50 protein-coding genes and 2 tRNA genes (2 of these 52 cut by a window edge) are annotated in these 57,671 nt (G+C 48.4%); 37 read left to right on the top strand and 15 right to left on the bottom strand.

What is annotated here, in order from left to right; genetic code table 11:
- The 6 genes in view from ACN0T0_RS02365 to murB are tightly spaced (at most 35 nt apart) and all read left to right on the top strand, a layout consistent with a single transcriptional unit that may run on beyond the window.
- Positions 1 to 367 carry the 3' portion of an ExbD/TolR family protein gene (locus ACN0T0_RS02365; protein ID WP_417223383.1) on the top strand. Its footprint begins 53 nt before the window's first position, so 367 of the gene's 420 nt are visible here — the last part of the coding sequence; its start codon lies off the left edge, out of view; it ends in the stop codon at positions 365 to 367.
- Position 368: 1 nt separating this feature from the next.
- Entirely contained in the window at positions 369 to 1,391 is a 1,023-nt protein-coding gene (gene lpxK / locus ACN0T0_RS02370; RefSeq protein WP_417222812.1) for a tetraacyldisaccharide 4'-kinase, read from the top strand.
- Positions 1,392 to 1,426: 35 nt separating this feature from the next.
- The gene (locus ACN0T0_RS02375) at positions 1,427 to 1,612 is read left to right on the top strand and encodes a Trm112 family protein (protein ID WP_417222814.1); all 186 of its coding nucleotides are present in this window, start codon (positions 1,427 to 1,429) and stop codon (positions 1,610 to 1,612) included.
- A gap of 5 nt (positions 1,613 to 1,617) precedes the next feature.
- A complete protein-coding gene (kdsB, locus tag ACN0T0_RS02380) occupies positions 1,618 to 2,382 on the top strand; it encodes a 3-deoxy-manno-octulosonate cytidylyltransferase (RefSeq protein ID WP_417222817.1) in 765 nt (254 codons plus the stop codon).
- Positions 2,383 to 2,397: 15 nt separating this feature from the next.
- Positions 2,398 to 2,871: a low molecular weight protein-tyrosine-phosphatase gene (locus ACN0T0_RS02385; RefSeq protein WP_417222819.1), complete on the top strand. Its 474-nt coding sequence runs from the start codon at positions 2,398 to 2,400 to the stop codon at positions 2,869 to 2,871.
- Positions 2,868 to 3,893: a UDP-N-acetylmuramate dehydrogenase gene (gene murB, locus ACN0T0_RS02390; protein WP_417222822.1), complete on the top strand. Its 1,026-nt coding sequence runs from the start codon at positions 2,868 to 2,870 to the stop codon at positions 3,891 to 3,893. Before ACN0T0_RS02385 ends, murB begins: the two co-directional genes overlap by 4 nt.
- A 349-nt stretch (positions 3,894 to 4,242) precedes the next feature.
- Here the strand turns inward: murB and rne are convergent, their stop codons facing one another.
- Positions 4,243 to 7,380, bottom strand: coding sequence for a ribonuclease E (rne, locus tag ACN0T0_RS02395; RefSeq protein WP_417222824.1), 3,138 nt, complete (start codon positions 7,378 to 7,380; stop codon positions 4,243 to 4,245).
- A 500-nt stretch (positions 7,381 to 7,880) separates the two neighbouring features.
- Between rne and rluC the strand changes: the two genes are divergently transcribed.
- From rluC to ACN0T0_RS02415, 4 genes are all read left to right on the top strand, one after another.
- Positions 7,881 to 8,849: a 23S rRNA pseudouridine(955/2504/2580) synthase RluC gene (gene rluC / locus ACN0T0_RS02400; protein WP_417222827.1), complete on the top strand. Its 969-nt coding sequence runs from the start codon at positions 7,881 to 7,883 to the stop codon at positions 8,847 to 8,849.
- Between the two features lie 22 nt (positions 8,850 to 8,871).
- Positions 8,872 to 9,978 (top strand): hypothetical protein, encoded by a 1,107-nt coding sequence (locus ACN0T0_RS02405; RefSeq protein WP_417222828.1) that lies wholly within the window; start codon positions 8,872 to 8,874, stop codon positions 9,976 to 9,978.
- 102 nt (positions 9,979 to 10,080) lie between these two features.
- A complete protein-coding gene (gene cysB / locus ACN0T0_RS02410) occupies positions 10,081 to 11,055 on the top strand; it encodes an HTH-type transcriptional regulator CysB (RefSeq protein ID WP_417222830.1) in 975 nt (324 codons plus the stop codon).
- Between the two features lie 71 nt (positions 11,056 to 11,126).
- Positions 11,127 to 12,104, top strand: coding sequence for an RluA family pseudouridine synthase (locus ACN0T0_RS02415; protein WP_417222833.1), 978 nt, complete (start codon positions 11,127 to 11,129; stop codon positions 12,102 to 12,104).
- Here the strand turns inward: ACN0T0_RS02415 and ACN0T0_RS02420 are convergent.
- Positions 12,094 to 13,113 carry an LLM class flavin-dependent oxidoreductase gene (locus ACN0T0_RS02420; RefSeq protein WP_417222836.1) on the bottom strand — a complete coding sequence of 340 codons (1,020 nt, stop codon included), beginning with the start codon at positions 13,111 to 13,113 and terminating at the stop codon, positions 12,094 to 12,096. The two genes, ACN0T0_RS02415 and ACN0T0_RS02420, sit on opposite strands and share 11 nt — an antisense overlap.
- A 90-nt stretch (positions 13,114 to 13,203) precedes the next feature.
- Positions 13,204 to 14,931 carry a sigma 54-interacting transcriptional regulator gene (locus ACN0T0_RS02425; RefSeq protein WP_417222839.1) on the bottom strand — a complete coding sequence of 576 codons (1,728 nt, stop codon included), beginning with the start codon at positions 14,929 to 14,931 and terminating at the stop codon, positions 13,204 to 13,206.
- A gap of 118 nt (positions 14,932 to 15,049) precedes the next feature.
- Here ACN0T0_RS02425 and ACN0T0_RS02430 point away from each other — a divergent pair, with 118 nt between their 5' ends.
- A complete protein-coding gene (locus ACN0T0_RS02430) occupies positions 15,050 to 15,946 on the top strand; it encodes a LysR family transcriptional regulator (protein ID WP_417222842.1) in 897 nt (298 codons plus the stop codon).
- Here the strand turns inward: ACN0T0_RS02430 and ACN0T0_RS02435 are convergent.
- The gene (locus ACN0T0_RS02435) at positions 15,930 to 16,508 is read right to left on the bottom strand and encodes a DUF2889 domain-containing protein (RefSeq protein ID WP_417222845.1); all 579 of its coding nucleotides are present in this window, start codon (positions 16,506 to 16,508) and stop codon (positions 15,930 to 15,932) included. The genes ACN0T0_RS02430 and ACN0T0_RS02435 overlap by 17 nt on opposite strands.
- A 113-nt stretch (positions 16,509 to 16,621) precedes the next feature.
- Positions 16,622 to 17,542 (bottom strand): phenylacetic acid degradation operon negative regulatory protein PaaX, encoded by a 921-nt coding sequence (gene paaX, locus ACN0T0_RS02440; protein WP_417222848.1) that lies wholly within the window; start codon positions 17,540 to 17,542, stop codon positions 16,622 to 16,624.
- Between the two features lie 815 nt (positions 17,543 to 18,357).
- Between paaX and ACN0T0_RS02445 the strand changes: the two genes are divergently transcribed.
- From ACN0T0_RS02445 to maiA, 6 genes are all read left to right on the top strand, one after another.
- The gene (locus ACN0T0_RS02445; RefSeq protein ID WP_417223385.1) at positions 18,358 to 19,371 is read left to right on the top strand and encodes a TRAP transporter substrate-binding protein; all 1,014 of its coding nucleotides are present in this window, start codon (positions 18,358 to 18,360) and stop codon (positions 19,369 to 19,371) included.
- 10 nt (positions 19,372 to 19,381) lie between these two features.
- On the top strand, positions 19,382 to 19,897 hold the full coding sequence (locus ACN0T0_RS02450; protein ID WP_417222851.1) for a TRAP transporter small permease: 516 nt from the start codon (positions 19,382 to 19,384) through the stop codon (positions 19,895 to 19,897).
- Positions 19,898 to 19,948: 51 nt separating this feature from the next.
- Positions 19,949 to 21,277 (top strand): TRAP transporter large permease, encoded by a 1,329-nt coding sequence (locus tag ACN0T0_RS02455; protein ID WP_417222853.1) that lies wholly within the window; start codon positions 19,949 to 19,951, stop codon positions 21,275 to 21,277.
- Positions 21,278 to 21,334: 57 nt separating this feature from the next.
- Positions 21,335 to 21,817: a universal stress protein gene (locus ACN0T0_RS02460; protein WP_417222855.1), complete on the top strand. Its 483-nt coding sequence runs from the start codon at positions 21,335 to 21,337 to the stop codon at positions 21,815 to 21,817.
- Positions 21,818 to 21,988: 171 nt separating this feature from the next.
- A complete protein-coding gene (locus ACN0T0_RS02465) occupies positions 21,989 to 22,903 on the top strand; it encodes a LysR family transcriptional regulator (RefSeq protein ID WP_417222857.1) in 915 nt (304 codons plus the stop codon).
- Positions 22,904 to 22,993: 90 nt separating this feature from the next.
- Entirely contained in the window at positions 22,994 to 23,626 is a 633-nt protein-coding gene (gene maiA / locus ACN0T0_RS02470; RefSeq protein ID WP_417222860.1) for a maleylacetoacetate isomerase, read from the top strand.
- A gap of 98 nt (positions 23,627 to 23,724) precedes the next feature.
- Here maiA and ACN0T0_RS02475 read toward each other — a convergent pair whose 3' ends face one another.
- Positions 23,725 to 24,948 (bottom strand): EAL and HDOD domain-containing protein, encoded by a 1,224-nt coding sequence (locus tag ACN0T0_RS02475; protein ID WP_417222863.1) that lies wholly within the window; start codon positions 24,946 to 24,948, stop codon positions 23,725 to 23,727.
- 176 nt (positions 24,949 to 25,124) lie between these two features.
- Between ACN0T0_RS02475 and ylqF the strand changes: the two genes are divergently transcribed.
- The 5 genes from ylqF to ACN0T0_RS02500 all read left to right on the top strand — a co-directional run bounded on the left by ylqF (position 25,125) and on the right by ACN0T0_RS02500 (position 28,880).
- Positions 25,125 to 26,078 (top strand): ribosome biogenesis GTPase YlqF, encoded by a 954-nt coding sequence (gene ylqF, locus ACN0T0_RS02480; RefSeq protein ID WP_417222865.1) that lies wholly within the window; start codon positions 25,125 to 25,127, stop codon positions 26,076 to 26,078.
- A gap of 5 nt (positions 26,079 to 26,083) precedes the next feature.
- The gene (locus ACN0T0_RS02485; RefSeq protein WP_417222868.1) at positions 26,084 to 26,371 is read left to right on the top strand and encodes a hypothetical protein; all 288 of its coding nucleotides are present in this window, start codon (positions 26,084 to 26,086) and stop codon (positions 26,369 to 26,371) included.
- A gap of 87 nt (positions 26,372 to 26,458) precedes the next feature.
- Complete coding sequence (locus ACN0T0_RS02490) at positions 26,459 to 26,701, top strand: CDGSH iron-sulfur domain-containing protein (RefSeq protein ID WP_417222871.1); 243 nt, start codon at positions 26,459 to 26,461, stop codon at positions 26,699 to 26,701.
- Positions 26,702 to 26,780: 79 nt separating this feature from the next.
- Positions 26,781 to 27,959, top strand: coding sequence for an NAD(P)/FAD-dependent oxidoreductase (locus ACN0T0_RS02495; protein ID WP_417222874.1), 1,179 nt, complete (start codon positions 26,781 to 26,783; stop codon positions 27,957 to 27,959).
- 423 nt (positions 27,960 to 28,382) lie between these two features.
- On the top strand, positions 28,383 to 28,880 hold the full coding sequence (locus ACN0T0_RS02500; protein WP_417222876.1) for a DUF3291 domain-containing protein: 498 nt from the start codon (positions 28,383 to 28,385) through the stop codon (positions 28,878 to 28,880).
- A 451-nt stretch (positions 28,881 to 29,331) separates the two neighbouring features.
- Here the strand turns inward: ACN0T0_RS02500 and ACN0T0_RS02505 are convergent, their stop codons facing one another.
- Positions 29,332 to 30,798 (bottom strand): DASS family sodium-coupled anion symporter, encoded by a 1,467-nt coding sequence (locus ACN0T0_RS02505; RefSeq protein ID WP_417222879.1) that lies wholly within the window; start codon positions 30,796 to 30,798, stop codon positions 29,332 to 29,334.
- Positions 30,799 to 31,145: 347 nt separating this feature from the next.
- Here ACN0T0_RS02505 and ACN0T0_RS02510 point away from each other — a divergent pair, with 347 nt between their 5' ends.
- Positions 31,146 to 31,631, top strand: coding sequence for a hypothetical protein (locus ACN0T0_RS02510; RefSeq protein WP_417222881.1), 486 nt, complete (start codon positions 31,146 to 31,148; stop codon positions 31,629 to 31,631).
- Between the two features lie 83 nt (positions 31,632 to 31,714).
- Here the strand turns inward: ACN0T0_RS02510 and ACN0T0_RS02515 are convergent, their stop codons facing one another.
- Positions 31,715 to 32,953 (bottom strand): YbfB/YjiJ family MFS transporter, encoded by a 1,239-nt coding sequence (locus tag ACN0T0_RS02515; protein WP_417222884.1) that lies wholly within the window; start codon positions 32,951 to 32,953, stop codon positions 31,715 to 31,717.
- Positions 32,954 to 33,063: 110 nt separating this feature from the next.
- Between ACN0T0_RS02515 and ACN0T0_RS02520 the strand changes: the two genes are divergently transcribed.
- On the top strand, positions 33,064 to 33,858 hold the full coding sequence (locus ACN0T0_RS02520) for an AraC family transcriptional regulator (RefSeq protein WP_417222887.1): 795 nt from the start codon (positions 33,064 to 33,066) through the stop codon (positions 33,856 to 33,858).
- A 182-nt stretch (positions 33,859 to 34,040) separates the two neighbouring features.
- Positions 34,041 to 36,233 (top strand): OsmC domain/YcaO domain-containing protein, encoded by a 2,193-nt coding sequence (locus ACN0T0_RS02525; protein WP_417222889.1) that lies wholly within the window; start codon positions 34,041 to 34,043, stop codon positions 36,231 to 36,233.
- Positions 36,234 to 36,367: 134 nt separating this feature from the next.
- Here ACN0T0_RS02525 and nhaD read toward each other — a convergent pair whose 3' ends face one another.
- Entirely contained in the window at positions 36,368 to 37,603 is a 1,236-nt protein-coding gene (nhaD, locus tag ACN0T0_RS02530) for a sodium:proton antiporter NhaD (RefSeq protein ID WP_417222892.1), read from the bottom strand.
- A gap of 376 nt (positions 37,604 to 37,979) precedes the next feature.
- Between nhaD and ACN0T0_RS02535 the strand changes: the two genes are divergently transcribed.
- The gene (locus tag ACN0T0_RS02535; protein ID WP_417222895.1) at positions 37,980 to 39,413 is read left to right on the top strand and encodes an aldehyde dehydrogenase family protein; all 1,434 of its coding nucleotides are present in this window, start codon (positions 37,980 to 37,982) and stop codon (positions 39,411 to 39,413) included.
- Positions 39,414 to 39,526: 113 nt separating this feature from the next.
- On the opposite strand, the gene ACN0T0_RS02540 is transcribed toward ACN0T0_RS02535, so the two are convergent.
- Together ACN0T0_RS02540 and ACN0T0_RS02545 are read right to left on the bottom strand one after the other, a co-directional pair.
- Positions 39,527 to 41,287 (bottom strand): diguanylate cyclase, encoded by a 1,761-nt coding sequence (locus tag ACN0T0_RS02540; protein WP_417222898.1) that lies wholly within the window; start codon positions 41,285 to 41,287, stop codon positions 39,527 to 39,529.
- Between the two features lie 245 nt (positions 41,288 to 41,532).
- Positions 41,533 to 42,597 carry an FUSC family protein gene (locus ACN0T0_RS02545; RefSeq protein WP_417222901.1) on the bottom strand — a complete coding sequence of 355 codons (1,065 nt, stop codon included), beginning with the start codon at positions 42,595 to 42,597 and terminating at the stop codon, positions 41,533 to 41,535.
- 365 nt (positions 42,598 to 42,962) lie between these two features.
- On the opposite strand from ACN0T0_RS02545, the gene ACN0T0_RS02550 reads away from it, so the two are divergent.
- Positions 42,963 to 43,808 (top strand): mechanosensitive ion channel family protein, encoded by an 846-nt coding sequence (locus ACN0T0_RS02550; RefSeq protein ID WP_417222904.1) that lies wholly within the window; start codon positions 42,963 to 42,965, stop codon positions 43,806 to 43,808.
- 314 nt (positions 43,809 to 44,122) lie between these two features.
- Here ACN0T0_RS02550 and ACN0T0_RS02555 read toward each other — a convergent pair whose 3' ends face one another.
- Complete coding sequence (locus ACN0T0_RS02555) at positions 44,123 to 46,258, bottom strand: FAD-dependent oxidoreductase (protein WP_417222906.1); 2,136 nt, start codon at positions 46,256 to 46,258, stop codon at positions 44,123 to 44,125.
- Positions 46,259 to 46,494: 236 nt separating this feature from the next.
- Entirely contained in the window at positions 46,495 to 47,346 is an 852-nt protein-coding gene (gene folD, locus ACN0T0_RS02560) for a bifunctional methylenetetrahydrofolate dehydrogenase/methenyltetrahydrofolate cyclohydrolase FolD (RefSeq protein WP_417223386.1), read from the bottom strand.
- Between the two features lie 458 nt (positions 47,347 to 47,804).
- Between folD and ACN0T0_RS02565 the strand changes: the two genes are divergently transcribed.
- The 9 genes from ACN0T0_RS02565 (at position 47,805) to ACN0T0_RS02605 (ending at position 55,379) form a co-directional block, all read left to right on the top strand.
- A tRNA-Arg gene (locus ACN0T0_RS02565) sits at positions 47,805 to 47,880 on the top strand.
- A gap of 46 nt (positions 47,881 to 47,926) precedes the next feature.
- Positions 47,927 to 48,002: transfer RNA gene (locus tag ACN0T0_RS02570), tRNA-His, on the top strand.
- A 244-nt stretch (positions 48,003 to 48,246) separates the two neighbouring features.
- The gene (gene tig / locus ACN0T0_RS02575) at positions 48,247 to 49,581 is read left to right on the top strand and encodes a trigger factor (RefSeq protein WP_417222909.1); all 1,335 of its coding nucleotides are present in this window, start codon (positions 48,247 to 48,249) and stop codon (positions 49,579 to 49,581) included.
- A 115-nt stretch (positions 49,582 to 49,696) separates the two neighbouring features.
- Entirely contained in the window at positions 49,697 to 50,317 is a 621-nt protein-coding gene (gene clpP, locus ACN0T0_RS02580; RefSeq protein ID WP_417222912.1) for an ATP-dependent Clp endopeptidase proteolytic subunit ClpP, read from the top strand.
- A 174-nt stretch (positions 50,318 to 50,491) separates the two neighbouring features.
- Positions 50,492 to 51,787 (top strand): ATP-dependent protease ATP-binding subunit ClpX, encoded by a 1,296-nt coding sequence (gene clpX / locus ACN0T0_RS02585; RefSeq protein WP_417222914.1) that lies wholly within the window; start codon positions 50,492 to 50,494, stop codon positions 51,785 to 51,787.
- 165 nt (positions 51,788 to 51,952) lie between these two features.
- Positions 51,953 to 52,678: a YebC/PmpR family DNA-binding transcriptional regulator gene (locus ACN0T0_RS02590; RefSeq protein WP_417222916.1), complete on the top strand. Its 726-nt coding sequence runs from the start codon at positions 51,953 to 51,955 to the stop codon at positions 52,676 to 52,678.
- A gap of 479 nt (positions 52,679 to 53,157) precedes the next feature.
- Entirely contained in the window at positions 53,158 to 53,562 is a 405-nt protein-coding gene (locus ACN0T0_RS02595) for a GFA family protein (protein WP_417222919.1), read from the top strand.
- Between the two features lie 58 nt (positions 53,563 to 53,620).
- Positions 53,621 to 54,028 (top strand): GFA family protein, encoded by a 408-nt coding sequence (locus ACN0T0_RS02600; RefSeq protein WP_417222921.1) that lies wholly within the window; start codon positions 53,621 to 53,623, stop codon positions 54,026 to 54,028.
- Between the two features lie 112 nt (positions 54,029 to 54,140).
- The gene (locus ACN0T0_RS02605) at positions 54,141 to 55,379 is read left to right on the top strand and encodes a DUF711 family protein (protein ID WP_417222924.1); all 1,239 of its coding nucleotides are present in this window, start codon (positions 54,141 to 54,143) and stop codon (positions 55,377 to 55,379) included.
- Between the two features lie 276 nt (positions 55,380 to 55,655).
- On the opposite strand, the gene ACN0T0_RS02610 is transcribed toward ACN0T0_RS02605, so the two are convergent.
- Entirely contained in the window at positions 55,656 to 56,267 is a 612-nt protein-coding gene (locus ACN0T0_RS02610) for a LysE family translocator (RefSeq protein ID WP_417222926.1), read from the bottom strand.
- Positions 56,268 to 56,480: 213 nt separating this feature from the next.
- Here ACN0T0_RS02610 and ACN0T0_RS02615 point away from each other — a divergent pair, with 213 nt between their 5' ends.
- Positions 56,481 to 56,672: a CPXCG motif-containing cysteine-rich protein gene (locus tag ACN0T0_RS02615; RefSeq protein WP_417222928.1), complete on the top strand. Its 192-nt coding sequence runs from the start codon at positions 56,481 to 56,483 to the stop codon at positions 56,670 to 56,672.
- An 87-nt stretch (positions 56,673 to 56,759) separates the two neighbouring features.
- Here ACN0T0_RS02615 and ACN0T0_RS02620 read toward each other — a convergent pair whose 3' ends face one another.
- Positions 56,760 to 57,671, bottom strand: partial view of a phosphoribosylaminoimidazolesuccinocarboxamide synthase gene (locus tag ACN0T0_RS02620; RefSeq protein ID WP_417222931.1) — the 3' portion only. It continues 192 nt past the right edge of the window; the window shows 912 of its 1,104 coding nt (coding positions 193-1,104); the start codon falls outside the window, past its right edge; the stop codon is at positions 56,760 to 56,762.

A 57,671-nucleotide genomic window follows, 5' to 3' on the forward strand; every position in this document is an offset into this window, starting at 1 on the left:
GATTGATGTGGTGTTTCTACTGCTGATCTTTTTTATGGTATCGACAACATTTACTAATGAAACCCATCTGCAGATCAGCTTGCCTGAAGCGGATGGTGAGGCCGTGGAATCGAAGGCCGATACATTGGAAGTGTTAATCAGTGTTGATGGTGCTTACACACTGAATGGTCAGAGTTTGTTGAATAGTCAGCCGGAAACCCTGCGCCGAGCCATTATCGATCAGGCGGGGGATAACCGTCAGTTGCCCTTTATTATTTCTGCCGATGCTAAAACGCCGCATCAGTCCGTGGTTACGGTGATGGATGTAGCGGGAAAGCTCGGGTTTGCTGGGCTTAGCATTACGACTCAGCAGCCGGCTGATAAGTAATATGGGGTTGGAACAGGCTTGGTATAACGGCCGTCGTTGGCCGCTATTGTTACGCCCACTCGAGCGGGTCTTTTGTTATCTAGCTCGTCGCCGTCGACAGCAATATCGGGATGGCATTAAACAAAGTTGGACGGCACCGGTGCCGGTTATCGTGGTTGGTAATATCTCGGTAGGGGGGACGGGTAAATCTCCCTTGGTGATCTGGCTGGTCGATTATCTTCGACAACAAGGTTATAAGCCGGGTGTCATTAGTCGTGGTTACCGGGCAGCGCCGCCAACGTCTCCTTTCTTTGTTACAGTCTCATCCTCAGCGGCAGAAGCCGGTGACGAGCCGCTGATGATCGTGCGGCGCACTAAGGTGCCACTGGTTATATCCCCCAACCGGGTTGCTGCTGCGCAAGCGCTGTTAGCGCAGACGCAATGCGATGTGATTATTAGTGATGATGGTTTGCAGCATTATGCTTTGAATCGCACCGTTGAAATAGCGGTGGTTGATGGGGCGCGGGGGTTCGGTAATGGCCGGTGCTTACCTGAGGGGCCGTTAAGAGAACCTGTTACGCGGCTTAAAGAGGTCGATCTGATTGTGGTGAATGGCGCTGCGCCGGACGTACGGCTGGAGCCTGATGCGGCGAGTAAAGCATTTACCATGTCTTTGCAGTCGGGGAAGTTGGTCTCGTTGGTTAATCACGCCAAGCTAGATCCATCGTCGTGGCGTGACTCTCGCGTAGTTGATGCGGTTGCGGCGATCGGGAATCCGGCACGCTTTGCACGCACCTTAGAACAGCTAGGCTTTCAGCCGCAGCTTCACTCCTTTACTGATCATCATCAATACCGTTGCAGTGATTTTGATTTCACGCCTAAACGTCCCTTAATTATGACTGAAAAAGATGCCGTAAAGTGCGATCATATAGCACTGGATAATGCTTGGTATCTTGAAGTTAATGCTGCGCTGGATAACGGGTTTTCTGCTTCACTCGAGGCTATACTGAAACCCGCAGGGCTGGCGACACGTCCCATAGAATAACGTTTATTATAGTATTTCACACAGAGGCATCTAAGATGGATAAGAAACTACTCGATATCCTGGTTTGCCCGGTATCTAAGGCACCGGTTGAATGGAACAAAGAAACCAATGAATTGATCTGTCGCAGTTCCGGATTGGCTTACCCCATTCGTGATGATATTCCGGTTATGCTGGAAAACGAAGCGCGGACATTGACCACTGAAGAGCGTCTGGAGAAGTAGCTATTATGGCTTTTTCTGTTGTTATACCCGCGCGTTTCGGTTCTTCCCGTTTTCCTGGTAAGCCTTTGGCGGATATCGCCGGTAAACCGATGATTCAGCATGTCTATGAGCGGGCTATTCAGAGTGAGGCGCAACGGGTTATTGTTGCTACCGATGATCAGCGTATCGCCGATATTGCCAAGGGGTTTGGTGCTGAAGTGTGTATGACCTCTGCTGACCATCCATCAGGTACTGATCGATTGCAGGAAGTGGTTCATTCGCTGGGTTTTTATGCCGACGATATTGTAGTCAATGTGCAGGGTGATGAACCACTTATTCCGCCACGGATTATTAATCAGGTGGCGCATAATCTCGGTGCAGTATCGGACGCTAGCATCGCGACGCTCTGTGAGCCGGTGACGGATATTGACTCAGTTTTAAACCCTAACGTCGTTAAAGTCGTTGCCGATCAAAATGGTCGAGCGCTGTATTTTAGTCGCGCACCCATTCCTTGGCCTAGAGATGCTTTTAATAGTGAAGCAGGCCAGCAGGTAATGCCGGAAGGTGTGAATTTCCAGCGCCATATCGGCATTTACGCTTACCGGGTTAAGCTGCTGAATGATTTTGTTCAATGGGCGCCAGCGCCGGTTGAAGAGACTGAGTGTCTTGAGCAGTTGCGGGCAATGTGGAATGGTGCCGTCATCCATGTCGAAGAGGCAGACGAACTGCCGCCAGCGGGTGTTGATACCCCTGAAGACCTTGAGCGGATTCGCCATCTTTTTGAAAGCTGATTAGCGGAGGAGCACATGAAACGGGTACTTTTTGTTTGCTTAGGTAATATCTGTCGTTCACCAACGGCTCACGGTGTATTTCGTTCGCTTGTGGAGCGTAGAGGTATGGCGCACCTGGTGGAGATCGATTCCGCTGGCACGGCGGCTTATCATGTCGGTAATCCGCCTGACCATCGTGCCGCAGCGGCAGCGTTGAAGCGGGGTGTTGATCTAAGTGATCTTCGGGCCCGGCAGGCGGTAGCGGCTGATTTTGCCCATTATGATTTCATTATGGCAATGGACAATGAAAACCTAAGTGAGCTCAAATCGATCTGTCCGGCGGATTATAAAGGGCATTTGGGGTTGTTCTTGGCGCTCTCTAGCTTAGCTGAGCGTGAAGTGCCTGACCCTTACTATGGAGGTCCTGCGGGCTTTGACCATGTACTTGATCTGGTTGAGGTGGCCTCTGAGGCACTGTTAGATCGTATCGCTGCAGAGCTGCATAAATGACCATTGAGTTCCAAGAAAATATCTCTCTAAAGCCTTATAACAGCTTCGGTTTCGATGTCTCTGCTCGCTATTTTGCGGTGCTGGAAGATGCTGGGCAGCTTCCGGCTATTCGTGATTTTATCCAGCAAAACCGCATGCCTGTGTTGTTTATCGGTGGCGGCAGTAACCTGGTGCTAACGGCCGACCTAGATCAGCTGGTGGTGGTGAATCAGATTCAGGGATTGCAGATGCAGGGTAACTCTGATGGCTCTGTTAGCGTCACCGCAGGGGCGGGGGAGGAATGGCACTCTTTTGTTCGCTGGACCTTGCAGCAGGGTGCTTATGGTCTTGAGAATCTATCATTAATTCCGGGTACGGTCGGCGCCGCACCGATTCAAAATATTGGAGCCTATGGTGTTGAGATCAAAGATCGCATGAGTTTTCTCGATGCCTTTGATCTCGAGACGGGGGAGTCGGTTATTTTTACCGCAGATGAGTGTCAGTTCGGTTATCGAGACAGTCTCTTTAAAAGTCGCTTTCCAGGCCGTTACCTGATTACCGCCGTTACCTTCACCCTGAGTCGAGAGTTTGAGCCTGTACTGCATTATGGTGGCATTGATGATCAGCTTAAGCAGCGCAATATTGATTCCCCTGAGCCATTACAACTGAGTGATCTGATCTGTGATATCCGTAATGCAAAGTTGCCTCAGCCTGCGCAATTAGGGAATGCGGGTAGCTTTTTCAAAAACCCAGTGATACCTGAAATTCAGGTCGAGCAGCTGAAGCAGGATTATCCTGGCTTGGTTGTGTTTGCCGATCAGCCGGGTTATTGCAAGCTCGCCGCGGGTTGGTTGATTGATCAGCAGGGCTGGAAAGGTCATCGTCGCGGGGATGCTGGCGTGTATGATAAGCAGGCTTTGGTGTTGGTGAATTATGGTGCAGCTGATGGTGCGGATATTGTTGATCTGGCTGGCGCGATTCAAGCGGATGTATACAAGCAGTTTGGTGTGATGCTGGAGGTTGAACCGCGCTGCTATCCTTGAGGGCTGTTATTAAGGGCTATTTAGTTTGCCAAACCGCGATGCCTATCGCGGTTTTTTTTGCTTTTTTTGTGGCTAAGTTTGAGCAAGCTGGGATTGATGGAGCGGTGTATATAACGCTGATTCCTTGTCATAACGGCTACAAGAATTGATCTTATGGTATTGGAAGCTAGAGAGGCTTGTGCTGTTGTGATTCGTTTGGACAGTACTGAGGTGTGATGTTGTTGCTTTGTTGGTGTAGTTTTTTGAGCTTTTGTCGCTAAAGAAAAAGCACCCGTAGGTGCTTATAGTGTTCAGGCATTGAGAGTATCGAGCTCGCTAATGCCTGGTTGATTTAAGCAAACGTAGCTGATTAGCTATCGCTTTTTTCCTCATTCTCGCTTTGAGGTGCAGCGGACGCCGCATCTTGGTTTTGTAAGCGAGGATCATTAGGAGCACGACGCTGACGGCGTTTGCGCGGTGCTGCTTCTTCCGCTGCAATGGCCGGTGGTGCTTCACGACGTGGTCGTGCGGTCATTACTTCTTCAGGAGCAACCGTCGGTGCAGTCAGATCAGGGCGTTTGCGAACACGGCGACCGGCAGTACGGGCAGGTTCTTCAGCAGCCGGTTCGATCTCTATTTCGATTTCGAGGGTACTGGTTTCCACAGGTGCTTCAGTCGGTGTTGGTTCTGACTTAGCGGGTTCAGCCGTTGGCGCTGTTTCTGTCGGTGCTGCTTCAGCAGGCGTTGTGTCTGCTTCTATAGCGGGCGCAGTGTCTACAGCAGCTGTGGCTTCTGCAACCGGTGCGGCTTCAACAATCGGAGCAGGGGCTTCAGCAATCGTTTGCTTAGGCGCGTCTGCAACCGGTGTTTCTACGTTTGCAGGTTCAGCTACCGCAGCGGTCTGTGTTGCTGCTTTGTCGCTCTGTGCAGTCGTCTCTAGCTCGGTGTTAACGTCCACTGATGCGTTGTTAGTCGCATTAGTTTCCGCTGCCGCTGTTTCTACAATCGGTGCTGTAGTTTGGGCGTCAGTCGATTCTATAACGGCAGTGTCGTTAACCTGAGTTTCGCTGGTTTCAACGGCTGCTTGAACAGCGTTGTCCTCAGTTGCGTTTGTGTCAGCGTTGTTGGTTGCTGCTGAGTTATCATTGCGAGGTCCACGGCGGCGCTGGCGTCGTTTACGTGGCGCTTCATCGGTATTTTTCTCAGCTTTCTTTTCCGCTGGTTTTTCTGCCGGCGGGGTAGCTTCGCTTTCAGTTGGCAGTTGCACGGCTGCATCTGCTGCTGTGTCTGGCTGGGTTTCAGCCGGTGCTAGCAACTCGGTATTTTCCGTATTGTTACTATCGGCGGTACGCTTGCCACTACGTTCGCCGCGACGACGACGTCCGCGACGACGTTCACCACGAGGGCGACCATCTTCGTTTTTCTCGGCAGGTTTGTTTTGCTCGCTGGCTTTCTCAGGACGGCTTGGCTGAGCATTGTTCTGCTCGTCGTTCTGGTTTTTAGCGGCAGGCTTGTTGTCACGCTCATTGCGGCGGCGATTACGTGAGCGGCCACGGCCGGAATCTTCAGGGGCGTCTTCACGCTCTTTAGTTTCTTTCGGCTCATTGTCGGACAGGTTGTCGATAATCTTGTCGCTGTCGCGACGTTGATTGCGATTACGGTCACGATCGCGATCACGACGGTTATTTGAGCGTTTACGGCCGCGCTGCTTCTTATTGCGCTCTTCCTGTTCCTGCTCTTGTTTAGCTTTTTCCTGTTCCAGTCGAGCTTTCTCTTGGCTGTCGTCGGAGCTACCAAAAAGGCCACCTAACACGCTGAAGATTCGGCTAGTCAGTGAAGCGGTTGCTGGCTGCTGAACGGGTGCAGCGGGTGCTGGTGCTTGAGCTGCAGGTGCAGGAGCGGGTGTTGATGGCGCAACAGTGCTTACAGCGGCGCGTTCTCTAACCGGCGCTGCTTGGGTTGCGGCTTCAACTTTTAACTCTTCTTCTGGTTCAGGCTGAAGCGTGTAGCTAGCATCATTAGTGTTGATGACAGTGTGGTCGTCACGCAGTCGTACTACTTCATAATGCGGTGTTTCCATGTTCGGATTGGGTACCACAACTACGCGAACGCGGTGGCGAACTTCAACTTCATGGACTTCGCTGCGTTTTTCATTAAGCAGGAAGGTCGCTACAGAAACCGGCAGAATCGCACGAATCTGAGCGGTGCGATCTTTTGAAGATTCCTCTTCAATCAAGCGCAAAATGGACAGTGCCAGTGATTCTGTATCACGCACGGTGCCTTGGCCATTACAGCGAGGGCAGACTGCGCCCCGGCTTTCGATCAATGATGGCCGTAGACGCTGACGGGACATTTCCATCAGGCCGAAGCGTGAGATGCGGCCGAGCTGAACTCTGGCGCGATCGACTTTCAACGCATCACGCATCCGGTTTTCGACTTCGCGTTGGTTTTTGATCGGTGTCATATCGATGAAATCGATAACGATCAGGCCGCCAATATCACGTAGGCGCAGCTGCCGTGAGATTTCATCGGCGGCTTCAAGGTTAGTTTGCAGTGCTGTCTCTTCGATGTCGCTTCCGCGGGTCGCCCGGGCGGAGTTGATGTCAATGGATACCAGTGCTTCAGTTGGATCGATAACGATAGAGCCGCCTGAAGGCAGGTGAACTTCACGCTGGAAGGCTGTTTCAATCTGACTTTCAATCTGAAAGCGGTTGAATAGCGGGATCGCTTCATCGTAGAGCTTAATTTTGTTCAGGTAGCTAGGCATCACTTGCTGAACGAAGTTGATTGCTTCCTGATAAACCTCAGGCTTGTCGATTAAGACTTCGCCGATATCCTGACGTAGATAATCACGAATAGCGCGAATGACCACGTTACTTTCTTGATAGATCAGGAAGGGGGAACGGCGTTCTTCGGCAGCGCCGGTGATCGCATCCCAGAGGGTCATGAGATAATCGAGATCCCACTGAAGCTCTTCAGAGGTGCGGCCAATACCGGCCGTGCGGACGATCGCGCCGGTTTTTGGTGGAATAGTGACGCCGTCGAGCGCTTCTTTCAGTTGTTTACGGTCATCACCTTCGATGCGACGGGAGATGCCGCCGGCCCGTGGGTTGTTTGGCATCAATACCAAATAACGACCGGCTAAGCTGATAAAGGTTGTCAGTGCGGCGCCTTTATTGCCGCGTTCTTCCTTATCAACCTGAACAATAACTTCGGTTCCTTCAGCGATTACTTCGCGAATATTTGGACGGCCGCCTTTGTCGGAGCCTTTTTTAAAGTATTCACGGGAGATCTCTTTGAGAGGCAGAAAGCCGTGGCGTTCTGAGCCATATTCGACAAAAGCAGCTTCTAAGCTCGGCTCAACACGGGTAATCTTGCCCTTGTAAATGTTGGCTTTTTTCTGTTCGCGGGAACTGGACTCGATATCCAGATCATAAAGGCGTTGGCCGTCTACCAGCGCAACGCGCAACTCTTCTTGTTGAGTTGCATTTATTAGCATTCTTTTCATTGTTTGTTAGCGTTCTCTTATAACACTAACGCACTTCATCCAGCCGGAAGCCACACAGAGAGGTGTCTGTCGTTAACATTACAGGCACGCAAAACAAAGTCTTCGTAACGACTTTGGTGTTCAACTTATTGCCGGGCTACAGTGTTATGTAACTCGGTCTTATCGACGGTGAAGGAAACAGTTGCCTCGTATCGACTGTTATCTCGAGTCTGATCGGGCTGGTGCTGCCGTCTATATATTGGCAGGTTCCGGGCAACTGACATCTACACCTCCAACTGGTTTTGCTATTCAGGGCATTGCCAGGTGAATGAAATACGTAGTAATTCTCTTTAAATTGATGCTGTACGAGGGATTCACACCGATTATTTGCTTGATTTTATGTACTAAATGGCAAAATAACCGGGAATTTCAAATTAGCTAAAGCCAACTGCTCGCAGCAGCGCTAGAATATAGCAGCTTAAATAGATAGCATCAATCGAAAGGTCCGATATCCCATTAATATGTCAGAAGAAACAACAAGATCCGCCCCTGCCGTTCAATGGTTTGAAATTGATTCCGAGCTGGCCGGGCAACGGATAGATAACTTCCTTCGCACGCGTTTAAAAGGTGCGCCCAAAACGTTGATTTACCGTATTTTACGTAAAGGTGAGGTGCGCGTTAACAAAAAGAGAATCAAGCCGGATTACCGTTTGCAAGATGGTGATCTGGTGCGGGTGCCGCCGATCAGACTGAGTGCCGAAAAGCCTCAGGCGACCGTCAGCACCAATCTTAGAGCGCTGGTCGAGAATTCTATTTTGTTCGAAGATAATGATCTGATCGTGCTGAATAAACCATCAGGGCTGGCTGTTCATGGTGGCAGTGGTATTAGCCTTGGGTTGATTGAAACGATCCGTCAAATGCGCCCGGATGCAAAATTTCTTGAGCTGGTTCATCGGCTTGACCGGGACACTTCTGGCTGCATTATGGTGGCAAAGAAGCGCAGTGCGCTGCGTTTTCTTCATGCTGCGTTGCAGGCTAAGCAGATTACCAAGATTTATCATGCCTTGGTTGAGGGTAAGTGGTCGGCGCGTAAAACCAAAGTGGATGCGCCGCTGCAAAAAAATGAACTTAAGTCGGGAGAGCGCGTCGTAAAAGCGCATCCGTTAGGTAAGCCTTCGTTGACCGAGTTTAAAGTGTTACAACGCTTTGGTAATTTTGTCACCCTAGTTGAAGCGCGGCCTATTACCGGTCGAACACATCAGATTCGCGTACACTGTCAGTTTGCCGGTCATCCCATCATTGGTGATGATAAATATGGTACTGATCCGGTTAACCGAGAAATGAAAAGTTATGGTATTCGGCGTTTGTTTCTGCATGCAGCAGAGCTGCGTGTACCACTGCCATCCGGCGGCCGAAAGATTTTCCATGCCCCTCTGGGGGATGAGTTGGAAAAGAGTCTGAAACAATTGAAAAACATTGACGGGCAATAAACAGCCCGGTAAGGCGTTATTAATGAGTCAACAGATTAATACTGAAGAGTTTAATAAAGAAGCGGATGCCATGCTCAAAAGTGGCAAGGCGCCGAATGTCACAGAGTTAGCCAATATCTTTGATGTCGATGAAGCTCAGGTGGCTGCACTACTCGAGCAGTGGTGGCATGTGTTGCCTGATCGGATGCGAATGCTGGGTGATACCACGGTCAAAATTCCTGGGTTGCCGGAATCCTTAGTACATAGTTTTGAGTCCTTATGGCAGCACGCGGTACAGGAAGCGCAGTCTGCTATGTCTACGGATAAACAGTTTCAGCAGCTAGCCAGCGAGGATGCCCGTCGCCACTCTGAAACCGAGTTGTTTAAGGTGCAGAGTCAGCAAGCTGAGATGGATCAGCACTTTCGCGACCTGAAACAGCAGTTGGAGCAAGAGAAGCATCAGATTCAGGCGTTGGATGCAGAGATTGCGGTACTCAAAATCAATTTAGTGGCCGCGACGACTGGGCAAAAGTCAGAAGAGCAGCGACGTCTGAATGTCGAGCAGGAGCTGAATCTGCTGCAGAAAAAAATGGATGATGCTAAGCGTACCTTTGATCAACGCATTATCGAAGAGCAGCGCCGTGGTATTGATCAGGTGGCGAAAGCGGAAGCCGATACTCGCTACTATCGTAATGCACTGGAAAAGTTTCGTGATGAGTGTGGCCGTAAAGAGTCCGCATTGACGAAAGATATCCATAACCTGCAAGCGTTACTGGCGAAAAAAGATGTCAAACTTGACACCAGTAATACCCAAATTAAAACCCTTGATGCCGAACTTAAGCGCTATAAAAGCGAAGACAGCCAGCGCGACCGCGAGAAAAGTCAGCTGAGTGCGGCGCTGCTCTCTGAGCAGAACCGCTGCAAGCGTCTTGAGGGTAAGGTCAATGAAATTAAAGACGAACTCAAGCGTACGAATCAGAAGCACGTATTGGCGTTGAATGATGCTTCACGGCGTGAAAATATGTTGCGTGGTCAGGTGAAAGATAAAACGGAAGAAGCGATGCGCGCGAGTGCCCGACTCGCAACAATGGAGAAAAAGATCACCAGTTATGACGAAGAGATTCGTAAACTGCGTAGTCGTTTATCCTGATCGGATGTGTGCTTGTATAGCGGATCATTGATTTCCGGACAGGTTATTGGTGTTATAATTATTAGTTATTAAAAGTAAGCTTTATCGTTTCCGGAGGTATAAATGAAGTTGCAGCAGTTGCGTTATATATGGGAAGTAGCCCGACATGATTTGAATGTTTCAGCAACGGCGCAGAGTCTTTATACATCTCAACCGGGTATTAGTAAGCAGATACGTTTGCTGGAAGATGAGTTAGGTGTTGAAGTGTTTGCTCGTAGCGGCAAGCATCTGACCCGGGTGACACCGGCGGGTGAGGCCATACTTGAAGTGGCTGGCGATATTCTACGTAAAGTGGAAAGTATCAAGCAGGTAGCGCAGGAGTTCAGTAATGAAAAGATGGGTAGTCTGGAAGTAGCCACCACCCATACTCAAGCGCGTTATGCCTTGCCTGAGACGATTCATGGCTTTATGCAGAGCTATCCCGATGTGTCATTGCATATGCATCAGGGAACGCCAATGCAGATTGCTGAGATGGCCGCCAATGGCACCGTCGATTTTGCCATTGCCACGGAAGCGATGTCGCATTTTAATGATCTGATTATGATGCCTTGCTATCGCTGGAACCGTTCTGTCGTAGTGCCGAAGGATCATCCGTTGGCACAGGTATCTAAGCTAACTTTGCAAGACATTGCCCAATACCCGATCGTTACCTATGTGTTTGGCTTTACTGGGCGCTCAAAGCTCGATGATGCGTTCAGTAAGGAAGGGTTAGAGCCTAAGGTGGTGTTTACGGCCGTGGACTCCGATGTGATTAAGACCTATGTGCGCTTAGGTCTTGGGGTGGGCATTATTGCCACGATGGCCTTTGACGAACGGCAGGATCATGATTTGGTGGTGCTCGATGCCAGTCATCTATTTGATTACAGCACGACTAAAATCGGCTTCCGTAAGGGTACATTTCTGCGAGGCTATATGTATGACTTCATTCAGCAGTTTGCCCCGCACCTGACCCCTGAGGTGGTGAGAAAAGTTCAAGCCTGTGGTAATCGGGCTGAGATTGAAGAGCTGTTTGCGCATCAGGTTCTACCCGATCTGTAATAGTCTAGATTGTTTAACAAGCCTCTGATGAGGCTTTTTTTATGCGGTTAAAATAATCAAGGTGGGCTCTTGTGTCTGAACCCTTCACGCTCTGTTTTCGGCTTGACGATTGTTGCTCTTCAGGTGATGGTCGCCAGTTTTCAGTGGCTGAATTTTTACAGCAGCGCTTAACGGCTGCGGATATTGCACGTTTGCCAGAGCTTAGTGTGGCAGGTTATATTCGCCTTGATTGCCGTGCTGTCGAGCTTGATACGCGACTCGATGATGCTTCGCAGCTAACAATTGATCTGCCGGGTCACTTAGAAGATGAAGTTGATGATCAGTGGTTTTTATTATGGGAAAACAGTGAGTTAATGGCTATTTTTAAACCACATTGTCTTCCTGTAAGTCGTACTACCCGTAATTTATATAACACACTGATCTCATTAGTACGGCGGCAAACAGTCTATGCCGATGCTCGGCTGCTGCATCGACTGGATAGCGAAACGGCGGGTATTATTCTGTTGGCGAAGGATGGCGCGGCGGATCGTCGCTGGAAACCGCAACTGGACCAATTATTGATTAAAAAGATTTATCACGCCTGGGTTGATGGTGTGCCGCAGTGGCGATCAAAGCGATTAACCTGTGATTTAGCTGAGCGGCTGGGCAGTGTTATTCGTAGTCAGATGTATGTTGTTGATGATGCGGCTTTGGCCGCGGGGCAGACTTACCTCAAGCCCCGTTCAAGCAAAACATGTTTTGAGGTGTTGGCGAGGGTAGCCGGTAAAAGCTTGTTGTCCTGTCAGTTATTGAGTGGGCGAAAGCATCAGATTCGAGCGCAGTTAAGTTACCTTGGGTATCCGTTGGTGGGAGATAAAATCTATGGCCATCAGGGGCGCTTTTATTTGAAGCGCATCGAGCAGGGATTGGCTGACGCTGACTTCACTATATTGGGGTCTAAGCACCATTTATTGCAGTGTGCTGCATTGACGTTAATGATCGATGGGGAGGCGGTCGAAATTGTCGTGCCGCCTGCATTAAGGTTAGGTTTGCCCGGCATTATGCTTTAAAGGCCGCCATCAGTTTGCGGTAACTATTGCAGCGATCTTCAAAATCATGGGTGACATTCACCAACATCAGCTCTTGTGCCTGATAGTGATCAGCCAGTTGTTCGAGCGCTTCTCGGCACTCGTTAGCAGAGCCGGTGATAACGGAGCTGAGGGTTTCTTGGTAGTAAGCCTGATCCGATAACGATAACTTCTCATACAAGCTGAGAGCTTCTTCCGGGCTGCGGATATGTTCGCGAATACCGTGACGGAAGGCCATTACTTTCCACAACATATTGGGAGCGGCGAGGTAAGCGGCTTCCTCTTGGCTATCGGCACAGAGGCAGGCTGCCGAGAGAATTGTTTGAGGTTGCTCAAAGCCCTGACCATTGGGGCGGAACTTGGCTTTATAGCGAGCAAAAATCTCTGTAGATCGCTCATGGGTGCCGATAAATAGGGCTAATACGAAGCCAAGCCCTAGTTCTGCTGCCAGATCAACGCTGCCGCTGCTCGAGCCGAGGGTCCATAATTGCGGTGCCGCGCCCTGTTGCGGGCTTGCATGGACGCCTGCAAAGGGGTGGTCGGTGGATAGCGTGTCATGCAAAAAGCCGCTCAGATCGCTGAGCAGTTGCGGGTATAGCGCCGGGGTGTTGGGCGTATGGGGGAAAGCCAGTGCTTGGCTGGTTAAATCGGTACCGCCTGGTGCCCGGCCAACCCCTAAATCGATTCTGCTTGGATTGAGTGCTTCCAGTGTGCGAAAGACTTCAGCCACTTTCAGTGGGCTGTAGTGGGAAAGCATCACACCGCCGCTGCCAACACGAATTTCCTGAGTGTTTTGGGCGATATGGGCGATCAATATTTCTGGACAGGCACTTGAGTAGCTAGGGGTGTCGTGATGTTCGGCAATCCAAAAACGATGATAGCCTAATGTTTCACACAGCTGTGCCAGTCGGGTGGAATACTGCAGCCCTGCGGATTGCGATTGATGATTATGGGCAGGGGACTGATCGATCACGCTGAGTTTAAAAGACATTGTCCGCTCCCGGATGGTTGGCAGCTGTGAGGCTGTTAATCGGCGCTGCCGGTTGATTAATGGGTGAGTGGTGGATGCGGATAAAAGACATTAGGCCACCTCAATATTGAGTTTTTTCAGTCGATAGGCCAGCGTTGGCCGGGTCATATCTAGCATGCGGGCGGCTTCGGCAACGTTATTGTCTGCCTTTGCGAGGGCATGTTGTAGTAAGGTTTTTTCGATCGAGGCCATCGATCCTGATTGCTCAAGTGCTTGTTCCATCCAAGAACTGCTCTGTTGCCCCGCGGTGGCTGTTGGCTTTTGCATTAGCTGAGAGGGCGCGTCGATTAACCCGCCTTCGGCGGAGATCACTTGGCTGTCGAGGCCGATGGACATGCTCGGAAAAAGATACTGTGCATCAATGGTTTCGCCATTTTCAGCGAGGATCAGCCCGCGCTCAATAACATTTTCCAGTTCTCGCACATTACCCGGCCATTGATAGTTAATCAGTGCCTTGGAGGCTAGATCCGAGAGCCCGAGGGTTTTTTTGTTGTAAAACGCCTCATATTTTTTCAGGAAGTGATCGGTCAGCATCGGGATATCCTCGCGCCGCTGACGCAGCGGGGGAATATCGATGGGATAGACATTTAGGCGGTAATAGAGGTCGGCTCGAAATCGGCCCTCTTCAACGGCCTGCAATAGTGATTCGTTGGTGGCGGCGATGACTCGGACATCGACCTTGCGGGTTTGATTATCGCCCACTCGCTCTATTTCACCTTCCTGCAGGGCGCGTAACAGCGTCGCCTGAGCACGGGGGCTGAGTTCAATTACCTCATCTAGGAAGATGGTGCCCTTATTGGCGCGTTCGAAGCGACCTTCCCGTGATTGAGTTGCGCCTGTGTAAGCGCCTTTAACCACGCCAAAGAGTTCCGCTTCAATTAGGTCTGGTGGAATAGCTGCGCAGTTGATAGCAATAAATGGTTGCTCTGCCCGGGGGGAGTTATCATGAATCCCCTTGGCAACGAGTTCTTTGCCTACGCCGGTTTCGCCCAGTAATAACACGGATACTTTACCGGCTGACGCCTTGTTGGCGAGTTTGCAGACGGTTTGAAAGCCTTCCGATACCCCGATAAAGTTACCAAGGCTAGGACTGTTATCAATTTTGTGCCGTAGAACCGAGATCTGATCCTGCAGTTCATAGAGCTCGTCTATGATCGGTGCGGACTTAAAGTAGTTGCGATAGGTTGAGTAATCTTCCCACTCTGTTGCCGGGCGACCTTCGAGGAGGCATTGGTGATCTCCGCAGCCACGACACTGCTTCTCTTTAAAAATGATTTCCTGACCTAAGAGCGTGGAGGCAAAGCTACTAGCATGACCCGCGAGTGCCCAACAGACAGGGCCATCGGTCAGGCCAAGCTCGGAGATAAACATCTCCGCTTCATAGGAATCATGCATCTGCAGAAGGGCGTAGAAATGCTCGTTTTTGGTACTTACTTCCAACTTCAGCTCTTCAACCCGCATCGAACCTTTGAGTGAGTCTAGAATAAAACCTGTGCGGATCAGTTCGATGGGGGGGAGGTCTCCCGCCAGTCGTTTTACCAATTCAGCATCTTGTTGGCCTAGGCTGTAGCCTAGACGCATAAAGAAACCTTTGGCGCGTTCAAGGCCGACAGTGAGAATCTGCTCCTTTCTGAAATTGGTTAGCGAGGTGAGTTGCATAAGCAGCATCCTCTGTTCACCAAACCAGACGGTACCGTCGCTTTTTTGAAATCTGACCTGTTGCGAGAGTTGTTGCATGTTCGGGCCATTGGTCCGAGTAAGATCCGCCGCAATGTTCATATTCTGCACTCTGAGTCATTATCATTAATGAGATGAAATCATCATATATGATTGCTTATTTAAAAGCTTAGTCGCGGTTTGTAATATATAATCCCAAATATGGGATTATGGTGGTGATATGAATTATCAAGATCTATATATATTTATCAAAGTGATCGAGCGAGGTAGTTTTCTCTCGGCCTCGCAAGCCCTAGGCGTACCGACCTCGACCGTGAGTCGCAAGGTGCAGCAGTTAGAAAGGGATCTCGGTTATAAGTTGATGCACCGGAGTGCTCGTAAGTTGGTTCTCACCGAGGCGGGTGTAAAGTTTTATAATCGCTGTCAGCCGTTATTTACCGAACTGGAATTTACCGCAAAAGAGCTAGACGATGAGTTGGCCGAACCGTCGGGATTGCTGCGGGTGACCGCGCCGGTTAGCTTAACCAATGATCTGATGATGGATTGGTTTTTCCTCTTTATGGAGCAGTTTCCGCGCATTAATCTAGAACTGATCGTCGCTAACCGCAATATTGATCTCGTCGAAGAGGGTATTGATGTAGCGTTTCGTATCGGCGAAGTGCGTCTGCAAAACTGGATCTCAAGACCTCTCCTAGAATCGCGCTTCAGTGTCTGTGCCAGTGATGACTATCTCGCTCGGCGTGGATCACCCAAGCATCCGGAAGATCTTTACCAGCACACTCTCATTGTGGCGCGCCGCACACAGGTGTGGAACTTTACAGGGACGAGTGGTGAGCAGGTAACCATAGAGGGGGAGGCGCGATTGAAAGTCGACGAGTTAAGTCTCGCGGCCCGGGCGGCGGAAAATGGCTTGGGAATCGTTAATTTGCCCGATTATGTGGTGCAAAACTCTTTGGCTGCAGGGCGGTTAAAAAGGCTGATGCCCAGTTGGCAGCCCCACTCGCGGGAAGTGAATATGCTTTACCCAGAGCGTAAATATATTCCGGGTAAAGTGAGGTTGTTTATTGAGTTTATCTTAGCGCGGGTTGCTGAAATGCCGGTTAACCGATCTCGCTGACATCAATCAGTTCGGCGGGTTCGTAAGCATTGGGCCAGTATTTTTTAACCACTTCACCTGCGCTATCAAAGGTGTGGCAGGTGTTAAGGTTAAATGGCTTATGATTTTCATCTTGACGGGCTTGTTCGAGCCGTTCCTGATGAGTGGCTTGGTAAGCCGTGGTGGCGATTGGGCCGAGCAATTCAAGCAGATGGGTACAGCCGTTGATGCCGCTAAAGAGTTCTTTGCACTTTTTGGTAAAGCCCGGTGCAATCTGAAGCCCTGTTAACAGTGAATAACGATCGGCGATTGAGGGGCACAGGCGAAATGGGGTGTTATCCATGCTGGCAACGGCCGCGTGGATGTTTAGTTCCAAATCAACGGTTAGGCGAATAGCTAACAGGTGAATCGGCTCTCCTGCTTCGACGATACCGTTGTTGCGCTCTTTAATTTCGATGGGCACGGTTTTGATATCGCTGAGGTGGCCTTCGATATCCCAGAGTCCGTCAGCGCGTTTAAAACCTTGGCACGTGACAGTGCGGGTGTGTTGCAAGTTGCGTTCAGTCGGGGAAGGTAATGGCATAGAATCGTTACTTTATAATAAATTATGGTATAGCCAACAGTGGCTTATTAGCGTTTCATTTATCCCACAAACTGTTCCGCAGTGCAACAATGAATGCTGGGCCGAGGAATGGTTTACAAACCGCCGAAACGTTTATAAAAACGTGGGCCGGGTTCTGGTAATCGACCATCCGCGGTTTCTTGGGTGTCAGATAAGAAGTTCTCGGCCCCTTGGAAAATAAGTCGGTAGATGTTGCGACACAGCACGCGTGCGGAAGTACCAGACCAGTCAGCGGGTAATAGTTTTTCCGGTAGTTGCGGGTCTTTCAAAAGAATTCGGCGGTAGTGGTGAATCAGTAAGATGCGCAGTTGAAAGCATTGCTCTGGATCGAGTATTGGCTGGCTTTCGACCGCTCTTAAAATTGGCCGGAAGCGTTCGAGAAATTCCTGATAGTCATCGGCGAGTTGGTTGAGGTTCCAGCACTCATTAACCAGTTCTTTCAGTGGGGCAGAGGTTTGTCCTCCCACTAGTTCCGATTTCATATGAATTACATCATTTTGGACGCAAAGCTCCTGCAGGGTGCCATTAACTTCGGTCATGTCGGCCATTGGATGTGCCATTACACTGGGGGCAATGTTACCAAAACCGAGCCATTCGAGCTCTTTTTTGACAACTTTACGCAGCTCGATATCTAACTGGGTGGTGACCACCATATCCCATTTACCATCCCATTCAGGATAGAGCTCAGCATAGATACGGCGAAAGGCGCTTTCAAAACGTCGTCGGCCGGTATCCGTTAGGCTATAGAAGCTTTTGCGGCCCACCTGGGATGAACTTAGCCAGCCATCTTTGGTCAGCCGAAAGATAGATGTTCTTACCAGTCGCTGATTCAGGCCGAGGGGTTCGAGGAGTTTAATAAGACTGCCGAGCCACACCGTACCGCCCCTCGGTGATATGGCGTCACCATAGATGGTAATAATGAGTGAGCCGCCACGAATGGGCCGCTGGTTCTTAAAATCATCAACCAACTCTTCTATACAGCGAAGTCTATTCATCGAGCTCTCATAGCATCAGGTGAGGGTGTTATCCGATATTAGTCGGCTAACTTTCAGGATTTAAAAGTTAATTCTATGTGTAAATGACCAACCCATCAACCAGCATGGCTCCGGCTGTGGCTCAAGATGGCAGTGGCAGAGCGTCATTGAGTGGCTGAACAGAAAGGCGGTAAGGCTGAGTTTTTTTAATAAACAGTCGAGGGGTGAAGGCAGTATTGAATACAGAGTGCTACGCTTTGCATGTAGCTTAGTGATCAGTGTTTTTTGAAAATGTTTACTGAGGAGCGGTCATTGATCTCTAAATTAAGTTTATTACTTGAGACGCCTAATCAAGGCGGGTGATCAGTAAGCCTTTGATTTTTGTTGCCAGCAGCGGTGATTGCAGTAATAACAGTCGCGTTGCATGTAAGAAAAAAACGGAATTTGTTTACGGGAAAAGAATATTCTATTAACATGTTAACTAAATAAAAGGACATGCAGACCAAGCAGTCTAAAATTGAGTTGCTGCACTGGAAATTTAAGGTGTCTTAATTTTGATGGAGTTCGTTGCGCTGGTGGTACTAGCCATAGGGCGCATTGACCTCGCTGTCTTGGAATGAGATAAGGGATACGCAAAGCCGTTCTGATACAATCTATATATCGATATTTTATAGTAATGTATCACTTTGTCGGTTATGCTTTTGTTCAGCTTCAATCAGTTAGATTGAAGCGGATAGATAATAATAAAAGGGCCTAGCCCTATGAGTTCTCTATAACAATAAAATGGCGTACATAGAGTATGCGAGAGAAAGCCAGGAGATAAACGAATGACAAATATGAACCTCTTTAAGACGGCAGCGGCAGTAAGCCTGGGTTTGACCCTTTCAGCGAGTGCGATGGCTGAAACGACCTTGCGTGTTGCTAGCTGGTTGCCACCGACTCATCCTCAGAATGCTATTGTTTGGCCTACCTGGTCTAAATGGGTAGAAGATGCGACTGACGGTCGCGTTAAAGTTGAGATTGAATATGGTATGGGACATCCTAAAACGATGTTCGAACTCGTTGAAGATGGCGTTGTTGATGTGTCTTGGAGCTACCACGGTTATGTACCCGGTCGCTTTAAGCTGACGCAAGCTGTTGAGCAGCCTCTATTGGGCGCCAGTGCAGAAGCGGCGTCCGTTGCACACTGGCGTGTACATCAGAAATACTTCGCTAAAGCGAATGAGCATGAAGGCCTTGAAGTGATTGGTCTGTTTACCCATGGCCCAGGTCAGATCCATTTATCACAACCTATTACTTCACTATCTGAATTGGAAGGTAAGAAAATTCGCTTAGGTGGTGGTGTTCAGGGTGAAATTGGTGAGCGTCTTGGTGTTACCGCCGTCGGCGCACCCGCTCCTAAAGTGTATGAAATGATGCAGCAAGGCGTTATTGATGGTGTATTCATCCCAATGGGTGAGCAGAAATCATTGCGTTTAAAAGAAGTGGCTAGAAACATGATTGTCTTACCAGGCGGCATGTATATGGGTAGCTTTGGTATCTTTATGAACCCTGACTTCTTGGCTGATCTGGATCCGAAAGATCGCGAAGCGATTCTAAGTGTCTCTGGTGAAAAACTGTCTGCAATGGCAGGCCGTGCATGGGACCAAGGCGATGTTGATGGCCTTAAGGCTGCTCAAGAAGCCGGCGTGAACATCACCATGGTTAAGAAGGGCGATGCCTTGGATAATGAGTTCGTTGCGCTAACTAAGGGCATGGATGAAGCTTTCTATGAATCTGTCGCCGATCGTGGCATTGATGCAAAAGCAGCACTGACTGAATTGCGTCAAATTGCCCGTAGCTATAAGTAAGGAGCGCGTTATGACCTTTAGTGCCTGGCTTACAGCGCACTACGAGGAAAAGGGGTCAGTCGCTTGGCTGGCCTTTTTTCTAGAGTTGATTGCTGCCGTAACACTGTTTTTATTGATGTTGTTAACCTGTGCCGATGTTTTTGGCCGTTACTTTCTAGGTAATTCGGTTGATGGCACCACAGAGTTAACTGAGATGGCGATTGCCATCATGGTGTTTGCCGAAATGCCTGTGATCACTTGGCGTGGTGGTCATGTGGTTGTTGATATTCTCGACCGTATGATGGGTAACACCCTGATTAAGGTGTTGGGTCTAGTCGCGGCTTTCTTGATGTCGACATCTTTGTATTTTCTGGCAGTCAGAATTTTCGAGTTAGCAGAGCGCTCATTGCGTCGTTCTGAAGTGACTGAATTTCTGCAGTTTCCAGTAGGCTATGTGGTCGAATATATCGCTATTATGAGCTGGATAACAGCCGGCCTGATGATCAGCTACGGTGTGTACCGTTTGTTGTTCCTGTCCCGTGACTGATCCTGGTTACTCCACTATAAATACGCTGATAACGTTACAGGTGTGTTCAGAATGATTACTGCATTAACTGGCTTTGCAATATTGCTGCTGATTATCGTGGTCATCCGGGTACCGATTGCTTTTGCAATGGGGCTGGTAGGCTTTTTTGGCTTTGCATATATGCAAGGTCTTGGTTTTGACAACTTTATGGAATTTCGCTGGAATGGCGCTTTATCAATGGCCGCCAAGCGAGTAATAGATACATCACAGGAATACGGTTTATCGGTTATTCCTCTGTTTATATTGATGGGCAATCTGGTGACCAAGTCCGGGCTGTCCCATGAGCTGTATCGCGCATCTTATGCCTTTTTAGGTCACCGTAAGGGTGGTCTATCCATGGCGACTGTGGTGGCTTGTGGTGGATTCTCCGCGATCTGCGGTTCGAGTCTGGCAACCTCTGCAACGATGGCTAAGGTAGCGATGCCGCCAATGCGCAAGTATGGCTATGCCGATTCCCTCGCGACTGCCTCTATTGCGGCGGGTGGTACACTGGGTATTTTGATTCCGCCTTCCGTTATTCTGGTTATCTACGGTTTGTTAACTGAAACCAGTATTCGAGAGCTTTTTGCTGCCGGCTTTATCCCGGGTTTTCTCGGCATTCTGCTGTATCTTGCAGCGGTGCGTTATGTGGTATGGCGTACACCTGAAGCGGGTCCTTGTGGCGATAAAATGGAATGGCCAGAGCGTTTACAGGCACTTAACGGTGTTTGGGGTGTACTGATCTTATTCTCCGTGGTGATGGGGGGGATCTATCTAGGTATCTTCACACCGACTGAAGCGGCAGGTATTGGTGCTGGTGGTGCGTTTTTGATCGCACTCTATCGTCGTTCGCTGAGTTTGGGCAGCCTGTTTGATATTCTGACGGATACCGCGCGAACATCAGCGATGCTTTTCTCAGTATTGATTGGTGCGCTGATCTTCTCAAACTTCATCAACCGTGCCGGACTGCCAGCCGATCTGTTAGAGATGGTTAACAGTATGGACGTGGCTCCGATGGTGGTCATTCTCGTGATCTTGGCGATCTACATTGTGCTGGGTATGGTGTTTGAAAGCCTGTCGATGTTGCTGCTCACGGTGCCTATCTTCTTCCCATTGGTGCAAAGCTTAGGTTTCGACCTAGTATGGTTTGGTATCGTGGTCGTGGTGGTGACTGAGATCAGTCTGATAACACCACCTGTGGGGATGAATGTCTTTGTATTAAGTGCCGTATTGAAAGATGTTAAAGCGAGCACTATCTTCAAAGGGGTTACTCCATTCTGGTGTGCTGATATTATTCGTCTAGCATTGATTACACTGTTTTCATCGATTTCACTGTTCCTGCCGGAGCTGCTGTATCGTTAATCGGTTGTTTATTATCTAAGGCCCCCTCGGGGCCTTTTTTGTCTGAGGGTTTTACCTATGCTGCCTGATGTAAAAAAGATTCTTTACGCTTCTGATATTGATAAGGGTTCTCGTCCTGCGTTTCGAGCAGCGATCAGCCTTTGTGGACATTATCATTCAGAGATTACCTACCTGCATGTGATTGAGCCTTTAAGCGCGTCGGCTCAGAGCATTGTCGAAACCATGATCAATGAAGCCTCTCTCAAAGAGTTGCATGACGAGAGCTTGCAAAATCTAAAGGTTAAAATTCAGCAGCGTATCGAGCGTTTCTGTGATGCTGAACTCGAAGAGAGTGAAGTGCTGAAAGAAGGCTCCTTAACCTCCCGTGTAGAAGAGGGAACGCCTTGGAAAACGATCCTGCGTGTTGCTGATGAGATTGATGCGGATGTGATTGTGATGGGTACCCGGACTCATTCTGCAATGGGTCAGTTTTTAATGGGGTCTACGGCCAACAAAGTGATGCATAACTCTAAGCGTCCTATATTGATCGTACCGTTATAAGCGCTTTGCGTTTACTTGGTTGTATAGTCTAAAAGCGGCCAGCAGTGGCCGTTTTTTTGTTTTCACGCGCCTGATTATTCACTTTATGGCACGAATATCACTTCTTTTGTTGAGCCTTAAGGGAAGCCCTGATAGCGTAAGGCTTGATCGTTATAATGGAGACGTTGGCTAATGGATGTGTTATCAGCAATGGGCGTATTTGTCCGTGTGGTTGATCTGAAAAGCTTTTCACTGGCGGCGGCTGAGCTGGGGATTTCTAGCTCTTCTGTCAGTAAGCAGATAGCTCATTTAGAACAGCATGTCGGTGCGCGATTGTTACAGCGCACCACCCGGCGTCTTAATGTTACGGAGGTCGGTGCGGCCTATCATGAAAAGTGTCAGTTGATTCTTGCCGAGGTAAGTGAGGCTGAAAATCTAGTGTCACAACTGCAGGGTAAGCCCCGTGGTGTGCTGAAGATCAACTGTAATATGACCTTTGGTCAGTTGCTGCTAGCCAAAGCTATTCCTGAGTTTATGCAGCTTTATCCGGATATACAGTTTGAAGTGGCCCTTGATGATGGTGATGTTGAATTGCTGCGAGAGGGGTTCGATCTTGCATTACGCATCACTAACCCCAAACTGCCTGATTCCAGCTTGATTGCTCGTGAAATTGCTTCGATTCCGTTGTTTCTCTGCGCCAGTCCGGGCTATCTGGCTGAGCATGGCCATCCACAAACACCGGAAGATTTGAAACAGCATAATTGCTTGGTGTTTATGTTAGCCACTAATACCAATATGTGGACACTGACGGATGCCAGCGGCAGTCAGGTGGTCCAGGTAAGTGGTGATCTGAAAGCGAATAACAGCCTACTGGTGTTGCAATCGGTGTTGGCCGATCGCGGGGTGGCTAATCTCGCCTCCTTTGTTATTGAGCGTTATGTTGCTGAGGGTAAAGTCGAGCTGTTATTGCCCGATTATCAGGCTGAACGGTTGAGTCTCTATGCGGTGTACCCTGAACGTCAATATATGGCTCCCAAGGTGAGCCTGTTTATTGAGTTCTTTCAGCAATGGTTAGGGGATAATCTACAGCAGGCGTTTTCATCCTAATGCTGAGAGAAACGGTGTTCTCGTTACTCGCGGTTTTATTGCCGGTATTGCCCGGTGACCTATTAATATGTCTATCTAGGTGTTAATTCAATGATTTTGTATGACTACTTTCGCTCATCAGCGGCCTACCGTGTGCGTATTGCGCTGAATTTGAAGGCGCTAGACTATCAGCAGGTGCCGGTGAGTTTAGTGGATGGTGAACAGCGTTCTGCTGAGCATTTAGCGCGTAATCCGCAGGGATTTGTCCCCGCCTTGCTCGATGGCGAGTTGCTGTTAACCCAGTCACTGGCGATTTGTGAATACCTCGATGAGCGCTATCCGCAAGTAACACCTTTGCTACCCACATCAGTAGGGGATCGCGCTAAGGTTCGCGCGATGGCGATGCTGGTCGCCTGTGATATTCATCCGGTGAATAATCTGCGGGTGCTTAAGTACTTAGCGGCAGAATTGGACGTTAATGACATGCAGAAAAATCAGTGGTATCAACACTGGATCTATCAAGGATTTGATGCCCTAGAAGAGATATTGGCTCAGAACGCTGGGGAGTTTAGTTTTGCGGATCAGTTGAGCTTGGCTGATGTGTTTCTCGTCCCACAGGTCTATAACGCCCACCGCTTTAACTGTGATATGAGCCGTTATCCCAATATTAACCGGGTGAATGATAACTGTATCAAGTTGAAAGCCTTTGCCGATGCGCATCCAGATCAGCATGCGCCTAGTTAATATCGACGAGCTAGTCGGGGTGTTGCTAACGTTGGCTAAGGAAATGACCGCTTGGCAGGCCGATGTTTTGGCTTGCTGATGCGGTCTAACGTGGTTTTTTAATCGATATCATTCAGCGCTTGCATCGCCTCTTTACTCCACTCTAGCGCATTTCGATAACAGCTTTCATACAGGTTAGAATCGAAGTTGGTGGGTAGTAGATCCCAGTCACCGGCTTCATAATTACCGACATACATCAGTGTTTCACCCATCTCACCTTCGTTCAGCAGGATCGCATTTTTAATCTCCTCGCTCAGTGGTACCTCTTGGAGCATCGATTCGCGATCAATATCCAGCAATAGATGGATGTTAGACATCATGCCGGTCATGAAATAGCTGCCGGGATTGCTCCGCTTAGTCGCCAAAGCAATCTCTTCACACATGCGTCCGCGTACCAGCAGGCCGCGGCATAACTCTTCAGGTTTGCCGCTTTGGTTGTTGAGCGCGATAAGAGTAGCCCACTTTCTAATCTGCGCCATGCCGAGCATCACAATGGCTTCGGTCAGTGATTCGACTTTACGTACCAGTGAATAAGCAGCGGAATTAATGATGCGCAGTAGTTTGTAAGTAAGTACCGGGTCACGAATAATCAGCCCTTCGAGACGCTCCGGTGTAGTATTGGGGTTTTGTAGTTCCTGTACCAGCTCAAACAGGGCAGCATGGTTAGGCTCAACCTTTTTACCCTTTATTAGCTTCGGCTTGCTGAGAAAGTGGCCTTGGAAGAGTTTAAAACCGAGTTTATTACACTCTTCTAGCATCTCGACGGTCTGAATTTTTTCAGCCAGCAGGGTCACTTTAAAAGGGGATAACAGACGAACCTGTTCGGCAATCTGTTCAAAGCTCATATCTTTTACATCGAGTTTGACGATTTGCGCCATTTTAAACAGGGGTTCGTACTCGGCTTTGTAGGTAAAATGGTCCAGCGCAATCCGATAGCCCGCTTTGACTAAACGATAAATCGCCACGATGACACTGCGATCGACTTGCACATCTTGGTGGATTTCGAGTACCACATTCTTGCGCGGCAGGTCGGGGATATTATCAGAGAGTAATAATGTCCGGCTTAAATTGATGAATGCCGGCACGCGTTTCAGCTCGCCTTGATCGGAAATACTGGTATAGGAGTTTAGCAGAACTTCGCTGGAAGCCCCGGAATCACTGAACAGGGTGCTGCCGGACTGTTGCGTGTCTTGATACAGCAGTTGATAGGCAATAACCCGCTGGCTGCGATCAAATATCGGCTGCCGTGCCATCAGAATTTGCCCGCCTGATGAAGTGTCCATGGGTGTCTCATTCCATATTAAGCTGTGTTGTATTTAAGCATATATACAGCCGAGTGAAATGTCAGCCGCTTAACTCACCAATACAGGTAGCGCGATATTCTGATATTGGGCGAAAGAAGTCGCTGTTTTCTATGCGACAGGTATAATGTTGCTCCCTGATTTAGCAGACTGAGATTATGAGTACGATTAACTGGTTTCCTGGCCACATGCATAAGGCCCGTAAAGAGATCGCCAAGGTGATGGATGAGATTGATGTGGTTATCGAAGTACTCGATGCCCGTTTGCCTGTGTCCAGCGAAAATCCGATGGTGTCTCAGTTGCGCAAGGGGACGCCAGTCATTAAATTGCTCAACAAAAGTGATCTAGCAGACCCGCAGCGCACCCAAGAGTGGGCCGACTATTACAATAGTTTGCCGGACACTCAAGCGCTGATTATTGATTATCAACAAAAGAAGCTGATCAGCACCATTCCGGATATGTGCAGTAAGCTAGTGCCGGCGCGGAGCAATAACAACCGTCAGGTACGGGCGATGATCATGGGGATTCCCAATGTGGGTAAATCGACCATGATCAATGCTTTACTCGGTAAGCGTATCGCGAAAGTGGGTAATGAGCCGGCGGTGACCAAAGGGCAAACGCGGTTTACTCTTAAAAACGGTATGGCGTTATCCGATACGCCGGGAATGCTTTGGCCTAAGATCGAAGATATTGATTCCGGCTATCGCTTGGCGGCCAGTGGTGCCATTAAGAATACCGCCATTGAATATGAAGATATTGCGCTCTATGCCGCAGAGTTCTTACGTAAGGATTATCCTGAGCTACTGATGAACCGTTATAAGCTTAAGGCGCTGCCAGAACGTGGTGATCTCGTACTGGAAGCCATTGGCCGCAAGCGGGGCGGTTTAAGGCCCGGTGGTGTTATTGATATCCATAAAGCTTCAGAGATATTGTTGAATGAGCTGCGCGGTGGGCAAGTAGGGCAGATTACCTATGAAACCGTCGCTGAGTGGCTGGAGAAATGGGAACAACAGAAGCTTGAGGCCGAACGTCTTGAGCTTGAACGCATAGAACAGGAACGGTTAGACGCAGAGTCACAGAGTGATCGCTCGGCTCACCGCCATAAAAGGTAATTGAAATGTCACGTATAAAGAAAAAGCGCACCTCACCCAAGCCTATCTTTCTGGATATCCCTCGCCGGAGTGAAAAACTGGCCGATCCTGATAGCTATGAGAGCCGTAAGCGCCGTAATCTAGAACAGAAAAAGAAACATAAATCTGTGTATGAAAAAGCTCGCGAAGCGGAACAGGCGGAAGAATCTAGTCAGTCTCAGAGAAATACGCCTCTGGCCGATAAAATTCGCCGACTTAAACGTGCGGAAGAAGCCCGTAAAGCGAACGCGCAAGCGAATAGCGAGGCAGAATAATAACCGTGCTTATTTGATCTCCTGACGAGTCTCATCTACGTTTATGGGTAGCACCGATAAACGGTAGGCGAATCATGGAGATCAAATATGACTCAGGCGGAAGTTCATCGAGCAGGCGACGCGCCAGCTAAAGTCGATTTACAACAGGGCGAAACCTATTATTGGTGCGCCTGCGGTCGTTCAGCGGCCCAACCTTTCTGTGATGGTTCTCATCAAGGTACAGGCTTAGCGCCGGTGGTTTTTGTTGCCAGTAAAACTGAAACGGTATTTCTGTGTACCTGTAAACAAACCCTCAACCCACCACGGTGTGATGGTAGCCATAAGTCGTGAGAATAAGCGTCGGTAGCGCTCGCTAGAGTCGATCTGACTAGGTACAATGTTTCTCTTTTTTTAGCAGGAAATATGTCCCTTGCAACAGGTTGATGTGGTGATCGTGGGTGCCGGTGCGTCCGGTTTAATGTGTGCGGCCACGGCGGGCTATCGCGGCCGGTCGGTGCTAGTGTTGGAACATACCGCAAAAATTGGGCGCAAAATCCTGATGTCTGGTGGTGGACGCTGTAACTTCGCCAATATCCATAACTCCCCCGCGAATTTCATTTCACAAAACCCGCACTTCTGTAAATCAGCATTAAGTCGTTACTCAGCGCAGGATTTCATCGATCTCGTTGATCGTCATGGTGTCGAGTATCACGAGAAAACACTCGGTCAGTTGTTCTGTAATGACTCCAGCAAAGAGATATTACGAGTATTGATGACCGAATGTGAATGGGCTGGGGTTGAGATTAAAACCAATACCGAAGTGCATCAGCTCAAACAAAGCGCAAACGGTTTTCAGCTGCAAACCAGTCATGGCAATATCAGTGCGACCTCGGTGGTTATCGCTACCGGAGGTTTATCGATTCCCAATGGTGGTGCCACCAGCTTCGCCTATGACATGGCCACCGAGTATGGCTTAACGGTGTTACCCCGTAGCGCCTCATTGGTGCCGTTCACCCTGCAACCGAAAGATAAAGAGGTGTTAAGCGAGTTGTCGGGTGTCTCTCATCAAGTGAGAGCGAGTATTGGCTCCACCAGTTTTGTTGAAATGATGCTCTTTACTCATCGCGGCTTAAGTGGCCCAGCGATCTTGCAGATATCCAATTATTGGCAGCCGGGAGAAGAGGTGGAGATCGATCTATTCCCTGGATTTGATCTACTGGCATGGTTGAAAGAGCAGCGAGATAGTCGCCCCAAAGCCGATATCACCACCCTCATGGCGCAGCAGATGAGCAAGCGGATGGCGCAAATCCTCTGCGGAAAGTTTGAGCTAACCGGTGCGCTGGGCAATCTGTCCAATAAACAGTTAGAAGCGATCAATATGGCCTTCTGTCATTGGCGCATCAAACCCTCCGGCACCGAAGGCTATCGCACCGCCGAAGTCACCTTGGGTGGTATCGACACCGATGAGATCAACCAGAAAACCATGCAGGCGAAAAAGGTAGAGGGACTCTATTTTATCGGTGAATGTCTTGATGTTACTGGTCATCTGGGAGGGCACAATTTCAATTGGGCCTGGGCTTCCGGTTTTGCGGCGGGGCAGGCGGTGTAGTGTTGTATAAAGAGTGTCAGGGTATTTAAAGTTTAAACAGGGGGTGTTTGTCTAAAATTCCCAAAGGGTAATAATGATACGCTCATAACTCTTAAGAAAAATTTACAGCAAGCACATAAAGGTGATCTTGAAGGAAATTTCAGAAAAGTACGGCTTCAGGCTGATCTTTTACAAATATACTTCCTGTTGCGTGATATGTGGTATTTAGAACCTAAACATAGTTTTTCATGGCCTGAAAAGAATGATTTAATTGCCTTGGCGCTTTTCAAAGATATTTATGACGATCCACAGGGTCTTGGGAAACTAGAATGCTTGGCTGTTGTTGTTTTGAAGGTATAACTAGTTATAGTAGCATCACTTCGTCGCTGGACGTGCTAACGTGCGCAGTTAGTTGAGGTCTTAAGTGTTTTTAGGGAGAAAGGTGTGAGTCAGTATCATATTGCGCAACTCAACATCGCCAAGCTTTTGGCGCCGGTTGATTCTCCGCAGCTTTCAGATTTTGTTGCGAATCTGAACAGGATCAACGCGTTGGCAGAGGAGTCTCCAGGGTTTGTTTGGAGGCTGCAAACCGAAGAGGGTGATGCCACCGGTATTGATTACTTCGGTTCTGATCAAATTGTGAATCTTTCTCTCTGGGATTCGGTCGAGGATTTACATAATTACGTTTACCGGACTGCCCACGTCGAGATCATGCGCCGCAAGAAAGAGTGGTTTAGCAGAATGGGCGAAGCCTATATGGTGCTTTGGTGGGTGCCAGCCGGTCACATACCGTCAGTCGAAGAGGCCGCGCAAAAACTGAACACTTTGCGAAAACAGGGCCCAACCGCCGACGCTTTCTTGTTCAAAAAAGCCTTCTCGGCGCCCAGTGAATTCGCTAGTGGGCTAACCGATACTCTGGATGGTGAATTTCCAGCCACTTAACCTCTCAATCAAGCTCGTCAATTTAAGTTCGTTCCAATCTACGACTGCCACCGGACGCTCCGGTTGGGACGGTGCTTATCATCAGTGTTATGTTGCCTAGGATATTTCGCTTAAGGTTTGGCGCTGATATTAGCCTATTGTGGCTGCTCGCAGTGTCATGTGAAGAGTTGCTATCATGCTGCTACTGTAAATCAATGTGTCATGTTTAGCTCAACATGAGGCTGTTTTGTCTGTCGCCAGTGTGATCGACGCTCCTATTTATGCTTATGCGAGATAGCCTAGAGGCCCCGTAATACGAGCGTTTCATGTTTTCTAATTTAAATACCCTATCCATAGTTAAGGCTGGTTTATCTGTTTTCATGTTGCTTCGCGGAGTGTGAATGAGACGTAATGATTAACGCATAGCTGTGTTAGCCATGCGTTAATTGAGTCCTTGATTAAGTCACTTTCTTTACCAGTAGCCTAATAATTTCCACCACAGGCCGCCGACGATTCCCCAGACGGCTAGATTGACCACACTCATAATAAAGCCCATTAGCCACCAGTTTTCCATTGAGACATAACCTGAACCAAATATAATTGGCGAGGTGCCGGTGGCGTAATGGGTGAGTGACATCATTAACGAAGATGCACCGGCGAGTAATAAGCCTAGATAGAGGGGTGGTGCACCGAGTGCTAACCCTGCGGCATAGAAGGCGGCAAACATCGCGGTAATGTGGGCAGTTGTGCTGGCAAAGAAATAGTGTGCGTAAAAATAAACAGCGACTAAGATGATTGCAGAGAGCGTCCAGTCAAGACCGAGTTGAGCTATATTATTTTCGACCACGCCAGAAAACCAAGCGACTAGGCCTAGTTTATTAAGAAAAGTTGCCATCATCACCAGCGCAGAGAACCAGACAACGGTATCCCAAGCCGATTTCTCTGTAAGCACATCCTGCCAGCTTAAAACCCCGCTCACCAGCAAAATAGAAAGACCTAAAAATGCCACGGCGGTGGTATTAACTGCATAGGCATCACCAAAAATCATTGCAGGCACACTGGCCCACAAGAGTAATAGCAGGGCAAATACGCTGATCATGACTTTTTCACCGTAACTCATTGGTCCCATTTCGGTCAGCTTTGCTTTCGCATAAGTGCGGGCGTCGGGGGTACTTTTGATTTCGGGAGGGTAAATGGCATAGACGACTAACGGCACCAACGCAATACAAACTAGTCCCGGAAGGAGTGCTGCCAGCGCCCAAGTGCTCCATGTAATGCTGATATTGGCGCCGGTGGCATCGGCAATGAATTTGACGATTAAAGGGTTTGGTGCAGTAGCGGTAATGAACATTGCTGATGTTATTGGGTTGATATGATAGTTAACCAACGCAAGGTAGTGACCAATTTTGCGTGATGTACCGGCTTCAGGAGTGGAGCCAAAACTGGTCGCGATAGACTTCATTATGGGATGAATAATACCGCCACCCCGCGCTGTATTACTGGGAGTTACCGGTGCAATGACCAGCTCAGAAAGTGCCAACGCATAGCCAATACCAATGGTTTTTCGGCCGAATAGGGATATGAAGTAATAGCCAATACGATTGCCTAAGCCGGTTTTCGCTAAGCCGCGAGAGATAATAATAGCAATACCAATCAGCCAGATTAATGAGTTAGAAAAGCCACTCAGGGCATCTTTGATCGCCCCTGAAGGGCTGTCGTTGGTGACGCCTGTCAGTGCGACCGAGGTGATGGCTAAAATAGCGATAGCACCAATGGGCATTGCTTTACCAATGATGGCGACTACCGTACCGACGAACAGTGCCAATAGATGCCATGCGTTGGCTGATACCCCTTGTGGCGGAGCAATAGCAAACCAGAGGAAAAGGATGATGGCAATTGCGAACAGGCCAGGAACTACTTTGATCTCTGTGCCTTTCATAGCGGTCTCCTTAGTGATGAGAAAAATAGACATTGGGTAAAGAAGGGCGGTGTTTGTTTCATATTAGTCTTAAGTGGCGATGAAAATCATATCAATAGCAATAAAACAGGTTCTATTTGGGGGCTGGTTGAATAATTCACCTCTGAGTAGAGGAAAATAGCCTCATCGAAGCGGCGAAATAATGCCGTTGATAGGTTTAAAATACAAGGCTAAGCCGGGCTTAGATAAACAGTCCTGCCGGTCGTGCTATATTTTGCGTATTTTGGGTGTTTTTATGCTCAGGTTGTTCAGCACAGAGTGTTCAATTTAAAGCGAATTTTGTAGCCTGATTGTTTACTGGAGTGGTGATGAAACGTGTTTTTATGCTGTTGGTGATCGTTTTTTTGGTGGGTTGTTCAGAGCCGTATCCGGCCGCCGATCAGGAGATTGGCGTCAAGGGTGAGCCGCCAAAAGCCCTCGTGCGAGCCTATCATCAGCAATTCCAAGCAGCGGATAAGCATTATGTGCTGGCGTTGGGCTTTATTCATGCTTTCTTAGTTGAACAGGGCTTTTCGGTTAACTACACCCGGTGTTTTGATGATGTACTCGATGTGACCAAACGTACTCAAGCGGGGTTCTCTTGTATTGCGCTGCAGGCCGAACAAGGCCCGCCAACTAAGGTGTATGTGCGGGTTGTGATCGATGAGGTTTTGTTTAATCAGTTGGATGGCAATAACCGCTTGCTGCTCTCTGTTGAACTGTTTGCACTTAAGGGCTATCTCCAAAACGGCACAACCGAGCGCTTGATTGATGCCTTTGATATCGATGTTGCTAGGGTATTGTCGCAGCTTTAGGGTAAGGGCTGAAGCCGCATTTTCAAAAGCCATTGTTGTTTTTAAAATATTATTAATCAATAGTTTATTTTATAAAACTAATGTTATTTATCAGCAATAGGGATGGTGATTCTAGCGTCAATGGCGCCCATGAGGTTGTTATCCGGCTCACTGGTTTGGTCTTTGTTTTTTTCAATATGTCGCGCGAATAGTATGGCCCCGCTGCCGATCATCATGACGCATAGGGTAATGATTAAACCGTTATCAAAATTGCCGTCGGCTTCGGCTAGATAGCCAACCAGTGCGGGGGCGAGCATTTGTGACGCACCGTAGCTGAAGGTTAAGCGGCTCATCGGTTTCGAAGGGTTGTCTGGGAATAAGCGACCCACCATAGATAACATCATGCTGACGATACCGATAAAGCTGGCACCGTAAATCATCGCACTGAGTATCACCGCCAAGAGGTGGTGGCTTAAAAGCAGTATCAGAATGCTCAGGGCGTTAAGTAGATAGGCGATAAAAATGGCTTGCCACTGACCGGTGGTGTTAGCGACTTTATCCCATAGGGCGCTGGCCGGGGCGCAGCTTAAGCCAGCTATCAGCCAAATAATCCAACCTTGTCCGGCGAGGGCGTCGATGCTTTCGGCGATACTGATCAAAAAAGTCGCTGAGATAACATAGCCAAAGCCCGCGCAGAAATAACTCAGCTGCAGCACCGGCATGAAGCTGCGAGGGAGCGGAATGTGATGTTGGCTGTGTTTCGCCAAAGATTGTTCTGCACTAAAATCCGGTAGCCACTGCCACACCGGCACAATTAATAGCAGTGTGACGAGGGCGTAAATACACCATTGTTGATCCCAACTGAAGTGATCTTTGATTAAGATAGATAATACCGCTGTGATGGCGATGCCGATCCCTAGCCCCGAGAAGAAGATCCCTAGTTCGGCTTTATGGTTCCGCTTCATCAGCCAATGCATCAGCAGACCGCCACCGAGTAACATACCAGCCGAACTGCTTAACCCCGAGAGGTAACGTAGCAGATACCAAAGCGGTTCTTGAGTGGTCAGTCCCATGGCGAGGCTGGTAACGATGGCAACGAATAATCCTAACCGAAACAGACGGGCTTTTAGCGCGATATTATGGATAAAGGAGATGAGCAGTGCGCCGCTAAGGTAACCCGCATAATTGGCGGCGGCCAGATAACCGGCCAGTGATTCACTCAAGCCGACCTCTTTAGCCATTTCGGGAATCATTGGCGTGTAGGCAAAACGGGCGATGCCAATCGTTGCGACGACGGCTAACACGCAGGTGAGTAACATGCGGTTTTTACTAATCTCGGCCATTTTAGCTCTCCTATCGCTGTTCACTTTTGCAGAGTACACAGGTTAGCGCATGTGGTTTTTGTTATCTTTCTATAAAATGACAAAATATATATAAAACTGGACAATTTAGTATGGATCGTCGCTCCGCTCATGAACTCAGCTTACTCAGTATGCAATCGTTGCCTCGGGACGTGTATGTGCGTCAGGAGGAGATGCCTGCTGGGCATTACTTTCCTGCCCATCGTCATCATTGGCATCAGTTGTTGTATGCCGTGTCCGGTGTGCTGGTGGTTGATCTAACCGGTGAGCGTTACTTTATACCGCCGGAGCAGGCGATCTGGTTGCCTTGTGGTTGTCAGCATCGGGTGTTTACTGAATATGGTGCGGATCTAAAAAGTCTGTATATTGATAAGGACTACCAAGGGATTGCCGACCGGGCCACGGTGCTGCATATAACGCCGCTGATTCGCGAGTTGATCTTAGAAGCCGCTGAGTTTGACGCGGAATACCCCTTAGATTCTTATGAAAATGACCTGATGCAGTTGCTGTTGCAAGCGTTAGGTTGTCTCGAACGGGATGATCGTTATCTGCCTTGGCCGGTAAGTCCTGATTTAACGGCCCTATGTCATCGGCTTTATCGCGAGCCTGATCAGGTGGAAACATCAGAGCAGCTTGCCGCGTCATTGGCCGTTTCTCTACGTACACTAGACCGTCGTTTTCGCCGTGAAACCGGTATGTCATTAAAACAGTGGCGCTTACAGTTACGCTTGATGCAGGCGCTTGAATTGTTGAATGCGGGCCACAGTGTGACTCAGATCGCACTGGAACTTGGTTACAGCTCACCTTCGCCCTTTATCTATATGTTTAGAGAGCAGTTTGGTATGGCACCAGCACAGTATCGCAATCGTGGACGACAAGCGGATTAAGGGCTGCAACAGGGCGGGATAAGGCGTGTTGAGATTGTCTTCGTTTTCACTTCTTAATTAGTGTTAAAATGCCCGCCAATTAGAGGCAGCCTGCCGGGCTGAACTGTTTTGTGTTTTAAGCTTTCGTTAAAACATCGACAGACCTACCATTTTGCTTAAACGATCCCGGAAATAGTATTCAGATGGAAATCAAAGTTAATTTTTTAGACAATCTCAGGCTTGAAGCGAAGTTTGATGATTTCACCGTCACCGCCGATCAGCCGATTCGCTATAAAGGGGATGGTTCTGCGCCCGGTCCATTTGATTACTTTTTGGCATCCTCTGCCCTGTGTGCAGCGTATTTCGTTAAGGTTTACTGCCAGTCTCGGGATATTCCAACGGACGATATCCGTCTGTCGCAGAATAATATTGTTGATCCTGAAAACCGTTATAACCAGATTTTTCAGATTCAGGTAGAGCTGCCAGATACGATCTCAGAGCGGGATCGCACCGGTATTATCCGTTCGATCGATCGTTGTACCGTCAAGAAAGTGGTGCAGCAGGGGCCTGAATTTAGAATCGAGACAGTTGAAAATCTCGATGCTGATGCCTCGATCATGGCGATGGGCGTTGCTGATGATACCGCCAACACCATGATCTTGGGTAAAGACCTACCGTTGGAAAAAACCATCGCCAATATGACCGGTATCCTCGAGCGCTTAGGGATGAAAATTGAGATCTCTTCATGGCGTAATATCGTGCCGAATGTCTGGTCATTACATATACGGGATGCTTCGTCGCCGATGTGTTTTACCAACGGCAAAGGGGCGACTAAAGAGAGCGCTCTCTGTTCTGCTCTCGGTGAGTTTATCGAGCGAGCCAGCTGTAACTTCTTCTACAACGATCAGTATTTCGGTGAAGAGATCGCTAACAGTGCATTTGTTCACTATCCCAATGAACAGTGGTTCAAACTGACCGAGGATGACAGCATTCCCGATGGCTTGTTGGATGATTACTGTCTGGCGATTTATAACCCTGATGATGAACTGCGTGGCTCTAACTTAATCGATACCAACTCAGGTAACGTGGCGCGGGGTATCTGTGCCTTGCCCTATGTGCGTCAGTCTGATCAGCAAACGGTTTATTTTCCGTCAAACCTGTTAGAGAACCTGTTCCTTAGTAATGGTATGAGTGCGGGTAATAATATCCATGAAGCTCAGGTTCAGTGTCTGTCTGAGATTTTTGAGCGGGCGGTTAAGCGGCAGATTATTGAGGAAGAAATTGTCCTTCCCGATGTGCCTGAAGCGGTATTGGCGCAGTACCCACAGATTGTCGCCGGTATTAAAGGGCTGGAAGAGCAGGGGTTTCCGGTACTGGTGAAAGATGCGTCTTTGGGCGGTCAGTTCCCAGTCATGTGCGTCACTCTGATGAATCCGCGCACTGGCGGCGTCTTTGCTTCCTTTGGTGCCCACCCAAGCTTTGAAGTGGCACTCGAGCGCAGTTTGACCGAATTATTACAGGGCCGCAGCTTCGAGGGTCTAAATGATGTGCCGCCGCCGACTTTTAACAGTCTAGCGGTGACTGAGCCGAATAACTTTGTCGAACACTTTATTGATTCAACAGGGGTTATCTCTTGGCGTTTCTTCAGTGCTTGCCACGATTATGAGTTTTGCGAGTGGGATTTCTCGGGCACCAATGAAGAAGAGAGCAACCGCTTAATGGCGATTCTCGAAGAACTCGAAAAAGAGGTCTATATCGCTACCTTTGATGATCTCGGCGCCTCGGCTTGTCGGATTCTGGTGCCGGGCTATTCTGAGGTCTATCCGGTAGAAGACTTGGTTTGGGATAACACCAACAAAGCGATTCAGTTTCGCACAGATATTCTTAATCTACATCGCTTGGATGACGAGCAGCTGGCTGATTTGGTCGAACGTCTTGAAGACAGCGAAGAAGATAACTACACCGATATTAAAACCCTGATCGGCATCGAGTTTGATGAGAACACCGTGTGGGGTCAGTTGACGATTCTGGAGCTGAAGGTTCTTATCTATCTCGCACTGGGCGAGCATGAAGCCGCGTTAGAGCTGGTGGAAAGCTTCCTACAATATAACGACAATACCGTTGAACGCGGGTTGTTCTATCAGGCGATGAATGCGGTGCTAGTGATTGTGCTGGATGAAGATCTCGCGCTGGACGATTACCTGTTGAATCTGCGTCGTATGTTTGGTGCTGAGGTGATGGAGAATGTGGTGGGGTCCGTCGCCGGAGACGTGCGTTTCTTTGGCTTGGCGCCAACGGATACCAAACTAAGCGGTTTGGATCGTCATCTAAAACTGATTGAGAGCTATCAAAAACTGCACCGTTTACGGGCAGATAAGGCCGGTATCGCCATCTGATCGATTAGCGGGTCTGACTGCTTGCCTGTTGGCTGAGGTATAAACAAAAAAAACAGCGGTGTTAGCCGCTGTTTTTTTTGCCTGATAAAACAGGGATCGTCTTATCAAGGTGCTACTCTATTTTATCGGCTGTATCAGAGCACGAGGTTCGTCAGGAACATCACCGCCAGATAACCACAGGTGTAAGCCACCAGCAGCCAGTGAATAAAGCGTAGGTAGCTGATAAACGACAACTCTTGTAGCTTACTGAGGGCGATAACACCGGCCGCCGACCCGACGATCAGAATAGAACCACCAACCCCCACGGCATAGGTCAATCCTAACCATTCGCCTTTGGTCATCGGAATATCCGATTGCAGAATCGCTGCAGTGAGTGGCACGTTATCAACGAAGGCTGACAGTATACCGATAATATAGTTGGCATAGATCGCCGGCATCATGGTGTAGAGTTCTGGCAGTAACTCCAGCACCGACAGCTCTTTGAGCATTCCCACGAGTAGCAGCACCCCAAGGAAGAACAGCAGGGTATCAAACTCGATCTCGCGGACATATTCTAGAACGTTGGGGTTTTGCTCCTTACGGAAAATCACCTGATGGACGATAAACATCAGCGCCAAACCGAACAGGAAGGTCAGCACCGGCGGTACTGAAAACAGTACGCTAAAGGCGAGTGTGCTGATAATAGTCAGTAGAAATAGCGCCGCAATCAGTTTGTCACCGGCGGAGATCGGCCGTTTAAATTTCGGCAGGGTGATTACTTCATTACAGCCACGCATCAATATCAATGCCAGAATCGCCACACCGGTGATGGCTGGCAGTATTAGCAGTAGCAGATTAAGAATGGAGACCTTGCCGTTAAGGAATATCATCAGCGTGGTGACGTCACCGGTAATCAGTGAGACGCCACCGGAGTTAACCGCAAAGACAATCAGTGCGGCAAACTTGAGAGTATCTTTGGTTTCTAGCTTCAGTGATGCCAACAGCGATAGCATGATCAGCGAGGCGGTGATGTTGTCCGCCAAGGATGAAAACATCAAGCCTAGCAAGGCGATCAGAATCATTAGGGTGCTGAGCTTAAGTTCACTGGGCAGGAGTCGGTAAACCAACTGGGTAATCAGGCCTTTTTCGTTAAGGTAGGCGACGAAGGTCATCGCAGCCATTAAGAAAAGCCAGAGAATGGCAATATCAAGCAGTTGTTCGTTGAGTGCTTCCTGTATCGCTTGGGGCGATTTTTCAGGGAAGACAAAGGCAAGGATCCAGACCAAGGTGCCGATAAAAAGTGTTGATTTTGCTTTATTCAGATGGACAACATCTTCAAAAACGATCAGCACAAAGGCGAGGATAATCAGGCCCAATAGCAGAGAATGCATTGTTAGTCCCACGTTTAAATTTTATAAGGCGGCTATTTTGTACTTTTGTAGGAGGTCAATACAATAGATAAAACGTTCTAGGGGATAAGAAAATAGGGATTACGACTTTTAGAACGCTTTATAGGACCTTTGGTCGGTATTTACTTGCGTAGCGCGGAAATATCCGTTAAACCGTAGTGGCCGTTTTAGGTTGCTGTGATGGTGATTTTGGTACGTGATTGTTTAGCTCGTTCCGCCGCAGGGTAACGTTTGTCGATTCAGGGTGTCTAACTCGGTTGTGTGAATAGAGTATTGAGTTAAATTGGCTAAAATATTGTCTAGCTAGTTGATGTTTAAGCGTTAATTTTTGGTTGTGTCGCAATAAGGAAGAACAAAGATGTTAGATAAACGTCAGTTTTATATTGATGGTCAGTGGGTTGCTCCGCAGGCGAGCCATGATTTTGATGTGATTGATCCATCCACCGAAGAAGTGTGTGCGGTGATCTCTTTAGGGGACGAGGCTGATACCAACACCGCTGTTGCTGCTGCGCGTCAGGCATTCGATAGCTGGAGCCAAACGAGCAAGGCCGAGCGACTGGTACTGTTAGAAAAATTACAGACGATTTACAACGAGCGTGCCGACGAGATGGCGCGTGCTATTTCTACCGAAATGGGGGCACCAATTGCGCTGGCGAGTACTTCCCAGTGTGGCGCTGGTTCTTCCCATATTAAAAACCTGATTCGTGCGCTGAAAGGGTATGAATTTGATCAGCCGTTGGGTGATCATGCGCCGGATAACCGTATCTTGCACGAAGCGATCGGTGTGTGTGCCCTGATTACGCCGTGGAACTGGCCGATGAATCAGGTGACATTGAAAGTTGTGGCGGCACTCGCTGCCGGTTGCACTATGGTATTAAAACCCTCTGAAATTGCGCCACTGTCATCGCTGCTGTTTGCTGAGATGATCGATCAGGCCGGTTTCCCTGCGGGTGTTTTTAATTTAGTAAACGGTGATGGACTGGGTGTGGGTTCGCAGCTGTCGGGCCATCCTGAAGTGGATATGGTGTCCTTTACTGGATCGACTCGGGCGGGCATCGCCATTACTAAAAACGCTGCCGATACCGTTAAGCGGGTAGCGTTAGAGTTGGGCGGTAAGGGCGCTAATATTGTTTTTGCCGATGCTGATGAGAAGGCGGTTATGCGGGGCGTGCGTCACTGCTTTAATAACAGTGGACAATCCTGTAATGCGCCGACCCGTATGCTGGTGGAGCGTAGCCTTTACGAGCAAGCGGTTGCTATTGCTGCAGAAACGGCGAATAAAACCGCTGTGAATACCGCATCACTGGAAGGACACCATATTGGTCCGGTGGTCTCACAGATGCAGTATGACAAGATCCAAGGTTTGATTGAGCAGGGTATTAATGAAGGCGGCCGGCTGGTAGCGGGCGGTCTGGGTAAGCCTGAAGGGCTAGAAAAGGGCTATTACGTTAGACCAACCGTGTTTGCGGATATTCATAACCAGATGACCATCGCCCGTGAAGAGGTGTTTGGGCCTGTCTTGGTGCTGATTCCTTTTGATACCGAAGAGGAAGCGATCAGCATTGCCAATGACAGCCCTTATGGCCTGACTCACTATGTGCAGTCACAGGATAGTGAAAAAGCCAATCGTGTGGCGCGTAAATTGCGTGCCGGTATGGTGCAGATCAATGGCACATTCTTAGGTGCTGGCTCACCCTTTGGTGGTTATAAGCAATCAGGCAACGGTCGTGAGGGCGGTGTTTGGGGGCTTGAAGACTTCCTTGAAGTTAAAGCGGTCAGTGGTTGGAACTGATTCAACCCGGTTACGGTGATAGTTAGATGATTAAAGGGGCGTATCGGTACGCCCCTTTTTTTGTGCCTCGTATGTGTGAAAGCTTCTTTTGCTCTGCCTATTGGCAGGGCAATTTAGTCGATATGTTCAACGCGGTTGCGACCGTTCTCCTTAGCGCGATAGAGGGCGCTATCGACGGCTTCCATTAAATCCGGTAACACAGTGCCATCTTGGGGTGTAGAGACTACGCCGATAGAGACAGTCACGGGGGGCAGGCATTGGTCATTATAGGTCAGCGATAGGTCCTCAATTTTACTGCGCAGTTTTTCGGCGGCCATCAAAGCACAGCTAAGATCGATCTCAGGAAGCAGAATAACGAACTCCTCGCCTCCGTAGCGGAACAGCAGATCGTGTTTGCGCAAATTGTTATGCAGGGTGTCCACGACCTTCTTCAGTACAAAGTCACCGGTAATATGGCCAAACTGATCATTAATCCGTTTAAAGTGGTCGATATCGAGCATCAGGATGGACAGTGAGTGTCCATGACGCACGGCTCTCGACATCTCTTCAAGTTGTTTGCCGAGTAAGCCCTGGCGGTTAAACGCGCCGGTGAGCGGGTCGTGCTCCGCTTGGTGTTTGAGTAAACGATTCGCCTCATCGACTTCTTCGGTCAAGGTGTTGACGAACTGCAGTAATCGACTGGTGATGCGAGCATGTCGCGTTCTGCTTTGATTCATGGTTTTGTGCTTCAGGGCGCTCGGGGCCTTCATAGGCAGGGAGTCATCATCCTCACGCAAGGCCACGGCGACTTGGCTAGAGTTGAGTAATTGAATTTTACCGCTTAGGCGGATGAATTCGCCGTAGGTAAATAAACCGGCAGTAGGGGCTAGATGCTGAAAGGGGCGGGTTTCTAGCTCGGTTTCTTGTTGCAAAAAGAAGCGCCGACAGACGCAGGAATAGAGCAGAATCGCATCCGGCTGAAACAGGTGGAGCACATTGAGTGTGGTTTCGGTGTCTGTTATGACAGTATCGACATTAAGATAACCTAACCGAGCCGTTTCACCCTGTTTAACATCGGCGATCATCGACACCTCGCCAGATCGATTGGTGGCGGTGGGGTTGCGTGCCAAGGTATGGCCATTGCGCTCGATGAGTAATGGGAACTCTAGCAGGAATAACTCATCATCGGAGGTGATATTGAAATGTTGGCTATAGACCTTAAAAGCAGGCTTGCGATCAATGGTATGTATGATGTTGTGTTCAACCTTCGTGAGGGTCATGCGTGGGCCTAGCGCTTCCCAGCCAAACTGTAATGTGACTTTAAGGTGCAGCGAGGTGCTTTGCAGTCCAACCGCTAATAAACCCGATTTGAAGATCCCCTCAGTGGTAAAAATAAAGGCTTCAGCCTTGGCTCCTTCCGAGCCTGCACCACCGCCGAAAACGGGGATATCCGGTAGCTTGTCGTCTAGCCCCTCTAACAGTCGGGCACAATCTAGGCTGGTGGGTGTGGCCATCAGCAAGACGCCTTTTAGGTTAGCTAGCTGGCTCAGGCGTGAACCAACATCGGCGCCGCTGCTGTATTCATTACTCGGTTGGCTAACGAGTTCGAGGTGTAGGTCTGTATCGCTAAAGCACAGCAACGATAACAGGGTCGATTCGACAACGATTTTACCGGCGGCAATCTCGCCTCCGGAGGAGGTGCCGACAACAGTGGCATGGGGGATCAGGATTTTGATCTGTGTGCTGAGTAGGTTAATCCAATCGATATCGGTACTTGCAGTGAAGACCTGCACCAGCACGGACTGGGATCGCTGAAGTGTCGCTTGAATCTGCGGTTGGTTAAGAAAGCGTTCGAGTTGCTTAGAAGAGGAAATGGTGTCGAGAAAATGTTTCATCTTAACTCCTAATCTTAACTCCCTAACGTCAGCCCGCGCTGCAATGGCAATGGCAATGGGGCTTGGCGCAAACCGGTCTCTTTAGCGATTCAATGACACCAAAGAGGAGGTGTCAGCATGCCGGTTAGTTATAACTTTAGGGTTTCATGCCCGGGATTGCCAGACAGATTAAGGGATCTTTGCCGATTAAGTAAGACTAGAGCCCCTTCGGGGCAATCTGTTCTCCAGTGTAAACCTTGCAATGGTTATCGTTGTGATAGCCGTTTTTTTACTGCCGCGACAAACTTAGGGTGATGTATCACCCAGCCGCCAAGGTAGCCAATGAGGCAGCCAAGAACGATATCGAATAGGCGAGCGAGCATTAGCTGATCGGTTTCACTGGCCGGGACATTGATATCAGCGAAGATTACGGTCAGTGGTGTGATAAACAGTACGGCTAGGCCGTAGTTACGGGTAATGAGTACCTCAATAAAAAAGCTCAGTAGTAAAATCAATACAGCGGTTTCCCATGGGCCGGGCGACAGCGAAAAGATCATCCAAGCGATCCCCATGCCCAGCGTCGTGCCGAAGATGCGGTGCACGTTGCGGTGCCAGATCGCCCTGAATGTCGCGCCTTGCATAATCGCAGTGGTGGAGATGGGAACCCAGTAGGGGTTATCCAGCTGTAGAAATAGGGCTAAGCAATAACCACCACCCACAAACAGACTGATCACTAATGATTCGATACTGATAGCCAGAATGTGATGGTCAATGGCTTCGGTAGGGCGGTCAACAAACGTTTTCGATATATAAACCTGATAGACGCTGTAGATTAGCGCGAGAAAACACCCGTCCATCGCGCCGAACATCAGTATGCCGACCCGTTCTGCTGCCAGTGAGAGATCATAGGGAAGTGTTCTGGCCAAGCATGCGACGACTACAAAAAACAGTGTTCCGGGTGGCGGCACAGAATAAAAGCGGCAGATCACCGTGACCATAAACACGTTCAGCGTCAGTGTCGCGGCGGATAGGTAAGGGTCAAAGCTGGTTAACACGCCTAATGCAAAACTAACGGCAAAGCCAAACGCGCAGGTGGCTAGAGTCATCATTCGGCGGGGAATATTGGTCTGCCGCATATACAAAACCGATAGCCCACCCATACAGGCCAGCATAGAGGTAGGGAAATCGCCGACCCAGGCGCCAAACAAACCCGGTAGCCCCACCGCCAGTGCCGAGATCAGTATAAAGCCAATCGGTCGCTTATGATCGCTTAGCTCAAGTAGTGGCTTAATGCTGTTGTAAAGTCGGGATAGTGAGGCGTTGTTATTCAATGGCGTTCCTGAAGGCTGGATAAGGTAATTAAGTCACCGTCTGATAGCGGCCCCGATTCAAGGTGTTTACATAGGGTATTGTTTAACCCTAGTCGAGCGTCATGCTTGAATCTTTGGGTCAAGATAACACCAAGGTGTTACCGCTCAGGGTAGTGCTAGGTAAAGTCGCTAGCGTCATCGTTAAGCAAAGCAGTTAACAAGTTAATTATACGCCTAGCTATTTTGGTAAGAAAAGCGTCAGGCGCAGGGTTTTGTTGACCTAACTCGCTATTACGTGGGTTATTCGCTATTTTGGGCTTGCAGATGGCGCAATCACGCAATAATAGCATCAGCTGTACACACTAATGACTAGAGGCAATAACAAGATGTCAAAAATGCTTGATGAATTAGATATTAACCAATACTTTCCGGTGGCGCTTGATTGGGCCAGCAATGTTCTGCTGGCTATCATTATTTTGCTATTGGGATTATGGTTTGCCGGCAAGGTTAACAAAATGATTGTTGCCGGTAGTCAGAAAAATCAGCATCTCGATGATACGCTGTTTCGTTTTCTAGGCAGCATGGCGCGCTATATCATTATCGCTTTTGTCATGATTGCCGTGCTTAATCGGTTTGGCGTACAAACCGCATCGATTGTTGCCTTGCTCGGTGCCGCCGGTTTAGCGATTGGTTTAGCGCTTCAGGGGGCGATGTCGAATCTGGCCGCCGGTGTCATGTTGCTGATTTTTCGACCTTACAAGGTGAATGATTTTATCGATGCGGCAGGGCGGTTTGGTAAAGTGACGGAGATCGATATGTTTACCACGGTGCTGCAAACATTCGATAACCAGCAAATTATTGTGCCTAATTCACAGATCTGGGGTGATCAGATTATCAATCATTCGCACTATGATGTGCGTGGTGTGGATATGCATTTTGGGGTGGCTTATGGCGAAAGTATCGATGCTGCCCGGGCTGTAATCGAAACGGTTTTGGCTAACCATCCCCATGTGTTGAAAACACCAGTACCCTTTGTTGAAGTGGAGACATTGAATAACAGTTCGGTTGATTTTCTGGTACGACCTTTCTGTCAGGGTGAGCACTATTTTGATGTGCTGTACTCAGTACCAGAGCAGATCAAGAAAGCCTTGGATGAACATGATATCGAGATTCCATTCCCCCATCGGAAAGTGATTTTGGTGAATGAAACCAACGAAAAAAGCCAACTTTAAAGCTCATTAATTTTATTAGGTTATATAGATAACCTTCTGATATATAATAATTAAGTGCTTAAAAATAAAAAGCCCTGTCATAACGGCAGGGCTTTTTTAATACCGTTGCTTTGGTCAACAGTAAGGTTCGATATGGGTGTATTTTTAATACAACATTTAATACACCTGCTTTTTTGTGCTGATCTAGGCCCCTTTCTAGGCCTTTGTGACAGCCCTCGCATCAGCGTTTCTATCAGTCCGAATATCAGTCTTTGATAAGCCAATATAAGCCGCCGTTTAGCGGCGCTTTCAGTATCTAGGTTGTGGTCTCTAAGTTAGCCGCGCTTCCAGCGATGGAAGATTTCTAACCAGGCGAGAACCTTTTGTGGCGCATGTTTTTTCTTCCACTCTCCGGCAACAAAACGGTTGGCTTCGTTGAGCGTTGGGTAGGCATGAATAGTACCGAGAATCTTATTTAAGCCGAGTTTGTTTTTCATCGCTAAGGCGAATTCTGGCAGCATCTCTGCGGCATGCTCGCCGACAAGAGTGACACCAATAATTTTATCGCTGCCGGGTTTAAGCAAGACTTTAACAAAACCGTAGGCGGCTTCATCGGTGATGGCTCGGTCCAGCTCTTCGAGATTGTAGCGCACCGCTTCATAGGCAATACCCTCATCAATCGCTTGCTTCTCATTCAGGCCAATACGCGCAACCTCTGGACTGGTGTAAGTGGTAAAAGGAATGAGGGAGTAGTCTACTTTAAACTTCTTCAGTTGGCCGAATAGCGCGTTAACTGAAGCAAACCACGCTTGATGAGCCGCGGCATGGGTGAACTGAAAAGGCCCAATGACATCACCGCAGGCTAAGATGTTTGGCATGCGAGTGCGTAGGTAAGGGTCGACTTGGATTGTGCCGCCCGGTTTAGCTGTGATGCCCATCGCTTCGAGGCCGAAGCCGGTCACATTGGCGGTACGGCCAGTGGCAACCAGTAGTTTGTCGAAACCGATACGTTTTTCTTGATCGTTATGGCGACAGACAAGCTCAAAACCAGCGTCTGTGACTTCAAAGCGCACAGGGGTATGACTGGCGCAGATCTGGATGCCGTCTTGTTGTAGGCGTTTCTCAACTACCGCAGCAGCATCCTGATCTTCCTTGGTAAGCACCTGGGTGCCGCGAAAGAGGATAGAGACTTGGCTGCCGAGGCGGGCAAAACATTGGCCCAGTTCACAGCCGATCGCGCCGGCACCGAGTACCAGTAAGCGTTCAGGACGCTGACGTAGGCCCCAAATAGTATCGGAAGTGAGTGGCTCTACTTGTTCTATGCCGGGGATGCTTGGCAGCGTAGGCCGTGCGCCGGTGGCGATAACAATATTTTGCGTGGTAATGGTTTTGCCGTTGACCTCGACCTCCCACGGGCTACGAATAAAGGCATCACCGGTAACGCAATCGACGCCGAGGGATTCATAGCGGGCGATGGAGTCGTGTGGCTCAATCGTTTCGATAACCCGCTGAACCCGATCCATGACTTCTGAAAATTCATATTCGACAGCGGCGTTGCGAATACCCAGATCTTTCGCGTCGCGGACATCGGCAAGGAAGTGGGTGGTACGAATCAAGGCTTTAGAAGGTACGCAGCCGGTGTTAAGGCAATCGCCGCCCATTTTATGGCGCTCGATCAGTGTGACTTTGGCCTTGGTGGCCGCTGCGATATAAGAGGTAACCAAACCGCCGGCACCGGCACCAATAACGACCATGTTGGTGTCAAATTTTTTCGGCTTGGTATAACCGCTGTAAACCTTACGTTGTTTCACTTTATCGACAATAGCCTTGGCGATCCAAGGGAAGATGCCTAGCAAGCAGAAGGAGAGAATCAGCCCTGGTGACAGGATATCGCTAGGCTGTTCGATCAGGGCCAGCTGTGTACCGGCGTTTACGAAGATCGCAGTACCCGGCAACATGCCCAGTTGGCTTACCCAGTAGAAGGTGGTTGCCTTCATGCGAGTCAGGCCCATGACCGCGTTGATGACAAAGAACGGAAACAGCGGTACTAAGCGCAGGGTAAAGAGATAGGAGATACCATCTTTCTCGATGCCGCGGTTAATCGGGTCAATGTAATTAGAGAATTTATTCGTCAGTGGTGCCCGTAATAGGTAGCGAGCCATCAGGAAGGCGAGGGTGGCACCGGTCGCGCTAGCAAAGGAGACCAGAATCAAGCCCGTCGCGAGGCCAAAGATAGCGCCGCCGACCAGCGTCATAATGACGGCGCCGGGTAATGACAGTGCGGTAACCAGTACGTAGAACACGACAAAGGCCGCGATGGCTAATACTTTATTGGCCGCGACCCAGCTTTGCAGGCTGTCTTGTTGCGTTTTTATATATTCTAGATTGAGGTAACTACCGAGATCTAACAGGAAGAAAGCACCTATTAATGCGGCAATAACAACGATTAAGATGATTTTTTTACTATTCATAAACAGCTCTGCTTGGCAAGAGTGGGGTAAGTGCTAGGGATAATCGCACAGTAAACTGAAAATATCCTGAAAGACTGATTGTTTCAGCGGGGGGTGGTTCAGTTTATTTTACAGCAGTGGGTTAGAGTATGGGCGGTTAGATGGTGGGTGTTCGGCTGGCTAGGCATAAAAAGCCTTTATCGCTCAGGCAGAGAGAAAAAGGCTTGTTTGGTGGAACAGCGTTGAAGTGTAGCGACTTAGCTATTGTTGTTGGCCGCTTCCAGGGTATTTTCCATCAGTGTCGCAACGGTCATTGGGCCGACACCTCCGGGAACGGGGGTGATCCAACCGGCCCGTTCGGCGGCAACGGCGTAATCCACATCACCCACTAAGCGGCCATCTTCAAGACGGTTAATGCCCACATCGATAACGATAGCGCCGGGCTTAATCCATTCCCCTTTAACCAGTCCGGGTCTGCCAACACCGACAACCACGATATCGGCGCGCTGTACATGGGCAGCGAGGTCCTTCGTGAAGCGGTGGGTGGTGGTAGTTGTGCAGCCCGCCAGTAGTAGTTCGAGTGTCATTGGGCGGCCAACAATGTTGGACGCCCCAACGATGACCGCATCTTTACCGCGAATCGCTTCGCCGGTCGATTCCAGCAATGTCATAACCCCTTTGGGGGTGCAAGGACGCAGTGCGGGTAAGCGTTGCGCCAGACGGCCCAAGTTGAAGGGGTGGAAACCATCAACATCTTTTTCTGGGCGGATGCGCTCAAGAATCTCGTTCGCTTCGAGGTGGGCGGGCAGGGGTAGCTGCACTAAAATGCCATCGATCTGGTCATTACTGTTAAGGCTATCGACCAGATCTAGCAACTGTTGCTGGCCGGTATCTGCCGGTAGGTCATAAGAAACCGATTCAATGCCAACCTCTTTACAGGCATTTTTCTTGTTTCGGACATATACCTGCGAGGCGGGATCGAAGCCAACGAGGATAACAGCCAAGCATGGGGCGCGTTTACCCGCATCAAGGCGGGCTTTAACACCCACGGCTACCTGTTCGCGAACATTTTGGGCAATCTGCTTGCCGTCAATTATCTGAGCGCTCATCTTACGAATGTCTTCCCCAGTCATTAATTTTGATGGCGCGGATTGTCTCATGGTTGCGCTATTCCTCCAAGGGCTATCGCGGCTCGCTATGGGATGAAAGTGCTTTAGAGCACGTGGGGGGCTAAATGCTTAATGGCTGTCCTATATATAGGTGGTTTTGGTTTTTAGGCTAGATAGAGGAAAGACGGTAACTAAAGGCAAGGCATCGATTGATAAATAGGTGAGGGGATTAGCCAAGCATGAACGTTACTACGTCGACTCACTCAGCCGATATCCTTAGTTATGTATAAAAAGTGATCGGTTAGTGCGGTTATCGACATCTAAGTGGTTTATTTTGCTTAAATTTTAAAAAGGGTGTTGACGGAATATAAAGCGATATATATTATGCGCTCCATCTTGAAGAGGGGCACGAAGCACCTAAGTGTGAATTGAACTTCAACGAGATCGGGCAGTGTCAGGCGCCCGTAGCTCAATGGATAGAGCACTCGCCTTCTAAGCGAGCGGTTGCAGGTTCGACCCCTGCCGGGCGCGCCAGTAAGGTCTGACAAAAAAGTGTCAAAGAGTTAAATGTATTGTTATGGTGGGCGTAGCTCAGTTGGTAGAGCTCCGGATTGTGATTCCGGCGGTCGTGGGTTCAAACCCCATCGTCCACCCCATTTCTTAATTCTTCTTATTCCCTTTATTTATCTCTTTTTTAATCCTTTTGTCAGTGATCCGTGCATTTATGCTGCATACGTTGATATTCAACGCTTTTGCTTGACTAATAGCACCGCTTCCCGGACAATTTCCGCCTTTAGAAATTCTGGCACCTGTAGTGATAGGCCTCTACTAACGTAAGAGGGTGAGCGACAGGTCAATTTTCAGATTTGTTACGATACAAATAATTTTGTGAGGAATTCCATGCAAGTATCCGTAGAAACCACTACTGGTCTTGAGCGTCAACTGACTGTTGTTGTACCTGCTGATCGTGTTGATAGCGATGTAGCCAAGCGTGTTCAAGAGACGGCTCGTACCGTTCGTCTGGACGGTTTCCGTCCCGGTAAAGTGCCAGTTAAAGTGGTTAAAAAGCGCTACGGCCAAGGCATTCGCCAGGAAGTCATCGGTGAAGTTGTGCAGCAGAGCTTCTATGAAGCGATACAGCAAGAAAGCCTGACACCTGCTGGTGGCCCAAATGTTGAATTCAAAACCGACAAAGAGGGTGAAGATTTCTCTTACACTGCAACTTTTGAAGTGTACCCAGAAATCACACTGGCTGACTTTTCCGGCGTTGAAATCGAAAAGAATTCCGCTGAAGTAAAAGATGCTGATCTTGATCAGATGGTTGATACTCTACAGAAGCAGCAAGCTGCTTTTGAAGAAGCTGACAAAGCGGCTGCCGAAGGCGACCAGCTGAACATCGATTTCGAAGGTTTCATCGATGGTGAAGCATTTGACGGTGGTACTGCAACCGGTATGGATCTGGTATTAGGCTCTAATACAATGATTCCTGGCTTTGAAACTGCACTTGAAGGTGCTAAAGCCGGTGATGAGAAAGAAGTTAACGTTACTTTCCCAGAAGAGTACCATGCTGAAAACCTGAAAGGTAAAGACGCTAAGTTCAACGTTAAGGTGAACACAGTATCTGCTCAAGTATTGCCAGAATTGAACGAAGAGTTCTTCGCTAAATTCGGTATCGAAGAGAAGAGCGTTGAAAGCTTCAAAGTTGAAGTACGCAAAAACATGGAGCGTGAACTGAACCAAGCGCTGAAGTCTAAGCTGAAAGAAGCGGTCTTCGGTAAATTGGTTGAAGTTAACGCGATTGACGTGCCAACTGCACTGATTGATGGTGAGATCGATGCGATGCGTCGTCAAGCTATTCAGCAGTTCGGTGGTGCTGATGCCAATATCGACCCTAACATGCTGCCTAAAGAGATGTTCTCTGAGCAAGCTGAGAAGCGTGTTAAAGTCGGCCTGTTGGTGTCTGAGGTTGTTAAAGCTAACGAACTGAAAGTGGACGACGATCGTGTTCGCACTACCGTTGAAGAGCTGGCAGCGACTTATCAAGAGCCACAAGAAGTGATCGACTGGTACTACAGCAATCAAGAGATGCTGAACCAGATTCAGAACCTCGTTCTGGAAGATCAGGTTTTGGACCTGCTGCTCGATTCTGCTAAGGTTAGCGAAACCGAACTAAGCTACGAAGACGCAATCAAGCCTGCAGCAGCACCTGTTGCTGAAGAAGCAGAAGAGGCGTAATTGCCCTTCGCCTTAATTGCGTTTATAAAAGAACGGTTGTCGGCTTAAGGTCGGCCGCCGTTTTTTTTTCTGGACGTGTGGCAAACACGTTGTTAAGGATTTAGGAGAGAATTCAATGTCGGATTTTTATAATGGCCCTACCGTAATTACTAGCAGTGGTCTGGTACCCATGGTTGTTGAACAAACAGCACGTGGTGAGCGTTCTTACGACATCTACTCTCGATTATTGAAAGAACGGGTTATTTTCATGATTGGCCAGGTAGAAGATCATATGGCTAATCTGGTGGTTGCTCAGTTGTTGTTTCTTGAGTCTGAAAATCCCGATAAAGATATTCACCTGTATATCAATTCCCCCGGCGGTTCGGTGACAGCGGGTCTGTCTATCTACGACACCATGCAGTTCATCAAGCCTGACGTTAGCACCATGTGTATCGGTCAAGCGGCGAGCATGGGTGCGTTGTTGTTAACCGGTGGTGCCGCAGGTAAGCGTTTCTGTCTGCCACATTCTCGGATGATGATTCATCAGCCGTTGGGTGGTTATCAGGGCCAAGCAACCGATATCGAGATTCATACTCAAGAAATTCTGAGTATTCGTGACAAATTGAACAGCATTATGTCGCATCACACCGGTCAAGATATGGATACCATCAGTAAAGATACTGATCGTGATAACTTCATGTCTCCGGAACAAGCGGTTGAGTACGGTCTGATCGATCAGGTAATGACTAGCCGTTAATACGCGTACCGCGCTGTGTCGGTGTCGCTTCGATATTTTATGCGAGTGTTTCGATCGGACACCCACTTGAAGTTTGCTGTAAAGCGGTGCACATTGTTCGCTATAATGTGGCTAACGCGATAAAGAAATTAAAGGGCCTGGCCAGGCATGGTTGGGACAAATAGAGGAAGTTGAATGTCCGACGATATCAACGGTAAAGAGGGAGGCGATGACAGCAAACTGCTGTATTGCTCTTTCTGTGGTAAAAGCCAGGACGAAGTTAAAAAACTGATTGCAGGTCCGTCTGTTTTTATCTGTGATGAATGTGTCGATCTGTGTAACGACATCATCAAAGAAGAGATTCAAGACGCGGAAGAGCCCCAAGAAGAAGGGGATCACCTGCCGACTCCGGCTGAGATCAAAGATAATCTGGATGCCTACGTTATTGGTCAGGAACGGGCTAAGAAAGTACTGTCTGTTGCCGTATATAACCATTACAAGCGACTGCGCTTTCAACAAACCGCAGGCGACACCGATGTCGAGCTGGGTAAGAGTAACATTCTCTTAATCGGCCCAACCGGTAGTGGTAAGACCCTGTTGGCTCAAACATTGGCGCGCATGTTAAATGTGCCTTTCACAATTGCAGATGCGACCACTCTGACCGAAGCCGGTTATGTGGGTGAGGATGTTGAAAACATCATCCAGAAGTTGCTACAGAAGTGCGATTATGATGTTGAGAAAGCGCAGCTGGGCATTGTCTACATCGATGAGATCGATAAGATCTCACGTAAATCAGACAATCCATCAATCACCCGTGATGTTAGCGGTGAAGGTGTACAGCAAGCGCTGTTGAAGCTGATTGAAGGTACGGTTGCTTCTGTGCCACCCCAGGGTGGGCGTAAGCATCCGCAGCAAGAATTTTTACAGGTTGATACCTCGAATATTCTGTTTATCTGTGGCGGTGCCTTTGCCGGGCTTGATCAAGTCATCAAGCATCGTAGTGAAAAGAGTTCGATTGGCTTCAATGCGGCGGTTGTCAGCAAAGAAGAAACCAAGAAGATCACCGATGTGTTGGCTGATTTAGAATCTGAAGACCTGGTTAAATATGGTCTGATTCCTGAGTTTGTGGGCCGTTTGCCGATGATTGCAACGCTGACAGAACTGGATGAAGATGCCCTGATTCAGATCCTGACCGAGCCTAAAAACTCACTGACTAAGCAGTATGCTGCTTTGTTCGGTATGGAAGGCGCTGAGCTGGATTTCCGTGAAGATGCGCTCAAGGCTGTTGCTACGAAGGCGTTGGAGCGTAAAACCGGTGCCCGGGGGTTGCGGTCTATCCTCGAAGAGCACCTGCTGGATATTATGTACAGTCTGCCATCTCAGAAAGGCATCTCTAAGGTTGTCATTGATGAGGGTGTGATCACAGGAGACTCTGATCCTATCCTAATCTACGAAAATCAAGATGCGCCAAAAGCGGCTTCAGAAGATTGAAGCTGTCACCATTATGAAAACGCGCCCCCGGCGCGTTTTTTGTATGCTGCACCAATAATTCTATGTTAAGCGCCATTGGGCGAATAAATAGGATGCACACACTAGAGCTTAGGCGGGTGAGCAATTAAAATGGCCCCTGCCTTAATGTAAGAAAGAGATTTTCCAATGGGAAGAAAGTTTGAAGTACGTAAGGCTTCCATGGCTAAGACTCAGGGAGCTAAATCCAAGGTATATGCCAAGTATGGCAAAGAGATCTATGTCGTTGCCAAAAATGGTGGCGTCGACCCCGAGGGCAACCTATCGCTGCGTCGCCTCATCGAGAAGGCAAAAAAAGATCAAGTGCCGGCCCACGTTATTGAAAAAGCGATCGACAAGGCTGCAGGCGGCGGTGGCGAAGACTTCCTGCCAACCCGTTATGAAGGTTTTGGTCCCGGTGGTTGCATGGTTATCGCCGATTGTCTGACCGATAACAACAACCGTACTTTCGGTGATGTTCGGGTAGCGTTCAACAAGGGTAAAGCTAAACTGGGTGGCCAGGGCACGGTTGCCCATATGTTTGACCATCAGGCCGTCTTTGTCTTTCCCCATGACGATGAAGATGAAATTCTCGAAACATTGATGGAAGCGGATGTTGATGTAACGGAAGTCGAAAGCGAAGATGGCAACATCACTGTTTACGCACCGCACACCGAGTTTTTTAAAACCAAGACCGCTTTGCATGAAGCCTATCCCGATCTTGTGTTCGAGGTAGAAGAGATCACCTTTATCCCTCAAACCTATGTTGAGCTGGCCGGTGAAGACCTTGAACAGTTCGAGACCTTTTTAGAGATGCTGAACGATGTAGAAGACGTTCAGGAGGTTTACCATAACGTTGAGATGCCTGACGAGTAACTCATCGCGCAGGTTGGTTGAATAAAAAAGGGCTGATGTGTAAACATCGGCCTTTTTTTGTATTGACGGACGTTATCAGCAGCGTTGATCTCGGTTACGGATTCTAGCTTTGGGCTCTTTCATTTGATATTTAGCAGGTTCATGGTTAATGAAAGCGGCTGCCCCTGAGGTTACCCTTCATCTTTCCTCTCAAGGCGGACTATTTACAGTGCGTCTTCACAATGGTTCAAGAGGGGGTGAATTTGAAGTATGCTGACTTGAGGAAGAGTTAGGAGCTCTGCCAAGCAGCCCGCTTTTAAAGTTTGCTTGCCAGTAAAGCAACGGTTTAGGTTGTGATTATGTGTAAAAGCCGGTTTTACTGGAGCTGCCATATATCCTTACTGGCAAAGCAGTAATGGCAGCATGAAGATTTGGGCATATCCAAAGCTATAACAAAACCATCGTTTATCGCGGGTGTTTTGCAACGAGTGATAGTTTCTATGAGTGATCTATATAAAGGTAGTTGTTTGTGTGGTGCTGTTACTTTCGCTGTTGATGGTTTTAGCGAGCAAGCTGCGAATTGCCATTGCACTATGTGCCGTAAGTTTCATGGTGCTGCATATGGGACATTAGTAGGCGTATCAGGGTTGAAATGGATTTCGGGTAAAGGTTACCTAAAAGAGTTCATCGCGCGAAATGGCACTGTTCGTACTTTTTGTTCTGAGTGTGGTTCTAGTTTAGGTTTTCGTGTGAAGGGGGCTTTTTTAAAAGACATTGAATTGGCAATTTCAACGTTTGATAGCGATACTCCTGTTGTAATCGATGCGCATATCTTTACTGATGACAAAGCCAATTGGTGTAATTTACAAGATGATTTACTCAAGTTCAAACAAGGGCGCAAATAGGCTTAAAGTTGCATAGCAAGGCGTTATGTTTACCATCAATTATTCACTGGAGGCCACTATGGCTAATATGATTTCAGGTAGCTGTTGCTGTGGGGACGTAGAATTTGCGCTGGCAGATAACTTTAGTAATTTTTACTTTTGTCACTGTGAACAATGTAGAAAATTAACGGGTACTGCACATGCCTCTAATTTATTCACATCACCTGAGAATATCAATTGGGTTAAGGGTGCTGAAAAAGTAAAACGCTATGATCATCAAGAGCGTACTTTTTCTAAAGCTTTCTGTGAAAATTGTGGCTCTGGGTTACCGTTTATATCGCAAAGTGGTAAATCATTAATTGTGCCGGCAGGTAGTTTAAATGGAGAGCCATCAATAGCATTGGATGCTCAAATATTTTGCTCAGAGCAGACTGAGTGGCATCAACAGGGGTTGCAAGTAACTAAAGTGCCAGGTTTTCCAGCGTAAATATAACAAACACTTAAACAGGAAAAGCAGAGGATTAGATTTTTCTAAAAATTTTAATCCTCTGTTTTGTATGCTTAGTGTGTGTTAGGTAAATATGAATTGAGTATTAGTTATGTCCATAATTTTTGAAGATAAAAATCTCTGTAAAATAAGAACGATAACCACTTTTATATCACTGAGTGGTGATCGTCATCGTTGGAAAGAACAAATTGAAAGCGCCGCTTTTTTCTGTGGTAAATTAACATCTATCTTTCAAAAGTATGGTTATAAGGTTCAAACAAATAGAATCGTAACAAACCCTTTTGGTAAATATTTAAATACAGAGAGTATAGAAAGTGCAAGAGATGATTTAAGTTACCTTAATAATATTCTTCATAACTTAAAGTCTTCTGATATACGTATAAGGTTCGCTGTTGGAGAGGCTCAAACAAACCATGAAATATCACTTGTCCCCGAATTAATCAAAGAGTTTGGTGATCTATGCAATGTCTGTGTAAATGTTGGTCTTGACAAAAATGGAATGCTTGATAATGAAAAAATCACTAAATCTGCTGAAGCTGTAAAGACAATCAGTGAAATAACCCCAAGAGGGGAAGGTAATTTTAATTTCACTGTTAACTTTAACTGCGATCCGCTTATCCCATATTTTCCTGCAAGCTACCACCAAACAGAGTTAGGGAATCGTTTTGTTATTGGCTTAGAAACACCGGATTTACTTGTTAACGTCTTATCTGAAACCAATAAAAATACTCATTTTACTAATCATAATGAACAATATAATCATTACTACACTGTAATGAGTGAAGCACTTCAATATCATGTTTCTGCCATCAATAGCATTATTGATCTGGCAGATTTAGGTAACCATTTTAAATTTTCGGGGTTTGATAGTTCCGCCGCTCCATCAAAAGACTGCGAGAGTATGACGACTGTTTATGAAAAAATGGGGGTTGAGTATTTTGGCGCATCTGGGACAGTTGAAGCGTCTTCGTTATTAACAAAAGTATTTAAGTCATTACAAGGTGTTGATTTAGTTGGTTTTTCAGGGCTCATGCTTGCATTAACAGAAGATACTGGGCTCGCGGCTGGTACACTTAAATCAAATTATGATATTCGTTCCCTATTAACCTATAGTGCAGTTTGTGGCATTGGTCTGGACACTGTTCCTATCCCTGGGGATACATCAATAGAAAAAATAAGTGCTCTTATGAGGGATACAGGAACAATGGCCTTTCGTTTAGATAAGCCGTTGACTGTTCGTTTATTTCCAGTCCCTAAACTAAATGCCGGTGATTTAACTGTTTTCGAAAGCGATGATTTATGTAACTGTGCTGTACTTGCTGTTCCTTAGGAGAGCGGTGCGGTTCGTTCCTCACCGGGCACTTTACGGATTGCCGCGTTTTTGGTGCGGTTGGGTGCATGGATTGTCGATGAGTAGGGCGCGGTGAAGAATGAACCGCACCATGGGCATCCATTATTCCCCAGAACTTTCATTACAGCTTTCATTACAACTGCCGTGTCAATATAGGTACGGTTCGCAGGCTCACCAGCACCTTGCGATTATGGCGTGACAAATGTTGCTTTTTGTATGCGGTGAACGGTGCGGTTCGCAAAGCTCACCAGCACCTTACAGCGTGACAACCCGAGCGGCCAGTGCGATTAGAACGCCACCGGTGAGGCGGTTAACCAGTCGGCTGCGTTTCTGTAGGGTTTTTAAGACTGGGCCGTGGGAGAGCAGGAGCACCATCAAGGTGTACCAGAGGCCGTCGACCAGTGCGGCGGTGGCGGTCATAATTAGATGATCAGTGGCGCTGGCGTCGGGGCTGACAAATTGTGAGAACAGGGCGATAAAGAAGATCGCTAATTTTGGGTTGAGCAATGAAATGGTTGCGCCTTCAACACCGGCTGTCAGTATGGATACCTTTTGACCTTCATTCACACCAAAGGCCGAGTTTTTACCGGCACGAATCGCTTTAACGCCGATCCATGCCAGATAGGCTGCACCTAACCAAGTAATCACCTGAAATGCCAGTTGTGATTCGGCTACCAGAATGGCCAGCCCGGAGATGGTGGCAAAGGCCCATAAGCCAACACCGGCAGCGTGAAACCAGCTAGCAGCTAAACCGTGGCTACGACTGTTACTGACGGTTTGTTTAAGGACGACGGCGAGGCTAGGGCCGGGCGACATCGCCCCAAGGCAGCAGATAGCAAGTAATGAGAACCAAGCAGTTAAGGTCATGGGGTGTCTCTAGCAAGGATGTGTGAAAATGGCAGTTGCTTATGAATTCGGCACGATTGGTAAAATGCACCTAAGCTGATAAGTGAATTATATTACAGCGATACGGCAGGAACCAGAGGGCAAGCCGCGCTGTGGTAGTCCGTGTGGCTGTTTTAAGTGCCACGCAAGCAAGTGTCGAGCGACGTTGTACACTTCAATCGAGAGGTTTCAATTATGCAAAGTATCGAAACGATTTCCCAATCTTGCCCCTATTGCGGCGAGCCAATCGTGTTACTCGTGGATTGTAGTGCCGGTGATCAACAATATATCGAAGACTGTCAGGTTTGCTGTAAACCGATCACCGTTGAGCTGAAGCTCGATGGCAGTGAGCCTGAGGTGTTGCTTAAAACCGAAAATGAGGTATAAAAAACGCCGCATGAGGTCATGCGGCGTTGTTCGCGGCAAGGGCGGCTTGATAGCACCTTTGCTTCGTTGAGGGGGTAGCCCGACTGTTTAGTCGATCAGGCCGTAATCGTTGCGCAGAATATCGATGATTTCCGCTTTTGGATTCTCTGATAAGGGCAGTTTTTTACCGATAATTTTTTCGGCAATTCCCACATAGGTATCAGAGACTTTTTGCAACAGCGCGGCGGGCAGGGCGTTATCCTTTGCCAACGCATAGCGCTCTTCCATGCGATCTTTATTGATCAGGATATCGGGATCAGGGAAGAAGTTAAGCAGCTCCTGACGGAACACCTCTTTTGAGTTTTCAACGACCTTGCCTTCGCGGTAAGACGGGCCGTCCCATATCCGTGATGAGTCAGGTGTACCGACTTCATCCATATAGATCAGCTTTTCATTGCCAGCAGCATCGGTCACATAGCCAAACTCAAATTTAGTATCGACAAATACTTGGTCGATTTTTTCAAGTTCGCTGCTAATAACATCAAAACCTTCTTTCAGCAGTTTTTCGTAAACCGCGATATCGTCCTTAGAGCGGAAGTGGAAGGCTTGGTAGTTATTGCTGATATCTTCACGGGTGATGTTGACATCATCCACTTCAGGCACGCCGGGAATACCACTGAGAATACCTTTGGTTGATGGGGTGATCAGCAACTCGGGCAGTTTTTGATCTTTTTGCAGGTCATCGGCAATCTGAATGCCACAGAATTCACGTTCGCCTTTTGCGTATGAACGCCACATGGAGCCGGTAATATACTGGCGGCAGATCGCTTCAATCATAACCGGTTTAGCTTTCTGGACGATCCACACAAACGGGTGAGGGATATCCAGAATGTGGCTATCGGCTAGTCCGTTATCACGGAACAGTTTAAACCAGTGATTAGAGATGGCATTCAGTGCCGCGCCTTTACCGGGCACGCCATTCATACCGCCTTCACCATGCCAGATGCATTCGAACGCTGA

This window comes from Amphritea sp. (assembly GCF_048266285.1).
Taxonomy (GTDB): Bacteria; Pseudomonadota; Gammaproteobacteria; order Pseudomonadales; family Balneatricaceae; genus Amphritea.

What these genes read in the sequence shown, in the direction of transcription:
- lpxK (WP_417222812.1), top strand. Translation starts at nt 369, where the DNA reads ATGGGGTTGGAACAGGCTTGGTATAACGGCCGTCGTTGGCCGCTATTG.
- ACN0T0_RS02375 (WP_417222814.1), top strand. Translation starts at nt 1,427, where the DNA reads ATGGATAAGAAACTACTCGATATCCTGGTTTGCCCGGTATCTAAGGCA.
- kdsB (WP_417222817.1), top strand. Translation starts at nt 1,618, where the DNA reads ATGGCTTTTTCTGTTGTTATACCCGCGCGTTTCGGTTCTTCCCGTTTT.
- ACN0T0_RS02385 (WP_417222819.1), top strand. Translation starts at nt 2,398, where the DNA reads ATGAAACGGGTACTTTTTGTTTGCTTAGGTAATATCTGTCGTTCACCA.
- murB (WP_417222822.1), top strand. Translation starts at nt 2,868, where the DNA reads ATGACCATTGAGTTCCAAGAAAATATCTCTCTAAAGCCTTATAACAGC.
- rne (WP_417222824.1), bottom strand. Translation starts at nt 7,380, where the DNA reads ATGAAAAGAATGCTAATAAATGCAACTCAACAAGAAGAGTTGCGCGTT.
- rluC (WP_417222827.1), top strand. Translation starts at nt 7,881, where the DNA reads ATGTCAGAAGAAACAACAAGATCCGCCCCTGCCGTTCAATGGTTTGAA.
- ACN0T0_RS02405 (WP_417222828.1), top strand. Translation starts at nt 8,872, where the DNA reads ATGAGTCAACAGATTAATACTGAAGAGTTTAATAAAGAAGCGGATGCC.
- cysB (WP_417222830.1), top strand. Translation starts at nt 10,081, where the DNA reads ATGAAGTTGCAGCAGTTGCGTTATATATGGGAAGTAGCCCGACATGAT.
- ACN0T0_RS02420 (WP_417222836.1), bottom strand. Translation starts at nt 13,113, where the DNA reads ATGTCTTTTAAACTCAGCGTGATCGATCAGTCCCCTGCCCATAATCAT.
- ACN0T0_RS02425 (WP_417222839.1), bottom strand. Translation starts at nt 14,931, where the DNA reads ATGAACATTGCGGCGGATCTTACTCGGACCAATGGCCCGAACATGCAA.
- ACN0T0_RS02430 (WP_417222842.1), top strand. Translation starts at nt 15,050, where the DNA reads ATGAATTATCAAGATCTATATATATTTATCAAAGTGATCGAGCGAGGT.
- ACN0T0_RS02435 (WP_417222845.1), bottom strand. Translation starts at nt 16,508, where the DNA reads ATGCCATTACCTTCCCCGACTGAACGCAACTTGCAACACACCCGCACT.
- paaX (WP_417222848.1), bottom strand. Translation starts at nt 17,542, where the DNA reads ATGAATAGACTTCGCTGTATAGAAGAGTTGGTTGATGATTTTAAGAAC.
- ACN0T0_RS02445 (WP_417223385.1), top strand. Translation starts at nt 18,358, where the DNA reads ATGAACCTCTTTAAGACGGCAGCGGCAGTAAGCCTGGGTTTGACCCTT.
- ACN0T0_RS02450 (WP_417222851.1), top strand. Translation starts at nt 19,382, where the DNA reads ATGACCTTTAGTGCCTGGCTTACAGCGCACTACGAGGAAAAGGGGTCA.
- ACN0T0_RS02455 (WP_417222853.1), top strand. Translation starts at nt 19,949, where the DNA reads ATGATTACTGCATTAACTGGCTTTGCAATATTGCTGCTGATTATCGTG.
- ACN0T0_RS02460 (WP_417222855.1), top strand. Translation starts at nt 21,335, where the DNA reads ATGCTGCCTGATGTAAAAAAGATTCTTTACGCTTCTGATATTGATAAG.
- ACN0T0_RS02465 (WP_417222857.1), top strand. Translation starts at nt 21,989, where the DNA reads ATGGATGTGTTATCAGCAATGGGCGTATTTGTCCGTGTGGTTGATCTG.
- maiA (WP_417222860.1), top strand. Translation starts at nt 22,994, where the DNA reads ATGATTTTGTATGACTACTTTCGCTCATCAGCGGCCTACCGTGTGCGT.
- ACN0T0_RS02475 (WP_417222863.1), bottom strand. Translation starts at nt 24,948, where the DNA reads ATGGACACTTCATCAGGCGGGCAAATTCTGATGGCACGGCAGCCGATA.
- ylqF (WP_417222865.1), top strand. Translation starts at nt 25,125, where the DNA reads ATGAGTACGATTAACTGGTTTCCTGGCCACATGCATAAGGCCCGTAAA.
- ACN0T0_RS02485 (WP_417222868.1), top strand. Translation starts at nt 26,084, where the DNA reads ATGTCACGTATAAAGAAAAAGCGCACCTCACCCAAGCCTATCTTTCTG.
- ACN0T0_RS02490 (WP_417222871.1), top strand. Translation starts at nt 26,459, where the DNA reads ATGACTCAGGCGGAAGTTCATCGAGCAGGCGACGCGCCAGCTAAAGTC.
- ACN0T0_RS02505 (WP_417222879.1), bottom strand. Translation starts at nt 30,798, where the DNA reads ATGAAAGGCACAGAGATCAAAGTAGTTCCTGGCCTGTTCGCAATTGCC.
- ACN0T0_RS02510 (WP_417222881.1), top strand. Translation starts at nt 31,146, where the DNA reads ATGAAACGTGTTTTTATGCTGTTGGTGATCGTTTTTTTGGTGGGTTGT.
- ACN0T0_RS02515 (WP_417222884.1), bottom strand. Translation starts at nt 32,953, where the DNA reads ATGGCCGAGATTAGTAAAAACCGCATGTTACTCACCTGCGTGTTAGCC.
- ACN0T0_RS02520 (WP_417222887.1), top strand. Translation starts at nt 33,064, where the DNA reads ATGGATCGTCGCTCCGCTCATGAACTCAGCTTACTCAGTATGCAATCG.
- ACN0T0_RS02525 (WP_417222889.1), top strand. Translation starts at nt 34,041, where the DNA reads ATGGAAATCAAAGTTAATTTTTTAGACAATCTCAGGCTTGAAGCGAAG.
- nhaD (WP_417222892.1), bottom strand. Translation starts at nt 37,603, where the DNA reads ATGCATTCTCTGCTATTGGGCCTGATTATCCTCGCCTTTGTGCTGATC.
- ACN0T0_RS02535 (WP_417222895.1), top strand. Translation starts at nt 37,980, where the DNA reads ATGTTAGATAAACGTCAGTTTTATATTGATGGTCAGTGGGTTGCTCCG.
- ACN0T0_RS02540 (WP_417222898.1), bottom strand. Translation starts at nt 41,287, where the DNA reads ATGAAACATTTTCTCGACACCATTTCCTCTTCTAAGCAACTCGAACGC.
- ACN0T0_RS02550 (WP_417222904.1), top strand. Translation starts at nt 42,963, where the DNA reads ATGTCAAAAATGCTTGATGAATTAGATATTAACCAATACTTTCCGGTG.
- ACN0T0_RS02555 (WP_417222906.1), bottom strand. Translation starts at nt 46,258, where the DNA reads ATGAATAGTAAAAAAATCATCTTAATCGTTGTTATTGCCGCATTAATA.
- folD (WP_417223386.1), bottom strand. Translation starts at nt 47,346, where the DNA reads ATGAGCGCTCAGATAATTGACGGCAAGCAGATTGCCCAAAATGTTCGC.
- tig (WP_417222909.1), top strand. Translation starts at nt 48,247, where the DNA reads ATGCAAGTATCCGTAGAAACCACTACTGGTCTTGAGCGTCAACTGACT.
- clpP (WP_417222912.1), top strand. Translation starts at nt 49,697, where the DNA reads ATGTCGGATTTTTATAATGGCCCTACCGTAATTACTAGCAGTGGTCTG.
- clpX (WP_417222914.1), top strand. Translation starts at nt 50,492, where the DNA reads ATGTCCGACGATATCAACGGTAAAGAGGGAGGCGATGACAGCAAACTG.
- ACN0T0_RS02590 (WP_417222916.1), top strand. Translation starts at nt 51,953, where the DNA reads ATGGGAAGAAAGTTTGAAGTACGTAAGGCTTCCATGGCTAAGACTCAG.
- ACN0T0_RS02595 (WP_417222919.1), top strand. Translation starts at nt 53,158, where the DNA reads ATGAGTGATCTATATAAAGGTAGTTGTTTGTGTGGTGCTGTTACTTTC.
- ACN0T0_RS02600 (WP_417222921.1), top strand. Translation starts at nt 53,621, where the DNA reads ATGGCTAATATGATTTCAGGTAGCTGTTGCTGTGGGGACGTAGAATTT.
- ACN0T0_RS02605 (WP_417222924.1), top strand. Translation starts at nt 54,141, where the DNA reads ATGTCCATAATTTTTGAAGATAAAAATCTCTGTAAAATAAGAACGATA.
- ACN0T0_RS02610 (WP_417222926.1), bottom strand. Translation starts at nt 56,267, where the DNA reads ATGACCTTAACTGCTTGGTTCTCATTACTTGCTATCTGCTGCCTTGGG.
- ACN0T0_RS02615 (WP_417222928.1), top strand. Translation starts at nt 56,481, where the DNA reads ATGCAAAGTATCGAAACGATTTCCCAATCTTGCCCCTATTGCGGCGAG.